At 61.6% G+C, this 56,665-nt stretch carries 51 protein-coding genes, 4 tRNA genes and 3 pseudogenes (2 of these 58 only partly in view); 20 read left to right on the top strand and 38 right to left on the bottom strand.

The annotated features are described in order from the left end of the window. The 4 genes from rlmD to HS968_RS10405 all read right to left on the bottom strand — a co-directional run. Nucleotides 1-371: the beginning of a 23S rRNA (uracil(1939)-C(5))-methyltransferase RlmD gene (gene rlmD / locus HS968_RS10420; protein WP_182371183.1), read on the bottom strand. The gene continues 988 nt to the left of window position 1, outside the view; the window shows 371 of its 1,359 coding nt (coding positions 1-371); it begins with the start codon at nt 369-371; the stop codon falls past the left edge of the window. Beyond that, nucleotides 371-1,276, bottom strand: a complete 906-nt coding sequence (gene cysM / locus HS968_RS10415; protein WP_182371182.1) for a cysteine synthase CysM — start codon at nt 1,274-1,276, stop codon at nt 371-373. The genes rlmD and cysM overlap by 1 nt, the downstream gene beginning before the upstream one ends. Before the next feature lie 98 nt (nt 1,277-1,374). Beyond that, nucleotides 1,375-2,712: a sensor histidine kinase gene (locus tag HS968_RS10410; RefSeq protein ID WP_182371181.1), complete on the bottom strand. Its 1,338-nt coding sequence runs from the start codon at nt 2,710-2,712 to the stop codon at nt 1,375-1,377. Continuing rightward, nucleotides 2,709-3,419 (bottom strand): response regulator transcription factor, encoded by a 711-nt coding sequence (locus HS968_RS10405; RefSeq protein ID WP_407681647.1) that lies wholly within the window; start codon nt 3,417-3,419, stop codon nt 2,709-2,711. The genes HS968_RS10410 and HS968_RS10405 overlap by 4 nt, the downstream gene beginning before the upstream one ends. A 119-nt stretch (nt 3,420-3,538) precedes the next feature. On the opposite strand from HS968_RS10405, the gene HS968_RS10400 reads away from it, so the two are divergent. Genes HS968_RS10400 through HS968_RS10385 form a run of 4 tightly spaced genes read left to right on the top strand, consistent with a single transcriptional unit; the run spans nt 3,539 to nt 8,156 of the window. Further along, nucleotides 3,539-6,289: a response regulator gene (locus HS968_RS10400; protein WP_182371180.1), complete on the top strand. Its 2,751-nt coding sequence runs from the start codon at nt 3,539-3,541 to the stop codon at nt 6,287-6,289. A gap of 9 nt (nt 6,290-6,298) precedes the next feature. Next, nucleotides 6,299-7,294, top strand: coding sequence for a 2-hydroxyacid dehydrogenase (locus tag HS968_RS10395; protein WP_182371179.1), 996 nt, complete (start codon nt 6,299-6,301; stop codon nt 7,292-7,294). Nucleotides 7,295-7,321: 27 nt separating this feature from the next. Next, nucleotides 7,322-7,753, top strand: coding sequence for a hypothetical protein (locus tag HS968_RS10390; protein WP_037004099.1), 432 nt, complete (start codon nt 7,322-7,324; stop codon nt 7,751-7,753). Between the two features lie 4 nt (nt 7,754-7,757). Continuing rightward, complete coding sequence (locus HS968_RS10385; RefSeq protein ID WP_182371178.1) at nt 7,758-8,156, top strand: META domain-containing protein; 399 nt, start codon at nt 7,758-7,760, stop codon at nt 8,154-8,156. An 81-nt stretch (nt 8,157-8,237) separates the two neighbouring features. Here HS968_RS10385 and dinB read toward each other — a convergent pair whose 3' ends face one another. Next, nucleotides 8,238-9,290 (bottom strand): DNA polymerase IV, encoded by a 1,053-nt coding sequence (gene dinB, locus HS968_RS10380; RefSeq protein WP_182371177.1) that lies wholly within the window; start codon nt 9,288-9,290, stop codon nt 8,238-8,240. A 136-nt stretch (nt 9,291-9,426) separates the two neighbouring features. Between dinB and HS968_RS10375 the strand changes: the two genes are divergently transcribed. From HS968_RS10375 to HS968_RS10335, 9 genes are all read left to right on the top strand, one after another. Next, a tRNA-Met gene (locus HS968_RS10375) sits at nt 9,427-9,503 on the top strand. 115 nt (nt 9,504-9,618) lie between these two features. After that, nucleotides 9,619-9,695 (top strand) — tRNA-Met (locus HS968_RS10370). 115 nt (nt 9,696-9,810) lie between these two features. Continuing rightward, nucleotides 9,811-9,887: transfer RNA gene (locus HS968_RS10365), tRNA-Met, on the top strand. A gap of 135 nt (nt 9,888-10,022) precedes the next feature. Continuing rightward, on the top strand, nt 10,023-10,571 hold the full coding sequence (locus HS968_RS10360) for a cytochrome b (RefSeq protein ID WP_182371176.1): 549 nt from the start codon (nt 10,023-10,025) through the stop codon (nt 10,569-10,571). 97 nt (nt 10,572-10,668) lie between these two features. Then, entirely contained in the window at nt 10,669-11,991 is a 1,323-nt protein-coding gene (gene rimO, locus HS968_RS10355) for a 30S ribosomal protein S12 methylthiotransferase RimO (RefSeq protein ID WP_182371175.1), read from the top strand. A gap of 129 nt (nt 11,992-12,120) precedes the next feature. Beyond that, on the top strand, nt 12,121-12,831 hold the full coding sequence (locus HS968_RS10350; RefSeq protein WP_182371174.1) for an rRNA pseudouridine synthase: 711 nt from the start codon (nt 12,121-12,123) through the stop codon (nt 12,829-12,831). Between the two features lie 113 nt (nt 12,832-12,944). Further along, nucleotides 12,945-13,151 carry a hypothetical protein gene (locus tag HS968_RS10345; protein ID WP_182371173.1) on the top strand — a complete coding sequence of 69 codons (207 nt, stop codon included), beginning with the start codon at nt 12,945-12,947 and terminating at the stop codon, nt 13,149-13,151. Nucleotides 13,152-13,161: 10 nt separating this feature from the next. Continuing rightward, nucleotides 13,162-13,866 (top strand): tRNA (N6-threonylcarbamoyladenosine(37)-N6)-methyltransferase TrmO, encoded by a 705-nt coding sequence (gene tsaA, locus HS968_RS10340; RefSeq protein ID WP_182371172.1) that lies wholly within the window; start codon nt 13,162-13,164, stop codon nt 13,864-13,866. Between the two features lie 139 nt (nt 13,867-14,005). Continuing rightward, nucleotides 14,006-14,779, top strand: coding sequence for an SDR family oxidoreductase (locus tag HS968_RS10335; RefSeq protein ID WP_182371171.1), 774 nt, complete (start codon nt 14,006-14,008; stop codon nt 14,777-14,779). 42 nt (nt 14,780-14,821) lie between these two features. Here the strand turns inward: HS968_RS10335 and HS968_RS26655 are convergent, their stop codons facing one another. The 8 genes and pseudogenes from HS968_RS26655 to HS968_RS10300 form a co-directional block, all read right to left on the bottom strand. Then, nucleotides 14,822-15,526 carry a methyl-accepting chemotaxis protein gene (locus HS968_RS26655; RefSeq protein ID WP_407681654.1) on the bottom strand — a complete coding sequence of 235 codons (705 nt, stop codon included), beginning with the start codon at nt 15,524-15,526 and terminating at the stop codon, nt 14,822-14,824. Between the two features lie 201 nt (nt 15,527-15,727). After that, a pseudogene (locus tag HS968_RS26650) lies at nt 15,728-16,684 on the bottom strand (methyl-accepting chemotaxis protein); the annotation flags it as partial. Between the two features lie 384 nt (nt 16,685-17,068). Then, the gene (gene maiA / locus HS968_RS10325) at nt 17,069-17,719 is read right to left on the bottom strand and encodes a maleylacetoacetate isomerase (RefSeq protein WP_182371169.1); all 651 of its coding nucleotides are present in this window, start codon (nt 17,717-17,719) and stop codon (nt 17,069-17,071) included. A gap of 97 nt (nt 17,720-17,816) precedes the next feature. Further along, entirely contained in the window at nt 17,817-18,803 is a 987-nt protein-coding gene (locus HS968_RS10320) for a fumarylacetoacetate hydrolase family protein (protein ID WP_182371168.1), read from the bottom strand. 144 nt (nt 18,804-18,947) lie between these two features. Further along, nucleotides 18,948-20,087 (bottom strand): homogentisate 1,2-dioxygenase, encoded by a 1,140-nt coding sequence (locus HS968_RS10315; RefSeq protein ID WP_182371167.1) that lies wholly within the window; start codon nt 20,085-20,087, stop codon nt 18,948-18,950. 4 nt (nt 20,088-20,091) lie between these two features. Then, on the bottom strand, nt 20,092-21,174 hold the full coding sequence (hppD, locus tag HS968_RS10310; RefSeq protein WP_182371166.1) for a 4-hydroxyphenylpyruvate dioxygenase: 1,083 nt from the start codon (nt 21,172-21,174) through the stop codon (nt 20,092-20,094). A 234-nt stretch (nt 21,175-21,408) separates the two neighbouring features. After that, nucleotides 21,409-21,735, bottom strand: coding sequence for an antibiotic biosynthesis monooxygenase family protein (locus HS968_RS10305; protein ID WP_182371165.1), 327 nt, complete (start codon nt 21,733-21,735; stop codon nt 21,409-21,411). Then, a complete protein-coding gene (locus HS968_RS10300) occupies nt 21,732-22,469 on the bottom strand; it encodes a CTP synthase C-terminal region-related (seleno)protein (protein WP_182371164.1) in 738 nt (245 codons plus the stop codon). Before HS968_RS10300 ends, HS968_RS10305 begins: the two co-directional genes overlap by 4 nt. Before the next feature lie 94 nt (nt 22,470-22,563). On the opposite strand from HS968_RS10300, the gene HS968_RS10295 reads away from it, so the two are divergent. Beyond that, nucleotides 22,564-23,451 carry a LysR family transcriptional regulator gene (locus HS968_RS10295; RefSeq protein WP_182371163.1) on the top strand — a complete coding sequence of 296 codons (888 nt, stop codon included), beginning with the start codon at nt 22,564-22,566 and terminating at the stop codon, nt 23,449-23,451. Nucleotides 23,452-23,583: 132 nt separating this feature from the next. Here HS968_RS10295 and HS968_RS10290 read toward each other — a convergent pair whose 3' ends face one another. The 5 genes from HS968_RS10290 to HS968_RS10270 all read right to left on the bottom strand — a co-directional run bounded on the left by HS968_RS10290 (nt 23,584) and on the right by HS968_RS10270 (nt 27,927). After that, complete coding sequence (locus tag HS968_RS10290) at nt 23,584-25,365, bottom strand: ABC transporter ATP-binding protein (RefSeq protein WP_182371162.1); 1,782 nt, start codon at nt 25,363-25,365, stop codon at nt 23,584-23,586. Continuing rightward, a complete protein-coding gene (locus HS968_RS10285) occupies nt 25,358-25,990 on the bottom strand; it encodes a DsbA family protein (RefSeq protein ID WP_182371161.1) in 633 nt (210 codons plus the stop codon). The genes HS968_RS10290 and HS968_RS10285 overlap by 8 nt, the downstream gene beginning before the upstream one ends. A 2-nt stretch (nt 25,991-25,992) precedes the next feature. Continuing rightward, a complete protein-coding gene (trhO, locus tag HS968_RS10280; RefSeq protein WP_119695022.1) occupies nt 25,993-26,931 on the bottom strand; it encodes an oxygen-dependent tRNA uridine(34) hydroxylase TrhO in 939 nt (312 codons plus the stop codon). A 184-nt stretch (nt 26,932-27,115) separates the two neighbouring features. Beyond that, nucleotides 27,116-27,421 (bottom strand): BolA family protein, encoded by a 306-nt coding sequence (locus HS968_RS10275; RefSeq protein WP_182371160.1) that lies wholly within the window; start codon nt 27,419-27,421, stop codon nt 27,116-27,118. 11 nt (nt 27,422-27,432) lie between these two features. Then, nucleotides 27,433-27,927: a DUF2059 domain-containing protein gene (locus HS968_RS10270; protein ID WP_106736193.1), complete on the bottom strand. Its 495-nt coding sequence runs from the start codon at nt 27,925-27,927 to the stop codon at nt 27,433-27,435. Nucleotides 27,928-28,206: 279 nt separating this feature from the next. Here HS968_RS10270 and HS968_RS10265 point away from each other — a divergent pair, with 279 nt between their 5' ends. The 3 genes from HS968_RS10265 (at nt 28,207) to HS968_RS10255 (ending at nt 31,312) form a co-directional block, all read left to right on the top strand. Further along, on the top strand, nt 28,207-29,220 hold the full coding sequence (locus HS968_RS10265) for a DUF2804 domain-containing protein (RefSeq protein WP_182371159.1): 1,014 nt from the start codon (nt 28,207-28,209) through the stop codon (nt 29,218-29,220). A gap of 87 nt (nt 29,221-29,307) precedes the next feature. Further along, on the top strand, nt 29,308-30,702 hold the full coding sequence (locus HS968_RS10260; protein ID WP_182371158.1) for a class II fumarate hydratase: 1,395 nt from the start codon (nt 29,308-29,310) through the stop codon (nt 30,700-30,702). Beyond that, the gene (locus tag HS968_RS10255; RefSeq protein ID WP_182371157.1) at nt 30,695-31,312 is read left to right on the top strand and encodes an NAD(P)H-dependent oxidoreductase; all 618 of its coding nucleotides are present in this window, start codon (nt 30,695-30,697) and stop codon (nt 31,310-31,312) included. Before HS968_RS10260 ends, HS968_RS10255 begins: the two co-directional genes overlap by 8 nt. Nucleotides 31,313-31,535: 223 nt before the next feature. Here HS968_RS10255 and HS968_RS10250 read toward each other — a convergent pair whose 3' ends face one another. Next, the gene (locus tag HS968_RS10250; protein WP_182371156.1) at nt 31,536-32,474 is read right to left on the bottom strand and encodes a DMT family transporter; all 939 of its coding nucleotides are present in this window, start codon (nt 32,472-32,474) and stop codon (nt 31,536-31,538) included. A 278-nt stretch (nt 32,475-32,752) separates the two neighbouring features. Between HS968_RS10250 and HS968_RS10245 the strand changes: the two genes are divergently transcribed. Then, nucleotides 32,753-33,013, top strand: a complete 261-nt coding sequence (locus HS968_RS10245; RefSeq protein ID WP_119695018.1) for a DUF6316 family protein — start codon at nt 32,753-32,755, stop codon at nt 33,011-33,013. Between the two features lie 12 nt (nt 33,014-33,025). Here HS968_RS10245 and HS968_RS10240 read toward each other — a convergent pair whose 3' ends face one another. Together HS968_RS10240 and metE are read right to left on the bottom strand one after the other, a co-directional pair. Then, on the bottom strand, nt 33,026-34,015 hold the full coding sequence (locus HS968_RS10240) for an alpha/beta fold hydrolase (protein WP_182371155.1): 990 nt from the start codon (nt 34,013-34,015) through the stop codon (nt 33,026-33,028). 175 nt (nt 34,016-34,190) lie between these two features. Continuing rightward, nucleotides 34,191-36,497 (bottom strand): 5-methyltetrahydropteroyltriglutamate--homocysteine S-methyltransferase, encoded by a 2,307-nt coding sequence (gene metE / locus HS968_RS10235; RefSeq protein WP_182371154.1) that lies wholly within the window; start codon nt 36,495-36,497, stop codon nt 34,191-34,193. A 167-nt stretch (nt 36,498-36,664) separates the two neighbouring features. Between metE and metR the strand changes: the two genes are divergently transcribed. Further along, a complete protein-coding gene (metR, locus tag HS968_RS10230) occupies nt 36,665-37,582 on the top strand; it encodes a transcriptional regulator MetR (RefSeq protein WP_182371153.1) in 918 nt (305 codons plus the stop codon). Between the two features lie 468 nt (nt 37,583-38,050). Here metR and HS968_RS10225 read toward each other — a convergent pair. Then, a tRNA-Ser gene (locus HS968_RS10225) sits at nt 38,051-38,140 on the bottom strand. A gap of 212 nt (nt 38,141-38,352) precedes the next feature. Between HS968_RS10225 and HS968_RS10220 the strand changes: the two are divergent. After that, nucleotides 38,353-39,436: pseudogene (locus HS968_RS10220) on the top strand (IS3 family transposase); the annotation flags it as partial. Between the two features lie 15 nt (nt 39,437-39,451). Here the strand turns inward: HS968_RS10220 and HS968_RS10215 are convergent. The 16 genes and pseudogenes from HS968_RS10215 to ccmE form a co-directional block, all read right to left on the bottom strand. After that, a complete protein-coding gene (locus tag HS968_RS10215; RefSeq protein ID WP_238338932.1) occupies nt 39,452-39,754 on the bottom strand; it encodes a transposase in 303 nt (100 codons plus the stop codon). 169 nt (nt 39,755-39,923) lie between these two features. Beyond that, nucleotides 39,924-40,205 carry a hypothetical protein gene (locus tag HS968_RS10210; RefSeq protein WP_182371152.1) on the bottom strand — a complete coding sequence of 94 codons (282 nt, stop codon included), beginning with the start codon at nt 40,203-40,205 and terminating at the stop codon, nt 39,924-39,926. Nucleotides 40,206-40,235: 30 nt separating this feature from the next. Beyond that, the gene (locus HS968_RS26645) at nt 40,236-40,523 is read right to left on the bottom strand and encodes a polymorphic toxin type 50 domain-containing protein (protein ID WP_182371151.1); all 288 of its coding nucleotides are present in this window, start codon (nt 40,521-40,523) and stop codon (nt 40,236-40,238) included. An 18-nt stretch (nt 40,524-40,541) separates the two neighbouring features. Beyond that, nucleotides 40,542-40,823 carry a YrhB domain-containing protein gene (locus tag HS968_RS10200; RefSeq protein ID WP_182371150.1) on the bottom strand — a complete coding sequence of 94 codons (282 nt, stop codon included), beginning with the start codon at nt 40,821-40,823 and terminating at the stop codon, nt 40,542-40,544. Between the two features lie 471 nt (nt 40,824-41,294). Continuing rightward, nucleotides 41,295-41,561 carry a transposase gene (locus tag HS968_RS26365; protein ID WP_238338931.1) on the bottom strand — a complete coding sequence of 89 codons (267 nt, stop codon included), beginning with the start codon at nt 41,559-41,561 and terminating at the stop codon, nt 41,295-41,297. A 418-nt stretch (nt 41,562-41,979) separates the two neighbouring features. Further along, nucleotides 41,980-42,234 (bottom strand): MafI family immunity protein, encoded by a 255-nt coding sequence (locus HS968_RS10190; RefSeq protein WP_182371149.1) that lies wholly within the window; start codon nt 42,232-42,234, stop codon nt 41,980-41,982. Nucleotides 42,235-42,240: 6 nt separating this feature from the next. After that, nucleotides 42,241-42,603, bottom strand: a pseudogene (locus HS968_RS10185) (EndoU domain-containing protein); the annotation flags it as partial. 641 nt (nt 42,604-43,244) lie between these two features. Next, nucleotides 43,245-43,493 carry a hypothetical protein gene (locus HS968_RS10180; protein ID WP_182371147.1) on the bottom strand — a complete coding sequence of 83 codons (249 nt, stop codon included), beginning with the start codon at nt 43,491-43,493 and terminating at the stop codon, nt 43,245-43,247. Nucleotides 43,494-43,502: 9 nt separating this feature from the next. Further along, on the bottom strand, nt 43,503-49,856 hold the full coding sequence (locus HS968_RS10175) for a two-partner secretion domain-containing protein (protein ID WP_182371146.1): 6,354 nt from the start codon (nt 49,854-49,856) through the stop codon (nt 43,503-43,505). A gap of 33 nt (nt 49,857-49,889) precedes the next feature. Next, on the bottom strand, nt 49,890-51,575 hold the full coding sequence (locus tag HS968_RS10170; protein ID WP_182371145.1) for a ShlB/FhaC/HecB family hemolysin secretion/activation protein: 1,686 nt from the start codon (nt 51,573-51,575) through the stop codon (nt 49,890-49,892). Nucleotides 51,576-51,870: 295 nt separating this feature from the next. After that, a complete protein-coding gene (locus tag HS968_RS10165) occupies nt 51,871-52,197 on the bottom strand; it encodes a glycoside hydrolase family protein (protein ID WP_182371144.1) in 327 nt (108 codons plus the stop codon). Next, a complete protein-coding gene (gene ccmI / locus HS968_RS10160) occupies nt 52,194-53,405 on the bottom strand; it encodes a c-type cytochrome biogenesis protein CcmI (RefSeq protein ID WP_182371143.1) in 1,212 nt (403 codons plus the stop codon). The genes HS968_RS10165 and ccmI overlap by 4 nt, the downstream gene beginning before the upstream one ends. After that, nucleotides 53,402-53,890 carry a cytochrome c-type biogenesis protein gene (locus HS968_RS10155; protein ID WP_119691759.1) on the bottom strand — a complete coding sequence of 163 codons (489 nt, stop codon included), beginning with the start codon at nt 53,888-53,890 and terminating at the stop codon, nt 53,402-53,404. The genes ccmI and HS968_RS10155 overlap by 4 nt, the downstream gene beginning before the upstream one ends. Then, nucleotides 53,887-54,426 carry a DsbE family thiol:disulfide interchange protein gene (locus HS968_RS10150; RefSeq protein WP_119691760.1) on the bottom strand — a complete coding sequence of 180 codons (540 nt, stop codon included), beginning with the start codon at nt 54,424-54,426 and terminating at the stop codon, nt 53,887-53,889. The genes HS968_RS10155 and HS968_RS10150 overlap by 4 nt, the downstream gene beginning before the upstream one ends. Next, entirely contained in the window at nt 54,423-56,396 is a 1,974-nt protein-coding gene (locus HS968_RS10145; protein ID WP_182371142.1) for a heme lyase CcmF/NrfE family subunit, read from the bottom strand. The genes HS968_RS10150 and HS968_RS10145 overlap by 4 nt, the downstream gene beginning before the upstream one ends. Then, a protein-coding gene (gene ccmE, locus HS968_RS10140) for a cytochrome c maturation protein CcmE (protein WP_106739942.1) crosses the window boundary here: on the bottom strand, nt 56,393-56,665 show its 3' portion. It continues 216 nt past the right edge of the window; the window shows 273 of its 489 coding nt (coding positions 217-489); its start codon lies off the right edge, out of view — the gene reads right to left on this strand; it ends in the stop codon at nt 56,393-56,395. Before ccmE ends, HS968_RS10145 begins: the two co-directional genes overlap by 4 nt.

The following is a 56,665-nucleotide window of genomic DNA, read 5'->3' as shown; positions in this document are numbered from 1 at the left end:
CGTAACAACTGTTCGGCCAGCGTGCGCTGTTTCAGGGCAAGCTGATCGGCATGAGGCATATGTTGCAGGTTGCAGCCACCACAGCGATCGGCATGCCGGCAAGGCGCCTCGCGGCGTTCGCTGCTGGCGGTGATGATGCGTTCGGCGCGCGCCTCGACGGTCTGGCTACGCGCACCAAGCACACGTGCCTCGACCTGCTCGCCGGCCAAAGCGCCGCTGACGAACCAGGTACGCCCGCCCTCGAAGGCAATACCACGACCGTCACCGGCCAGGCGCTCGATGGAGAGCTTCTGCTTCTTGCCAACCGGCACCTGCGGCGCGCGTGCGCCACCGCTGGGCTGAAAGCGCAGAGTGGAGCTGCGTCTGGCCATCAGTGCGCCGGGTCTTCGTAGACGCCGGTGGACAGGTAGCGATCGCCGCGGTCGCAGATGATCGCCACCATCACTGCGTTCTCCACTTGCTGCGACAGGCGCAGCATGCCCGCCACGGAACCACCGGACGAGACGCCGCAGAAGATGCCCTCTTCGCGCGCCAGGCGACGCATGACGTGTTCGGCCTCGGCCTGGCCCATGTCCATCACCTGGTCGACACGCTCGGCCTGATAGATCTTCGGCAGGTATTCCTCGGGCCAGCGACGGATACCGGGGATGGCCGAGCCTTCCTGCGGCTGCAGGCCGACGATCTGAATCGCCGGGTTCTGCTCCTTGAGGTAGCGCGAGGTACCCATGATGGTGCCGGTAGTGCCCATGGAACTGATGAAGTGGGTAATGGTACCGCCCGTCTGCCGCCAGATTTCCGGGCCGGTGCCGGTGTAGTGGGCTTGCGGATTGTCGCCGTTGGCGAACTGGTCGAGCACCTTGCCGCGACCTTCGGCCTGCAGCTTCTCGGCCAGATCCCGCGCGCCCTCCATGCCCTCTTCCTTGCTGACCAGGATCAGCTCGGCGCCATAGGCGGTCATCGCCCACTTGCGCTCGGCGGTGGAGTTGTCCGGCATGATCAGGATCATCTTGTACCCCTTGATCGCCGCCGCCATGGCCAGGGCGATACCGGTGTTGCCGCTGGTGGCCTCGATCAGGGTGTCGCCGGGCTGGATGTCCCCACGCAGCTCGGCGCGGGTGATCATCGACAGCGCCGGACGATCCTTGACCGAACCGGCCGGGTTGTTGCCTTCCAGCTTGACCAACAGGGTGTTGCTGGTTTCACCCGCCAGGCGTTGCAGGCGTACCAGGGGGGTATTGCCGACGCAGTCGGCAATGGTCGGGAATTGCAGGGTCATGGGTCGCTCGAATCCAGACTGACGCGAAGGGGCGTCATGATACGCCGAACCCGCGGCGGCATCACCCAGCGAACGTAACCAGAGACTGCTCGACGCGATCAGGCAGCCGGCAGGTACATATATACGCGCAAGCCATGACTGCCGTTCTCGGCCCAGACCCGCCCGCCCTGCGTCTCGATCATGCTGCGGGCAATGGCCAGGCCCAGTCCGAAGCCATCCCCCCCCGGGCGTGCAGCGCTGAGACGCGTGAAAGGCCTGAAGATGTTCTCCAGTTCCTCCTCGGCAACGCCGGGCCCCTGATCCTCGATCCACAACAGCCATTGCCCGTCATCAGGCTGACCGCCCAGGCGCACGACGCCACCGTCCGGGGAATGGCGAATGGCGTTACGCAAAATGTTCTCCAACGCCTGCGCCAGTCCATTGAGATTGCCCCGCACCAAACAGGCGGAAGGCAGATCGCAGGGCATGCGCTCGAGCGGCCAGCCGGTTTCGAAACCGGCATTTTCCCGCAGAACGTCCCAGAGCCTGACGACATCCACCTCCTCGCTGGGCAGGCTCGGGCGCTCCGTATCCAGCCAGACCAGCTCCAGCGCGTCGCCGACCAGCTTCTCCATTTCCTGCACCTCACGCGCCAGGCGCTGACGCAGCGCGTCGGCGTCCTGCTCACCCTCCCCGGCCACGCGCAAGCGGCTCAGCGGCGTGCGTAACTCATGGGACAGATCGCGCAGCAGTTGGCGCTGAAACGCCACAGTGCCTTCCAGGCGCTCAGCCATATGATCGAAGGTACGGGCCAGTTCACCCAGTTCGTCCTTACGCTGCGTCATCTGCATGCCCAGCCGGGCGGACAGGTCACCCGCACTCAAGGCTGCGGCCTGACGCCTGAGAATCGCCAGAGGGGAAATCAACAGGCGATACAACAGGATCGCCACGACAATGGCCAGCACGGCCGGCAGCACGCGCTGCAGCAGCAACTCCCAGAGCTCGTTGTACTTGCGCGGATTCAAGCGCTGCGGCAGTTCCATGACCAGGCGGGCCGAGCCGTCGCTGAAAGGCGCATAAAAGGTCGGCGTGCCCCCGGGCCGGCCTACGGGAAAGTCCAACTTGCGCACGAAATCCAGGCGTTGCGACTCCTCGGGCGTCAGCGGCTGCGAGGACAGCGAGTCCTTGTGCGAGTCGACCACCACCGCCCAGACCCGCTCACGCGCCTGCAGGCGTTGCAGAAAGGCATCGATACCTGCCGCGCCCTCCTCTCGCCATGCGGCCTCGGCATCCCGGGCATAGCCGCGGAGAACTTGCTTGGTCGAATTGGGCAAATAGGACGTGGCGTCGAGCAGCACACGACCAACGTCGACATGCAGACTGACCAGCAGCAGGCAGAACAGCGCCAGCGCGCCTGCCAAGCGCCACAGCAGCGAGTGCCGCCCCGGCAGGCTCACGTTCCTGCCTGGGCCAGGATATAGCCCTTGCCCCATACCGTATCGACACGCATCGCCTCGTACCCCACCGCCTGCAATTTGCGGCGAATGTGGCTGACGTGCATGTCCAGGCTGCGGTCATGCTGGGCATAGGCGCGACGCAGTGCCTGCTGATAAAGGAAGGGCTTGCTCAGCGCTTCGTCCTGATGCCGCCAGAGCAGCTCAAGCACCCGGTACTCGCTGGGTGTCAGGCCAACCCACTTGCCTGAAAAAGCGACATCGCTGCGCCCCTCGTCGAACTGCAGGGCATCGTCAGGAGCACTCGGCTGCTGCTCGCGACGCTCATAGGCTACCCGACGCAAAATGGCTTCCACCCGCACGCTCAACTCCCCCAGGCTGAAGGGCTTGGGCAGATAGTCGTCAGCACCGCGGCTGAAACCGGCGATTCGATTCTGTTCGTCACCCAGCGCCGACATCAGCAGCACCGGCACGCTACGGCGTTCGCGCAAACGTTGCAGCGCCTCCAGGCCATTGGTGCCAGGCAGCAGGATATCCATCAGGATCAGATCGAAATCCTCGCTTTCGGCCAGGTGCAAACCCTCACTGCCGTCATGGCTCAGGGTCACGTCGAAACCGCAGCCAATCAGATGCGATTGCAGATGACTGGCAAGCAGAGGGTCGTCCTCGACGGCAAGGATACGAGCCGAGGTGGGAGTGCGGATCATCATGGCGGAAAACCGAGCGAGCAGAATGAGAACAATTCTACCTATTAAACAGCAATCGCTCACCTACAGATTCCAGCACGCCGAATCGCTACACTGCCCAGATGTTCTGAAGGAGGAAGGTCGTGTTCAAGGATCTAAGCATCAAAGGCCGTGTGCTGTTGCTCACCCTGCTGCCCACCAGCCTGCTGGCGCTGGTACTGGGCGGCTATTTCACCTGGGTGCAACTCTCGGGGCTGCAGGCGCAACTGCTGCAACGCGGCGAGATGCTGGTCGAACACCTGGCACCACTGGCTGCACCAGCCCTGGAAAAGCAGGATCAGGATCTGCTCGAACGCATCGCTCAGCAGGCACTGGAGCACCCCGATGTCCGCGCGGTGACCTTCCTCGCCGCTGAACGCACGCAGCTGGCGCATGCTGGCCCGAGCATGCTCAACTCCGTGCCCGACAACCAGGCGGGCATCAGTCTGCTCAGTGGCCAGGACGCCACACGTTTTCTGCTACCGGTTTACGACCAGCACCTGGTGCTCAGCGGCGAAACGGAAAGTGAGCGCAGCACCGGCCTGCTTGGCTGGGTCGAACTGGAACTGTCGCACCAGGGCACCCTGTTGATCGGCTATCGCAGCCTTTTCACCAGCCTGCTGCTGATCGCCGGCGGCCTTGCCGTCACCGCCCTGCTCGCCCTGCGCATGAGCCGCAGCATCAACGGCCCGCTGCGGGAGATCAAGGCAGGCGTCGCCCAGCTCAAGGACGGCCACCTGGAAACCCGTCTGCCGCCATTGGGCAGCCATGAGATGGACGAGCTGGCCTCCGGCATCAACCGCATGGCCGAAGCCTTGCAGAATGCCCAGGAAGAGTTGCAGCACAGCATCGAACAAGCCACCGAGGACGTGCGCCAGAACCTGGAAACCATCGAGATCCAGAACATCGAGCTGGACTTCGCGCGCAAGGAGGCCCTGGAGGCCAGCCGCATCAAGTCCGAGTTCCTGGCCAACATGAGCCACGAGATCCGTACCCCACTCAACGGCATCCTCGGGTTCACCAATCTGTTGCAAAAGAGCGAGCTCAGCCCGCGCCAGCAGGATTACCTGTCGACCATCGAGAAATCCGCTGACAGCCTGCTCGGCATCATCAACGAGGTGCTCGATTTCTCCAAGATCGAGGCCGGCAAGCTGGTGCTCGAATCCATCCCCTTCAACCTGCGCGACCTGCTGCAGGACACCCTGACCATCCTTGCCCCTGCCGCCCATGAAAAGCAGCTGGAACTGGTCAGCCTGATCTATCGCGACACCCCGCTGGCCCTGCGCGGCGACCCGCAGCGCCTGAAGCAGGTACTGACCAACCTGGTGAGTAACGCGATCAAGTTCACCCGCGAGGGCACCATCGTCATGCGTGCGATGGTCGAGGACGAGAGTGCCGACAGCGCGCAACTGCGCATCAGCGTGATGGACACCGGCATCGGCCTGTCGGATGAAGACCTGCGCGCCCTGTTCCAGGCCTTCAGCCAGGCCGACAACTCGCTCAGCCGCCAGGCCGGTGGCACGGGCTTGGGCCTGGTGATTTCCAAGCGCCTGATCGAACAGATGGGCGGCGAAATCGGCGTCGACAGCACGCCCGGCGAAGGCTCGGAATTCTGGATCAGCCTGACCCTGCCCAAAGCCCGCGACGACGCCGAAGATCTGCCCCGCGCACCACTGCAGGGGCGCCGCGTGGCCGTACTGGAAAGCCACGAATTGGCGCGCCAGGCCTTGGCTCACCAGCTGGAGGACTGCGGCCTGGAGGTGGAAAGCTTCGCCGACCTGGGCCAACTGTTCGAGGCCGTGCTCAATCAACAGCAGGGTGAACATCCGCTGAGCCTCGCCGTGCTGGGGCTCACCGCCGGCCAGTTGCAACCCGACGCACTTGGCCAGCGCATCTGGGATCTCGACCGCCTCGGCTGCAAGGCGTTGGTACTCTGTCCGACCACCGAACTGGGGCTGTTCCACGAATCGCTGCCTGATGCCTACACCCAGTTGCAGGCCAAACCGCCTTGCACGCGCAAGCTGCACAAGGCGCTGGTCGAGATGGTCTGCCCACAGCGCCCGGTCAACGAACCGGTGGTAATGAACGAAACGCGTCGGCCGAAGATTCTCTGCGTCGACGACAACCCGGCCAACCTGCTGCTGGTGCAGACCCTGCTCGATGATCTGGGCGCCCAGGTCAAGGCCGTGGACAGCGGTTACTCCGCCATCGACGCGGTACGAGAGGACAATTTCGACCTGGTGTTCATGGACGTGCAGATGCCCGGCATGGACGGCCGCGAGGCCACCGAAGCGATCCGCCAGTGGGAAAGCGAACAGGGCCGTAGCGCCACGCCGATCATTGCCCTGACCGCCCATGCCCTGGCCAACGAGAAACGTGCCCTGCTGCAAAGCGGCCTGGATGACTACCTGACCAAACCGATCAACGAACGCCAACTGGCTCAGGTCGTACTCAAGTGGACGGGGCTGAACCTGCGCAACCAGCCCAGCAGCAAGATCGCGCCACCCGCACCGACGCCATCGCAACCCAAGATCCTCGATGCTGAGGAAGGCCTGCGCCTGGCGGCCGGCAAGGCCGACCTCGCAGCCGACATGCTGAGCATGCTGCTGGCCGGCCTGCCCGGCGATCGCCAAGCCATCCGCCAGGCTCGCGATGCCGGCGAACGCACCGCGCTGATCGAGCGGGTTCATCGCCTGCACGGCGCCACTCGCTACTGCGGCGTTCCGCAACTGCGCGCCGCCTGCCAACGCAGCGAGACACTGCTCAAGCAGGACGACCCTGAAGCCCAACGCGCACTGGACGATTTGGACGATGCCATCGCGCGCCTGACCGAAGCCGCAGCACAAAGTGCCTGAGGAGCCGAGATGCGTATCTGCCTGTTCAGCAGCAAGCCCTACGACCGCGACTCGTTCCTCGCAGCGAACTGCCCCCCTGACTGGCACCTGCAGTTTCACGACACGCGCCTGACGGTCGACAGCGTAGCGCTGGCCAGCGGCTGCGAAGTGGTCTGTGCCTTCATCAATGACGACCTGTCGGCCCCGGTGCTGGAGCAGTTGGCTGCCAGCGGCACGCGCCTGATCGCACTGCGCTCGGCCGGCTACAACCATGTCGACCTGGCAGCAGCGCAGCGCCTCGGCCTGCCAGTAGTACGCGTACCGGCCTATTCACCGCATGCCGTGGCCGAGCACGCCGTAGCCCTGATTCTGGCGCTGAACCGCCGCACTCACCGCGCCTTCAACCGCACCCGCGAGGGGGATTTTTCTCTGCACGGCCTGACCGGTTTCGACCTGCACGGCAAGACCGTCGGCGTGGTCGGTGGCGGCAAGATCGGCCAGGTATTCGCCGGCATCATGCATGGCTTCGGTTGCCAGGTGCTGATCTACGACCCGTTCCCGCTGAGCGGACTCGATGCCCTGGGCGCACGCCAGGCACCACTGGACGAAGTGATCGCCAACAGCGACATCCTCAGCCTGCACTGCCCGCTGACCGACGAGAGCTACCACCTGATAGACAGTGCACGCCTGACCCAGATGAAACGCGGCGCAATGTTGATCAATACCGGCCGCGGCGCGCTGGTCGATGCCCCGGCCCTGATCGAGGCACTGAAAAGCGGCCAGCTCGGCTACCTAGGCCTGGACGTCTACGAAGAGGAATCGGAGCTGTTCTTCGAGGATCACTCCGACCTGCCCCTACAGGACGACACCCTGGCCCGCCTGCTGAGTTTCCCCAACGTGATCATTACCGCGCACCAGGCCTTTCTCACTCGCGAAGCGCTTGGCGCCATCGCCCGCACCACGCTGGACAACATCGCCGCCTGGATCGCCGGCAGCCCGAGCAATGAGGTCAAGGCCGGCGCGTGATAGCATGCCGGCTGATCCGGAGGACCCATGGCCGAACACGATTTCCGTTATTCCCTGCTCAACCCGCAACACACCCTCACCGAATGCCGCGCCCTGGCGCCGGGCCGCTATCAGGTCACCGGCAACGGTGGCTCGATCCAGGCCAATGACACGCTGCTGGTCACCCTCAAAGGCAGTCGCGACCTGCACATGCGTCTGGACGTGGAGAAGGTTCGCCATCTGATCAACCCGCCCGGCCAGTGGCTGGCCGTGTGCAAAGGCCCGCAGTTCAAGGAGCTGGCCATCCATAACTGGCAAGTGAACTGCGACGGTTGCGGCAAACAATTGGATTTCGAGTTCGCCGTCGACGCGGCGCTTGGCAAGGCCGCACAAGCGCCAGCTGCCGAGGCCCGTATCGCCGAATTGGGCTGGCGCAACGACGCCGGCCGCCATCTGTGTCGAACCTGCCAGGAGGCCTGACACCATGTACCGCGCCCTGCCACTCGCCCTGCTCGCCGCCACGTTGGCCGGCTGCGCCAGCGACGCACCGCAGCTGGAAACCGAACGCAGCTACCGCGTGGAATGGATCGGCGAACGCCCGCTGATCGATCGCAGCCACCTGACCATCACCTTCGCCGCGGATGGTCGCGCCCATGGGCATGCCGGCTGCAACCACTGGTTCGCCGGTTATTCGCTCAAAGGTGACGCCATCCGCTTCGATGCCCCAGGCAGCACCCGCAAGATGTGCGCACCATCGCTGATGGAGCAGGAGCAACGCTTCCTGGCAGCCTTGGGCGAAGTGCAGCGCTGGGACTTCAATGGCATCGGTCAGTTGCAACTGTGGCCGGCCAGCGGCAAGCCAATTCGCCTCTGGGCTGAATAGAAACCGCGGCATGTTCGCAGGGTGGGGAACCCTACCGGATTGACGACGGATGGCGGGGTGCACCCGCCCTACACGCCTGGGCTACGTGAACAGATCCAGTTGCTCCTGACGCCCACGCAGGTCGTGCAGCCTGACACCAACCCCGAGCAGGCGCACCGGCTTGCCGCCACGCGCAAAGGCACTGCTCAGCAATTGCCGATAGCTCTCCAGATCCCGACTGGCACCAGCCTGCTCCAGGGTGGTCTGGGTAAAGTCATGGAACTTGACCTTGACGAAGGGTTTGTCCGGCCGATAGCTCGAATCCAGGCGCAGCAGACGGCCGTTCATCTCCTCGAGCAGCGCCGGCAACTTCTCCAGGCAGCTGTCCAGATCCGGCAGATCCTGATCGTAGGTATTCTCGACGCTCAACGACTGCCGACGGCTGTCCACCTGTACCGCACGCTCGTCGATACCATGCGCCAACCGCCATAGACGCTCGCCAAAGCTGCCGAATTCGCGCACCAGCGCCAGCTTGTTCCATTCGCGCAAATCCAGGCAAGTGCGAATGCCCAGACGCGTCAGCTTGTCTGCCGTGACCTTGCCAACGCCATGCAGCTTGCTCACCGGCAACGCCGCGACGAAATCGTCCACCTGATCCGGCGTGATGACGAACAGCCCATTGGGCTTGCGCCAGTCGCTGGCAATCTTGGCCAGGAACTTGTTCGGCGCCACGCCAGCCGACACGGTGATGTGCAACTCCTGCGCAACGCGGTGACGAATTTCCTGAGCGATGCGCGTGGCACTACCGGAAAAATGTGGCGAGTCGCTGACATCGAGATAGGCCTCGTCCAGCGATAGTGGTTCGATCAGATCGGTGAACTGGCGGAAGATGGCGTGAATTTCCCGCGAGACACTGCGGTACGCCTCGAAGCGCGGCTTGACGATCAACAGGTCCGGGCACAGTTTCAGCGCCTGCCGCGACGACATCGCCGAACGCACGCCATAGGCCCGCGCCTCGTAGTTGCAGGTGGCAATCACTCCGCGCCGATCGGCCGAACCACCAACCGCCAGCGGACGGCTGGCCAGGCTCGGGTCGTCACGCATCTCGATGGCGGCGTAAAAGCAGTCGCAGTCGACGTGAATTATCTTGCGCACAACACCCTCGAAAGCCTTACCAGGTCTGGTCGAACTCGCTGAAGTCTAACAGTTGTTTGAGGCTAACCATCTGAGTTGAAAACAGTTTTTTGAAGATAACAGTTGACGTAAGACTCTCTGCCGGTAGAATGGCGACCGCGGGATGGAGCAGTCTGGTAGCTCGTCGGGCTCATAACCCGAAGGTCGTAGGTTCAAATCCTGCTCCCGCAACCACCTTCCGAAAAGGCCACTCAAGCGAGTGGCCTTTTTGTTTGTCTGGTCGATTAATGATTTCGATCAAAATCAAAAAATCGATTGACAACACTCTCTCCCTGAATAGAATAGCCGCCGCGGGATGGAGCAGTCTGGTAGCTCGTCGGGCTCATAACCCGAAGGTCGTAGGTTCAAATCCTGCTCCCGCAACCACCTTCCGAAAAGGCCACTCAAGCGAGTGGCCTTTTTGTTTGTCTGGTCGATTAATGATTTCGATCAAAATCAAAAAATCGATTGACAACACTCTCTCCCTGAATAGAATAGCCGCCGCGGGATGGAGCAGTCTGGTAGCTCGTCGGGCTCATAACCCGAAGGTCGTAGGTTCAAATCCTGCTCCCGCAACCACCTTCAGAGAAAGGCCACTCGATCGAGTGGCCTTTTTCGTTTCCGGATATTGATCTTCCTCAGTTTCACATAAGCCAAGCGCGCCTATGCTGGAGATACCTGCCGCAGATGCAGGACATTACCGAGGAAGCCTGTATGAATTGGAAGAACACCCCACCACGCTATGGAAGCCTGTCCATCGGCCTGCACTGGTTGATGCTGATCCTGATCGCCGCCGTTTACACCTGCATCGAGCTCAAGGGCAATTTCCCCAAGGGCAGCGATACCCGCGAACTGCTCAAGCAGTGGCACTTCATGCTCGGCCTGAGCGTTTTCGCCCTGGTCTGGCTGCGCCTGCTCGCCCGTGCGCTGAGCCCTACTCCGGCCATCCAGCCCGCGCCACCGAGCTGGCAGAACCTGCTCGCCAAGCTCATGCACCTGGCACTGTACGCCCTGATGATCGGTGCGCCGCTGGCCGGCTGGCTGATTCTCAGTGCCGCCGGCAAGCCCATTCCCTTCTTCGGCCTGGAGCTGCCCGCATTGATCGGCCCGGACAAGGAGCTGGCCGGACAGATCAAGGAGCTGCACGAACTGGCCGGCACCGCCGGTTACTGGCTGATTGGCCTGCATGCACTCGCCGGCCTGTACCACCATTACGTAGTGCGCGATAACACCCTGACGCGCATGCTGCCGGGGCGCAATTGAGGTAACGGCGCCTCTGGTCAAGTGCCCGAACCGCCGCTAGAATTGCGCACTTTTTGATCAGAGGCGCCACCCAGGCGCCCGTTAGAGGTTAGCCCGCATGTCCAGCGCCACCCCGAAAGTCGGATTCGTCAGCCTCGGCTGCCCGAAAGCAACCGTCGACTCCGAACGCATCCTGACCCAACTGCGCATGGAAGGTTACGAGATCGTACCGACCTACCAGGATGCCGACGTGGTGGTGGTCAATACCTGCGGCTTCATCGATAGCGCCAAGGCCGAGTCGCTGGACGCCATCGGCGAGGCACTGGCCGAGAATGGCAAGGTGATCGTCACCGGCTGCATGGGCGTGGCCGAAGACAGCATCCGCGATGTGCACCCGAGCGTGCTGGCCGTCACTGGCCCGCAGCAGTACGAGCAGGTAGTCAACGCCGTACACGAAGTCATCCCGCCGAAGACCGAGCACAACCCGCTGATCGACCTGGTACCGCCGCAGGGCATCAAGCTCACCCCGCGCCATTACGCCTATCTGAAGATTTCCGAAGGCTGCAACCACACCTGCAGCTTCTGCATCATCCCGTCCATGCGCGGCAAGCTGGTCAGCCGTCCGGTGGGCGACGTGCTCAGCGAAGCCGAGCGCCTGGTCAAGGCCGGCGTCAAGGAGCTGCTGGTGATCAGCCAGGACACCAGCGCCTATGGCGTCGATCTCAAGTACAAGCTGGACTTCTGGAACGGCCAGCCGGTGAAGACGCGCATGCTCGAACTGTGCGAAGCGCTGTCCTCCATGGGCGTGTGGGTGCGCCTGCACTACGTCTATCCCTACCCCAACGTCGATGACGTGATCCCGCTGATGGCCGCCGGCAAGCTGCTGCCCTACCTGGACATTCCGTTCCAGCATGCCAGCCCGAAAGTGCTCAAATCGATGAAGCGTCCGGCCTTCGAAGACAAGACCCTGGCGCGCATCAAGAAATGGCGCGAGATCTGCCCCGAGCTGACCATCCGCTCCACCTTCATCGTCGGCTTCCCCGGCGAGACCGAAGAAGACTTCCAGTACCTGCTCGACTGGCTGACCGAGGCGCAGCTCGACCGCGTCGGCTGCTTCCAGTACTCGCCGGTAGAAGGCGCACCAGCCAACGAGCTGGGCCTGGAGCCGGTACCGGATGACGTCAAACAGGAGCGTTGGGAGCGTTTCATGGCGCATCAGCAGGCGATCAGCTCTGCGCGTCTGCAGGCCAAGATCGGTCTGGAGATGGACGTACTGGTCGACGAAGTGGACGGCGAAGGCGCCGTGGCTCGCTCCTGGGCCGACGCCCCGGAGATCGACGGCAGCGTGTTCATCGACTCCACCAACGTCAAACCGGGCGACAAGGTGCGTGTGCGCATCGTCGATGCCGACGAATACGACATGTGGGGCGAGCTGGTCTGATCAACCCGCCACACCCAAGAGCCCCGCACAATGCGGGGCTTTTTATTGCCACCCGCTTCAAGCCGCCTTTCTTTCCCGTCCCGGATGACGCTTGCCGGTACAATGTCATTTTTCCTGCCGAGCCAACCCATGAGCGAACCCACCCGCCTGTCCAAACGCGTCATCGAACTGTTCGGTTGCTCGCGCCGTGAGGCCGACCTGTACATCGCCGGCGGCTGGGTGACGGTGGATGGCAAGGTCATCGAAGCGCCGCAGTTCAAGGTCGAGGATCAGCGCGTCGAGCTGCACCCCGATGCCAGTCTTGATCCCGTCGCGGCCGTCACCCTGCTGGTGCATTGCCCGGCCAACACCAGCGCCGGAAAGTTGCAGCAGCTACTGACCGCCGCGCAGCACTGGGAAGAAGACCCGCACGCGCAGCGCATCCTGCATGGGCACTTTCTGCGTCAGGAACAGAGCCTGCCGCTGCAAAATGGCGCCAGCGGCCTGGTCATCCTCAGCCAGGACTGGCGCACCCAGCGCAAACTGCGCGAAGACGGCAACAAGCTGGAGCAGGAATACCTGGTCGATGTCAGCGGCGAATTGCCTGCCAGCGCCCTGGAGCGTCTGAAGAAAGGTCTGCTGCACAAAGGCGTGCAATTCCCACCATGCAAAGCCAGTTGGCAAAGCGAACAGCGCCTGCGCTTCGCTCTGAAGAATCCTGCGCCCGATACGCTGCGGCAGATCTGCACCGCCCTTGGCCTCAAGGTACTGGCCATGAAGCGTATCCGCGTTGGCGGCGTACCGATGGCCAAGCTGCCGGCCGGGCAATGGCGCTACCTCGGCGACAAGGAACGCTTCTGAAGCAGAGCTGTAGTAGGCTAAGCCTGCAAATGCCGTAGGGCGGGTGCAACCCGCCATAGACCATCCGGCGGGTCGCACCCGCCCTACGCGCTCACGCCCTGGAGATTGCCGCCATGCGCACCCTGCTTCTGACCACCCTGCTCGCCCTGAGCCTGTCCGCCTTCGCCGCGCCGGCGCCATTCTTCCTCTGGCAGAGCAAGGTCGACGGCCATCTGACCTGCGCCCAGGTCAGCCCTGGCGAAGGCTGGATTCGTTTCACCGGCCCGTTCCGCGATGCTGGCTGCCGGGTGGCGCATGACGCACCGGTCTCCAGGCGCTAAGCAGAACGCCATGCAGCATCTGGTTTCCCCGGTCGGTATCGTCCGCTCCTGCTTCAAGGAAAAATTCGCCATCCCCCGCCAGCCGCACCTGGCACCTGCCGCACGCGGCGTGCTGGAGTTGCTGCCGCCCTTCGATCAGGGCGAGGCTGTGCAGGGCCTGGAGCAGGTCAGCCATGTCTGGTTGCTGTTTCTGTTTCATCAGGCGCTGGAAGACAAGCCGCGCCTGAAGGTGCGTCCGCCACGCCTGGGCGGCAACCAGTCGGTCGGCGTGTTCAGCACCCGCGCCACCCATCGCCCCAACGGTATTGGTCAGTCGGTGGTGCGCCTGGAAAGGGTCGAGCCAGGTCGCCTGCACCTGTCGGGCATCGATCTGCTCGATGGCACGCCGGTGCTGGATATCAAACCCTACGTGCCCTACGCCGATTGCGTGAACGATGCGCACAACGCCATGGCCGATGCCGCGCCGCGACTGATCCCCGTGGAGTGGCAAGCCGATGCCTTGCCGTTGGCGCGCCAACACGCGCTGCGCCTGAACGAGCCACTGGTGGAACTGATCGAGCAATGCCTGGCGCAAGATCCGCGCCCGGCTTACCAGCAACCAGAGCCCGAACGACGCTATGGCGCGCGCTTCTGGGATCTGGACGTGCACTGGCATTATCCCGAGCCGGGGCGCATCCGGGTGCTGGATGTGCAGAAGGCAGCGAACATCGCATAGCGTCGACAGCGCCAGCGGTGCGCACGGCGCACCCTACGGAGGGTTTGGCGCATGAGCAGGCATTTCGGTGGGCAATGATGCCTGCTTTCCGCGTCGCCAGGCCCTAGGGTGAAGCTTCACCATCCTGCGAGGCCTGTTCATGCATCCGTACTTTTCCCTTGCCGGGCGCACCGCCCTGGTCACTGGCGGCACCCGCGGCATCGGTCTGATGATAGCCAAGGCCTTCGTCGAAGCCGGCGCCCACGTCTATGTCTGTGCCCGCGACGGCGAAGCCTGCGCACAGACCGCCGCCGAGCTTTCCGCCTTCGGCAAGTGCACCGGCATCACCGCCAACCTCTCCGATGAGGAAGGCGTACAGGCCCTGGCTGCCGAGCTGACCGGGCGCATCGACAAGCTCGACATCCTGGTCAACAACGCCGGCACCACCTGGGGCGCGCCGCTGGAAAGCTACCCGGCCAAGGGCTGGGAAAAAGTCATGCAGCTCAACGTCACCTCGGTATTCGGCTGCATCCAGCAATTGCTGCCGCTGCTGCGCAAGGCCGGTTCAGCGGATTGCCCGGCACGGGTGATCAATATCGGTTCGGTAGCCGGCATCAGCGCCATGGGGGAACAGGCTTATGCCTATGGCCCGAGCAAGGCCGCGCTGCACCAGCTGTCGCGCATGCTGGCCAAGGAGCTGGTGGGCGAGCACATCAACGTCAACGTGATCGCCCCGGGGCGCTTCCCGAGCAAGATGACCCGTTTCATCGCCGAGGACGAAGCGGCGCTGGCTGCCGACACCGCAGTGATTCCGATGAAACGCTGGGGCCGCGAGGAAGAGATGGCCGCCCTGGCGCTGAGCCTCGCGGGCAGCGCAGGCGCCTACATGACCGGCACCGTCATCCCCATCGACGGCGGTTTTCACCTGGGCTGAAGCACGTTAACGAGCAGGAGGCGGCACGCCGCCTCCTGCCTTTCAGGTACGGAACTGCCGCACAATTCCCTGAAGCTCGACACCGAGCCGCGCCAGCTCCGCACTGGAGGCAGCGGTCTGCTCGCTGGCGGTGGCACTCTGCTCACCGATATCACGCACGCGGGTGACGCTTTCGTTGATCGCCTCGGCTACCGCACTCTGCTCCTCGGCGGCTGCGGCGATCTGCTGATTCATCTGTTCGATGGTGCTGACCGCCTGGGTGATGCGCCCCAGGGCATCGCCCGCCTCGCCTGCCAGCTCGACGGTACGCCGCGTCAGGTCACGGCTGCTGTCCATCTGCTGCACCGCGCCCTTGGCCATGCTCTGCAGGCCGGCGATCAGGCCTTCGATTTCCTCGGTGCTGTCCTGCGCACGCTTGGCCAGCGCACGCACTTCGTCGGCGACCACGGCGAAACCACGGCCCTGCTCCCCCGCGCGCGCCGCCTCGATGGCAGCGTTGAGCGCCAGCAGATTGGTCTGCTCGGCAACATTGCGGATGACCTCCAGCACGCTGCCGATACGTGCACTTTCCTGATTCAGCGCGGCTATGGCCTCGGCGGATTGCTCCACTTCATTGGCCAGGTTGTCGATCTGATCCACCGCCTGTTGCACTACACGGTTGCCCTGCTGCGCCTCGAGGTCGGCATCACGCGCCGCCAGCGAGGCCTGCTCGGCGTTCTGCGCTACTTCCTGCACGGTGGCGGCCATCTGGTGCATGGCGGTGGCGGTCTGCTCGGTCTCGAGTTTTTGCGTCTGCACCCCAGCGCTGGTCTGCGCGGTGATTGCCGAGAGCTGCTCGGCAGCGGCGGCGATCTGCCCGACGCCGCCACCGATACGGCCGACCAGGCTGCGCAGGCTGACAGTCATGTCCTGCATGGCAGAGAGCAATTGGCCTACCTCGTCACGGCGATCCTGGGGAATGTCCTGACTGAGATCACCGGCGGCAATACGCTGGGCGAAACCTACGGTCTGGCGCAGCGGTACGACGATCAGACGGGTGATCAACAGCGCGGCGCACAGCCCGAAGATCACCGCCGCAGCGCCCATGACGCCGAGCATCGTCAGCGCTCGCCGACTGTCGTCGAGCATGCCCTGTTCGGCGTTGGCCTGCGCCGCCTCGGCGAGTCCGAGTACCGAGCGGGCGCGCTCGATCATCGCGTTCTCGGTGGCCTCGTTCTGGCTGCGAATCTGCTGGTAGTACTGGAACGAACGCTGGTACAGGGTCAGGGCTTGCAGGGCCGTCTCGATAGAGGCTTTCTGATCGTCATTGAGCCAGACCATCAGGCTGTTGGCGACGGTCTGCAGGTCGTCGCTGACGTACTCCCACTCCTCCAGCGCCTTGGCCGAGCCGTCGATGATGTAGAGGCTTTCATAGCTGCGCAGGTCGAGCATGCGCTTGCTCAGACCGGAAGCGGTTTCCGCCAGGGTCAACGGATCGCTGCCACGCAGGCGGTCGCCCTGCAGGCGTAGTTCACGCACGGCGTCGTACATGTCCAGTTCGATCATTTCGAAACGATCGCGCGCCTCGCCGGCAGCATCGCGCATGTCCTGACGCGCCTCGCGCGCCTTGCCCTGCTGGGCGACGTAGTTGTCGAACTGCTTCAGGTACTCATCAACGGCCTGCTGCATGGTCTGGATACGCGTGCCTTCGACCATGGCGGAATTCTTTGCGAAGTCGGCCAGCATGGCCTCGACCTTACGCAGGCTGGCATGAACGCGCTCGGCACTCTCAGGGGTTTGCTCGATGGCGAAGCTACGCTCCAGCCTGCGCGCCTGGAGGATCTCCTGATTCACCTGCCCCAGCTTGCCGACCTGTTCATGTCCGCCAAGCACAGCCTGCACGGCGAGAAAGCCACTACCGGTCATGGCGGCGGTCAGCAGCAGAACCAGACCGAAACCGATGAAGAGTTTCTTGCCGACGGCAAGGTTGGCGAATAGACGTGCGACAGGCTTGAACATAAACGGCAGCTCCAAGTTCTTCTTATAACGTCACACCTTCATAGGGCACGACTTGGTCGATAACCCACGCAACTGCTGTGCCAGGACTATGGCTGAGTATCGGCCAGAAGATGGCGCGGCTTGAGTGCTGGCAAAACGCCAAAATCATGCACGCACCATTGACGCTAAGAAGTGCGGTATTTGCCTGAGTCGGCAAATATCCGCTGGTTGATGCCGAGCATTCGGCGATTTTTCGCCACCCTCTCAGGACAGATTCAGGGGGTATTGAGGCGAGCACCGATAACTCAAATCCTATTGAGCATCGGGCTGCGCCTCGGGTGCGGCCAAGCTGAAAGCCTCCAGTGACTCACAGCGCGCCGCCAGGTCGAGAATGCGCGGGTAGGCAGCCAGATCACAGGCAAAACGCCGTGCGTTGTACAACTGCGGGATCAGGCAGGCCTCCAGATAGCCTGGCCGCGAGCCCAGCGACAGACGCCCGTCGAACGCCACCAACCCCTCTTCCACCGCAGCCAAGCCCAGCTCGACCCAGTGCCGATACCAGGCGTTCTTCGCCTTGTCATCGACACCCAGCTCGCTGGAGAGGTATTGCAGCACGCGCAGGTTATTCAGCGGGTGCACATCACAGGCGATGTGCAGCGCCAGCGCCCGCACCTGGGCACGCTCGGCCGGGTCGGCTGGCAGCAGCGCCGGCAGCGGGAAGATTTCTTCGAGGTACTCGATGATCGCCAGTGATTGGGCGATGCGTACACCGCCGCCTTCCTCGTCCACCAGCAGCGGCAACAGGCCCTGCGGGTTCAGCGCGCGATATTCGGCGGCGTGCTGCTGGCCGCCGTCCTTGACCAGATGCACCGGCACTTGCTCGTAGGCCAGGCCCTTGAGGTTCAGGGCGATACGCACACGGTAGGCGGCGCTGGAGCGCCAGTAGCCGTAGAGTTTCAACATTGCGGATTCCTTTCGAAACGCAAGTTGTAGGAGCAGCTTCAGCCGCGATCGATCTTGAAGACGCCAAGAACATCGCGGCTAAAGCCGCTCCTACGAATTAGCGGGCATCGTAGCGTTCCACCACCTGGTCGATGGCGCCGAAGAGGCTCTGGCCGGCGGCGTCGAACATCTCGATACGTACCCGGTCGCCGAACTTGAGGAATGGCGTCTTCGCCTCGCCCTGCTCGACGATCTCCAGCATGCGTTTCTCTGCCAGGCAACTGGAGCCTGCGCTGCGGTCGTAGTTGGATACCGTGCCCGAACCGATGATGGTGCCGGCGCCCAGTGGGCGGGTCTTGGCGGCATGCGCCACCAGAGTCGGGAAGTTGAAGGTCATGTCCACGCCGGCGTTCGGCTGGCCGAACAACGTGCCGTTGATGTGTGAAACCAGCGGCCGGTGCACCTTGCCGTCCCTCCAGCTTTCGCCCAGCTCGTCCGGGGTGATGGCCACCGGGGAGAAGCTCGACGACGGCTTGCTCTGGTAGAAACCAAAGCCCTTGGCCAGCTCGCCGGGGATCAGGTTGCGCAGCGACACGTCGTTGACCAGCATCAGCAGACGAATATGCCCAGCGCCTTCGGCCGGCGTGGGGCCCATCGGCACGTCATCGGTGATCACCGCCAGCTCGGCCTCCAAGTCGATGCCCCAGGCTTCGTCGGCCAGACGGATCGGGCTATGTGGCGGGATGAAGGCATCGGCACCGCCCTGGTACATCAGCGGGTCATGCCAGAAGCTTTCCGGCATCTCGGCCCCGCGCGCCTTGCGCACCAGCTCGACATGATTGACGTAGGCACTGCCATCGGCCCAATGGTAGGCGCGTGGCAACGGGCTGTGGCAGGCCGCCTGATCGAAGGCGAACGCGCCCTCTTCCAAACCATCGTTGAGGCGTTGGTAGACCGCCTCCAGTTTCGGCCGGGCCACGGCCCAGTCGTCCAGCGCGGCCTGCAAGGTGGCGGCGATCTGCGGTACGCGCACGGCGCGACTCAGGTCGCGGGACACGACGATCAGCACGCCATCGCGGCCTTGATTCAGTGATGCGAGTTTCATGGTTCCTACCTATTCGTCTGTTCGCGTGCGGGCTGTTCTCCCCTCTCCCACTTGTGGGAGAGGGGCCGGGGGAGAGGGCGTGGTTGCTAGCCCCCTCTCCCTAACCCTCTCCCCGAGGGGAGAGGGAACGATTGGTGACCGCCCTTAACCTTGTATACCCGGCGCACGCCAGGAATTGACGTACTCGGCCACGTCCACCGCAGCAGCGGCATCGCTCACCTCCAGGGCGCGGCGGGTGTCGATCATCACCGCCACCTCGTCGATGAAGGTGGCCGGATCGACCTGGCTCTTCTTCAGCGCCTTGGGGTGCGGTCCATGGGGGAAGCCGCACGGATGCAGGGTGACCATGCCCTGCTCGATGTTGTCGCGGCTGAAGAAGTTGCCACGGTGATAGAACAGCACCTCGTCGTAGTCGTCGTTGTTGTGGAAGAACGGCACCTTGAGCGCGCCGGGGTCGGACTCCACCGGGCGCGGGGTGAAGGTACAAATCACGAAGCCATTGGCGACGAAGGTGGTGTGTACCGACGGCGGCAGGTGGTAGCGGTGGCTGACCAGCGGACGAATGTCGCGCCAGTTCAGGCGCACCACGGTGTTGTCGCCATGCCAGCCGACCACGTCCAGCGGGTTGTACGGGTAGGTCACGGTGCTGATCTGGCCGCGCCGCTTGATGCGGATCTGCCAGGTGCTCTCGTCCTGCTGCACCTTGAAAGCCTCATCGATATGCGGGTGTTCGAGTACCGCCAGGTCGAAGATCGCCTGCGGGCCGAGCAGGCCCTTGTCCGGCAACTGGTAGGCGCCGTCGGTGTTCTCGATCAGCAGGAAGTAGCTCGGCGTGCTGGCCTCGATACGCCAGGCGGTGCCGCGTGGGATCAGCAGGTAGTCGCCGTCGCGGTATTCCAGGTGGCCGAAGTCGCAGTAGAAATGCCCGCTGCCTTCATGGACGAACAACAGCTCGTCGCCGTCGGCATTGCGCACCAGGTGACGCATGGCGCCATGGGTGCGCCAGACGCGCAGCTTGACGTCGGCGTTGTGCAACGTCAGCGGCGCCGCCAGCGGGCAATCGCGCTCACTGGGGATGTCGTTGAAGTTGAACGCGTGCGGGCGCAGCGGGCCTTCCCAATCGATCCAGCCAGTGGGTGGATGCTTGTGGTGCAGGTGCGCGGTGGGGCCGAAGAAACCCTCGCGGCCCATTTCGCGCTCGTAGGTGCCCTGCGGCAGGTCGCAATGCGCCTGACGCGAACACTCACCCTCACGCAGGGGAAAGCGAATCCATTGACGGCTCATGGCATCACTCCTCGGAGATCACACCGCGACGCAGCTGGTCTTCCTCGATGGATTCGAACAGGGCCTTGAAGTTGCCCTCGCCGAAGCCCTGATTGCCCTTGCGCTGAATGATCTCGAAGAAGATCGGGCCGATCACCGTGTTGGTGAATATCTGCAGCAGGATGCCGTCATCGCCGGGCGCTCCATCGATCAAGATGTTCAGTTCACGCAGCACATCGGTCGGCTCGCCATGACCGGCGACGCGGCTGTCGACCTTCTCGTAATAGGTGTCCGGGGTGGTCATGAAGTCCACGCCATTGGCGCGCAGTTGGCGCACGGTGGCATAGATGTCGTCGGTGGACAGCGCGATGTGCTGAATGCCCTCGCCGTGGTATTCGCGGATGAATTCCTCGATCTGCGACTTGTCGTCGGCCGACTCGTTGATCGGGATGCGGATCTTGCCGCACGGCGCGGTCATGGCACGGGAGAACAGGCCGGTGAGCTTGCCTTCGATATCGAAGTAGCGGATCTCGCGGAAATTGGCGATGCGCTCGTAGAAGCCAGACCAGACGTCCATCTGCCCACGCCGCACGTTATGGGTCAGGTGGTCGATGCATTGCAGCCCGACAGCGTTGTCGTTGGGACTGCGGCCTGCAACGTACTCGAAGTCGACGTCGTAGATGCTCTTGTCACCATAGCGGTCGACCAGATACAGCAGCGAACCGCCGATGCCCTCGACGCAGGGAATGTTCAGCTCGCCGAAGTTGGCATGACTGCCCACCAGCGTGGCGCCCTGCTGCTCGACATAAGCGGCGGCCTGGGCAGCGTTCTTCACCCGGAAGGCCATGGCGCAGGCGCTGGGGCCGTGTTTTTCACCGAATGCACGCACGTGGCCGGTAGGGCTGCCGTTGAGCACGATATTGATGTCGTTCTGCTGGAACAGCCACACCTCTTTCGAGCGGTGCTTGGCGGTTTCGGTGAAGCCCATGGCGGTGAACAACTGGCGCAGCTGGGCAATGCCTTCGTCACTGGGTGCAGTGAATTCGACGAATTCGAAACCGTCGGTTCCGATGGGGTTGTGCTGCTCGATCTTGGCCACGGCGGTCATCTCGCCTCCTGATTGTCATTGTTATGGCACACGCACGAATGCGTTGCGGACAACCTCATGACAACCGAGCGAAGAGCCCCGCTCAAGACGGCTTGTGACACCCCGCCACAGCTGTAGATCACAGCAATGGCAAATTTTCCTTACACCCTGCTCAGGATGATGGGGAAGCCAAGCAACCCCCTTACATCCGTAAATTTTTCCTTACAGCCTGGCCAGCAAACTTGCCGTCGGTAGTCACCGCGCACTCGTGAAACTGTAGGCGCGCTCCACTTTGGCCACCCGCGTGACGAAGGACTCGTACCAGGTACTGCGTCCCTGCTCGCGCACCAGGCGGTGTTCGGCATGCTCGCGCCAGGCACAAATGGCCTCCTCGCTCTGCCAATAGGACAGGGTGATGCCCAGGCCATCGCTGCGCGCCGACTCCACGCCGAGAAAGCCGGGCTGCTGGGCCGCCAGTTCGAGCATGCGCTGCGCCGCTTCCCCGTAGCCCTCCTCCACGTCGGTGCGAAGCGAGGTGAACATCACCACGTAGTAGGGTGGCTCCGGTGTGGCGGCGATCATACCGCCACCTCCAACTGCGCCTCGTGCACCGACTGCACCGCGCAGGCACCCACCAGGCCGGCCACCACCGGCGGCACCCGACCTTCCAGGGCCGCACGCTCGGGCTGGAACAGAGTGGCGATGAAGAACGGATGGTCTTCCAGTTCGATGGCGCGTACTGCACCGGCTGCATCATGCCCGGAGGCTTTCAGCGCCTGCGCCATCAGCGGCTCGACGAAGGCATCGACCAGACCATAGCGACACAGGTACTGCTCGCTGATCTCACGCACGCCATACAGCTCGGCGATGCGTGAACCTGACACCAGGTGCACGCGCTCGCTGATATCCAGCAACGAGCAGGCCAGCGGTGCGATCAGCCGCGTGTGGGCTTGCGGCGACAGTTCGGCATGCTCGGCATCCGTCCAGCCCAATTGGTTGCGCGCATATTCCAGCAGCGCATGCTGGAAGCCACCGCAGGTGCCGAGAAATGGCACGCCCTGCTCGCGGGCAAAACGAATCGCCCGCAATGCGCCGTCGGTAGCCGCGTAGGGGCTGCCCGGCACGCACCAGATGCCGTCGTAGTCCGCCAGGGCGGCGTCATCGACGATGCTGTCAGTCGCCAACCAGTGCGGCTCGACCGCCACACCCAGCGCCTCGCTGGCCAGGCGCAGCGCCTCGGGAATGGCCCGGTGGGCGGTAATCGCCGGGTTGTAATCCCCGACAAGGGCAATCTTGACTCGACACTTGCTGTACATGCGCGCTCCCCCTATTGCTTGGCGGTCTGTACAGCACTATAAGATGGCGCTCGCGCAATAATAATTGGCGAACAGACAAGCAGAGATTGCACGAATGCAATATCAGATCGATCACACCGACCTCACCCTGGTACTTGCACTGGTACGCGGGCGCTCCCTGGCCCGTGCGGCCGAGTTGCTGCAGGTCGACGTTTCCACGGTGTTCCGCTCCATCCGCCGACTGGAAGCCGCCCTGGGCGTGGCGCTGTTCGAAAAGAGCCGGCGCGGCTATGAGCCGACCGACACCGCCAAGGCTCTCGCCGAGCAGGCGGAACAGGCCGAGCAGGCGCTGGATGCTGCGCGTGTGGCATTGGAACAGGGCAAACAGGTGGTCAGCGGCACGGTGCGGCTGACCTGTACCGACGCCGTACTCAGCAGCCTGCTGCTACCGGCGCTGGCGCGCTTCATGCCGAACTACCCGGCACTGGCGCTGGAGCTGGTCACCTCCAATGACTTCGCCAACCTCAGCCGACGCGATGCCGACGTCGCCCTGCGCCTGACCAGACAGCCGCCAGAACACTTGGTCGGCCGGCGACTCGGCTCGGTGTCCTATGTCGTCTGTGCACGAAATGACGGACAGGATCGCAGCGACCTGAGCCGCCAACCATGGATCGCTCCGGATGAATCGATGCCCGACCACGCCACGGTGCTATGGCGCATGCATGAACTGCCCGGAGTGACGCCCGCCTATCGCTGCAGCAGCATGCATGCCGTGGCGCAGCTGGCCCGTACAGGGCTGGGTGTGGCGGCATTGCCGGATTTCGTCCTGCGCAGCCAGCCGGAATTGCAGGCGCTGACCTCGGCCCTGCCCGGTTGCGATACCGAGCTCTGGCTACTTACCCGCCCGGACTGCCGTGCCCTGCGCTCGGTACAGAGCCTGTTCGACGAATTGGGCGAAGCGTTGATGGCGAGCGTAGCCCGGATGCAATCCGGGGCCGGTTGACACGGGCTCCCCCGGATTTCTCCGGACTGCCGCGCTGCTCGACATGGCCTGACGCTTATCATCGCCGCGGTGCGCACGGCGCACTCTACAAACTCCCGCCCGTAGGGTGCGCCATGCGCACCAACAGAGGCATCAGCCCTGCTGCAAATGCCCGTACAGCTTGGCGTACAACCCGCCTTCGGCGATCAACTGCTGATGACCGCCATCCTCGGCGACGCTGCCGCCGTCGAACACCAGGACGCGATCAGCCTGTTTCACCGCAGACAGGCGGTGGGCGATGATCAGTGTGGTGCGGCCATTGAGGAACTGCGCCAGCGCTTCGTGCAGCGCGTACTCGGTGGCGGCGTCCAGCGCTGATGTGGCTTCGTCGAGGATCACCACCTTAGGCTCGGCCAGCACCATGCGGGCAATCGCCAGACGCTGACGTTGGCCACCGGACAGGCGCACACCGCTGCGGCCAACCACGCTATCGAGCCCCTGCGGCAGTTGCTCGATGGTATCGGCCAGTTGCGCAATACGCAGCGCCTGCCAACAGGCTTCATCGCTACGTTCACGGCCCATGGTCAGGTTGGCGCGCACCGTGTCGTTGAACAGCGCCGGATGCTGCAACACCACCGCCACGTTGTCGCGTACGCAGTCCAGGCCGATCTCCTCCTGGCTGCTACCGCCGAAGCGAATGCTGCCGGCCTGCGGTGTGTAGAGGCCGAGCAATAGCTGCACCAGCGTGCTCTTGCCGCCACCGGACGCACCGACGATAGCCACCTTCTCACCTGGTGCGATGGACAGGTTCAGGCCATTGAGCACCGGCTCCTCGCCGTAACCGAAGGTCAGCCCCTGCACTTCGATGCCGACGGTTTCACGCCCCTTGAACGGATTCACCTTGCCGGGATACTGCGGTTCGTCCTTGCGCGCCAGCAGCTCGTTGATTCGCGTCAGCGCACCGCCAGCGGCGTAGAAAGCGTATTGCAGGCTAAGCAGTTGCTCCACCGGCCCGATCATGAACCACAGGTAGCTGAATACCGCGAGCATCTGGCCGATGGACAGGTCGGAAAACAGCACGGTGAGCATCGCCGCAGCGCGAAACACGTCGATGCCAAACTGGAACAGCAGGCCGCTGGCGCGGTTGGAGGCATCGCTCTTCCACTGCGAGGCCACGGCGTAATCACGCACCTCACGAGCGCGCCCGCCAAGGCGACCGAGAAAGAAGCCCTGGCGATTGCCGGCGCGCACTTCCTGAATGGCCTCGAGGGTTTCGGTCAGCGCCTGGGTGAAACGTGCAGTGCTGTCGTTTTCCAGTTTCTTCAGGTGTTTGACGCGTTTGCCCAGCTGTACCGTGGCGTAGATCACCAGCGGATTGAACAGCAGGATCAACAGCGCCAGCTGCCAGTGCATCCAGATCAGAATCGCCGAGGTACCGACCAGAGTCAGCACCGCCACCAGAAAACGGCTCAGCGTCTCGCCAACGAATTTGTCCAGCGTATCCAGGTCGGTGACCAGGTGCGTGGTCACCGTGCCGCCACCGAGGCTCTCGTATTCACCGAGGGAGATACGCTTGAGGCGCTCGATCAGGCGCATGCGGATGCGGTAGACGATGTCCTTGGACAGCCTGGCGAACAGCCGCGCCTGCAACACGTTGAATATCAGCGCCGCCCCCCGCAATACCAGGGTCAGCACCAGCATCAAGCCGATATAGCCGGCGGCCGTTTCCCAATTGGCCGGCAGGAAGTTGTCCATCACCTTGAGCGCGGCATCGCCATCGCCCAACAGCACCTCGTCGACCAGCAACGGCAACAGCAAGGGGATCGGCACGCTGCACAGCGTTGCCAGCACGGCGACCAGATTGGCAAGGATCAGCGCTTTCCTGTGATGCAGGGCCAGACGACGGACTTCAGCCCAGCTCAACCGATCAGGCATGAGCCGCACGCTTCAGCCAACGACCCAGCAGCGGCGCCAGCGCTTCCAGCGGCTGATAGCCGTTGGTCAGCAGCGCCAGTTGGCCGTCGCGCTCGGCCAACAGCGTAGGGAAGCCGGCAATGCCCAGATCCTGCACCCAGCTGAAATCGGCGGCGGTGGCCTCATGCATGGCCTGACTGTCGAAGGCCTCGGCGAACTCGATGCGCGGGATGCCCGCCTGCTCGGCCAGTTGCACCAACGCACTGGCCTGGGTGACGTCGACGCCTTCGGTATAGAACGCCTGCTGGATGCCCTTGAGCAGTGCCCAGGTGCTGGCGACATCGAGATGACGTGCGGTGACCAGCGCGCGACAAGCCGGCTCGGTGTCGTATACCAAGCCCTCCGGCAGGCCACGCTGGAAATCGAACAATTGCCCGGTGCTGGCATTGACCGCCTGCCAGTAGCCCAGGTACTTCACCCGCGCCGCCGCATCGACGGCCACCTGGTCACGGCGCAAGCCACCGACCACGACCTGTAACGGCACGTCTGCCGCAGCAGCCTGCTCGGCGAGCGCCTCGACGACCGGGGCAAAACCCCAGCACCACGAGCACATCGGATCCATCACGTAGAGCAGGCGGCTTGCCATGATCAGGCCTCGTTCAGTTGGCGGGGGTCACGACCGATGGGATGCGGCTGGTTGCGCGCACGCGCCAGCTCGATCTGCTTCTGCCGCTCGCGAGCGCCTTCGCGGGTTTTCTCCGAGAGCGAATTCCAGCAGTGCGGGCAACTGACGCCGGGGCTGTAGAACTCGGACTGGCGATCCTCGACGGAAATCGGCGTGCGGCAGGCGTGGCACTGGTCGTACTCGCCCTCGGACAGATCATGACGCACGGTGACGCGGTTATCGAAGACGAAGCAGTCGCCCTGCCATTTGGTCTCTTCCTGCGGCACTTCCTCGAGGTATTTGAGAATGCCGCCCTTGAGGTGATAGACCTCTTCGAACCCCTCGCCGAGCATGTAGCTGGAGGCTTTCTCGCAGCGAATGCCACCGGTGCAGAACATCGCCACCTTCTTGTGCTTGCTCGGGTCGAAGTGCTGGCGAACGTACTCGGGAAATTCGCGGAACGACTTGGTCTTCGGGTCGATGGCGCCCTCGAAGGTGCCGATGGCCACTTCGTAGTCGTTGCGGGTGTCGATCAGCAGCACTTCCGGGTCGCTGATCAGGGCGTTCCAGTCCTGCGGCTCGACATAGGTGCCGACGCGCTGGTTAGGGTCTACGCCCGGCACACCGAGGGTGACGATTTCCTTCTTCAGCTTGACCTTGGTTCGATAGAACGGCTGTTCATCGCAATAGGATTCCTTGTGGTCGATATCGGCCAGGCGCGCGTCCAGACGGAACCAGGCGAGCAGCGCATCGATGCCGGCGCGGCTACCGGAAACGGTGCCGTTGATGCCTTCCTCGGCGAGCAGCAGGGTGCCTTTGATGTCGTTATCGATCAGGGTTTGCAGCAGGGGTTCGCGCAGCGCTTGGTAATCCGGCAGGGAGACGAATTTGTACAGCGCCGCGACGACGATCTTGTCGGTCATGAACAGTTCTCTCAGTAGTCACCCACGTAAAGGGCGGACTGCGGTGCGATCTCGTGCACCGCCCCGGCAAGGCGGCGAAGGCGCAGATCGCGATTCAAACGAAAACGCCGGCGTGGGCCGGCGCGGGGTGATTCTACAGCAGGGACGATGGCCTGGCACCCTTGCGGGCGCCCGGCAGACGAACTCAGTGGTCGTGCTTGCTGCCGCCATGGCAGGTCGGCGAATCCGGTGCCACGCCCTGCGCTGCCCATTCCTCCGGGGTGTAGGTATGCAGCGCCAGGGCATGGATCTGCCCCATCAGCTCGCCAACCGTGGCGTAGACCTTCTGGTGCCGCTTGACCGCATTCAGGCCCGAGAACGCCGGGCTGACGATCACCGCCTTGTAGTGCGTTTCCAGGCCGCGGCTGTGCATATGGCTCTCATCCAGCACGTCGAGGTGCTCGGGCTGCAGATCGGTCAGGGCCGCGGTGAGAAGGTCTTGCTTGGACATCATGGGCTCCATCAGGGTTGTTTAACGCCGATCTCGTTGCTCATATCGGCCAGCAGCTTATTCACTTCCGGCACCGCGGCTTCCAGCTTGCTCTGGGTGATCTGCGCCGACTGTGCGGTGAGGGTCGGCATCTTCTGCAGCACCTTCTGCCCCAGCGGCGACTCATAGAAGGCGATCAGATCCTTGAGTTCCTGCTCGTTGAAGTTGGTGGTGTAGAGCTTGACCATGTCCGGCTTGAGCTTGTCCCAGCCCACCGCCTTGTCCAATGCCGTATTGGCCTTGGCCTGGTAGCTCTCCAGCACAGCTTTCTTGCCCTCTGGCGCCTGGGCGAAACGCTGGGCGAACATCTGCTGTACCTGGGCATAGACCGGCACGGTCAGCTTGTCGGCATGGGCCAGCTTGAGGAAGCGCTCGGCATCGGCGGCGTGGCTGGCAGCATCGGCCATGGCCAGGGATGCCGAAGCGCTAAGCAGAACGGCGGTGCACAGTTGGGAGAAACGGAGCATGGAGAGGCTTCCACTGGTGATGAATGAGTCTGAGTAGACTGCGGTGGCCGCATTTTGTGCCCTGAGCCGAATTCCCTCAAGCGCTCCAGCGAGTTGTGCACTGGCTCACAACGCGCATGTCCACTGGCGCACCCGCTGGTCAGTTGCCAAATTGCCAGTACTTGCCCATGCTAGCGCGCGCTCGGCATGCTTTGCGACATCCACCAGTAGATAGATGGCGTGCGCACTCCCCGCCTCGGCAATTGATCGCCAGCCTGCGCACACACATGGACGTGCTCGATGACCAGTATCGCCACCGCCTATACCGCTCTCCCGCCACAGCCGCTTTGCGACAGCAAAGGCCGGTTGCTGGACGACGCTGTCGGCTGGTCGAGCCGCCCACAAGTGGACTGCACCCTGCACGGCCATGCGGGGCGCCGCAAGCGCTGGAACCACTGGTGCATCACCACGCCGCAATGGATGCTCTCCCTGACCCTCGCCGACCTCGATTACCTGGGCTACGGCGCTGCCTATTTCCTAGACCTGGAAAGCGGCCAGGCCGTGGCGCACACCCAGTTCCGCCCCTTCGCCCTGGGCTGCCAACTGCCGGATCTGCCGCTGGAGAGCCACGCCTTCAGCCATTCACGCCTGCAACTGCGCATCGACGAGCACCCAGGCCGACTGCGCCTGACCGCGACAGCACCGGATATCGGCGGCCAGCCACTGCAGGTGGCCCTGGACATCCAGCGCCCCGCTCACCTGCAATCGGTCAATCTGGTCGCACCGCTGCAGGGCGGCGGCTTCCACGCCACCAGCCGACAACTCGGCCTGCCGGCCGCCGGTAGCGTGCAACTGGGACGCAAGCAATACCGCTGCACACCCGGACAAAGCTTCGCTGCACTGGATTTCGGCCGTGGCGTCTGGCCACTGAACAGCTACTGGCAACGCGCGGCCTTTGCCGCAGCCGGCGGCATCGCCGGCAACTTCGGCTCGGGCTGGCTGGAACACAGCGGCCTGTCAGAAGACGCCTTGTGGTTCGGCGGTGAAGTGCAACTGCTGGACAGCCCCATGCAGATCGAACGCAGCTCGCAGGCGCCCCTGGCGCCGTGGCGCCTGGACAGCGCAGACGACAGCGCTTCACTGCTCTTCACCCCACGTCAGCTGCATCGCGCCTGCCCCAAGCTCGGCCCCTTCCATGCCAATACCGTGCAGTGGTTCGGCCACTACAGCGGCGTGCTGCGCGGCCCCAAGGGCGAACGCGTGCCGGTCGATGGGGCGCTGGGTTGGCTCGGCGAGACGCACGCACGCTGGTAATAGGGCCGATAGACAATCCGTGGAACCAGTCTCCAGCGAGGCAGCCTAAACTGCCAAGCACCCTCGCCCCATCTTCCGGAGAACCCCATGAGCCGTACCGAGACCGACAGCATCGGCCCCATCGAAGTCCCCAACGAAGCCTACTGGGGCGCGCAGACGCAGCGTTCTCTGATCAACTTCGCCATCGGCGTCGAACGCATGCCGCTGCCCGTGCTGCATGCCCTGGCCCTGATCAAGAAAGCCGCTGCGCGGGTCAACAGTCGCAGCGGCGAGTTGCCAGCCGATATTGCCCGACTGATCGAACAGGCCGCGGACGAAGTGCTCGACGGCCAGCACGACGCGCAATTCCCCCTGGTGGTCTGGCAGACTGGCAGCGGCACGCAGAGCAACATGAACGTCAACGAGGTCATCGCCGGTCGCGCCAATGAGCTGGCAGGTGGCAGCCGTGGCGGCAAGAGCCCGGTACACCCCAACGATCACGTCAATCGCGCGCAGAGTTCCAACGACTGCTTCCCCACCGCCATGCACATCGCGGCGGCACAGGCCGTGAAACACAGCCTGCTGCCAGCCATCGCCGAACTGCGTGACGGCCTGCAGGAACAGGCGCAGCGCCACGCCAACCTGGTCAAGACCGGGCGCACCCACATGATGGATGCCACGCCGATCACCTTTGGCCAGGAGCTTTCCGCCTTCGTCGCCCAGCTTGGCCATGCCGAAGCCGCCATTCGCGCCGCCCTGCCCGCGGTCTGCGAACTGGCTCAGGGCGGCACCGCCGTCGGCACCGGCCTCAACGCGCCTCCCGGCTTCGCCGAAGCCATCGCCGGGGAACTGGCAGCGCTGTCCGGCCTGCCGCTGACCAGTGCGCCGAACAAGTTCGCCGCCCTCTCCGGCCATGAGCCACTGGTACAGCTCTCCGGCGCCCTCAAGACCCTGGCCGTGGCGCTGATGAAACTGGCCAACGATCTGCGCCTGCTTGGTTCCGGCCCGCGCGCCGGCTTCGCCGAGGTGCGCCTGCCGGCCAACGAGCCAGGCAGCTCGATCATGCCTGGCAAGGTCAACCCGACCCAGTGCGAGGCGCTGTCGATGCTGGCCTGCCAGGTGCTGGGCAACGACGCCACCATCAGCTTCGCTGCCAGCCAGGGCCACCTGCAGCTCAACGTGTTCAAGCCGGTGATCATCCATAACCTGCTGCAATCGATCCGCCTGCTCGCCGACGGCAGCCGTAACTTCCAGCAGCACTGCATCGCCGACCTGCAACCGGACTCCGCGCAAATGGCCGCCCACCTAGAACGCGGACTGATGCTGGTCACCGCGCTCAACCCGCATATCGGCTATGACAAGGCCGCTGAAATCGCCAAGAAGGCTTACGCCGAAGGCAGCACACTGCGCCAGGCTGCCTTGCAGCTTGGTTACTTGAACGAAGAGGAGTTCGATCAATGGGTTCGACCACAGGACATGCTTGGAGCCAGTCGGCATGACTGAAGGCAAGAGCGGTGCGACCCCGCTGGAAGGCGATGGCAAACGGATTCTGCTGGTTCTCGGCACGCCGAAGAAGGACAGTCTTTGCCACGCTCTGGCCGAGGCATACAGCCATGGCGCGCGCGGCAAAGGCCACGTGGTACGCCAGATCAAGCTGGGCGAAATGCAGTTCGACCCGGTATTGCGCGACGGTTACGAGCAGAGTCAGAACCTGGAACCGGATCTGCTCGAAGCCCAGCGTCTGATCCACTGGGCCGAGCACCTAGTGTTCGTCTACCCGGTCTGGTGGGGCGGCGTGCCGGCGCTGCTCAAGGGTTTCTTCGATCGGGTATTCCTGCCGGGTTTCGCCTTCAAATACCGCAACCGTTCGCAGTTGTGGGACAAGCTACTCAAAGGTCGCAGCGCCGATCTGCTGGTGACCATGGACACCCCACCCTGGTATTTCCGCTGGATCTACGGCGCCCCAGCGCACCGGCAGATGGTGCGAACCATCCTCGGCTTCTGCGGCATCAAGACCCGCCGCCTGAGCGAATTCGCCCCGGTACGCCCATCCAGCGAACAGCAACGCCAGAACTGGCTGCGCAAGGCCGAAGCCCTGGGGGCCAAGGCCTAGTTTGTAGCAGCCACGGGAGGGGCTTCGGTTGCGACAAAGACTCGTCGCTGGAGCGCCTCGCCACGATTCACCGTAAGGTGCGCCGCGCGCACCGACAGCTCATCGATGCGCCCCTCCTCTCCGGAAGATGCTCTAGCCGAGACAAAGCTGCATACCAGAGCACGCATGGCGCATCAGGTAAGCAACTCATACCTTCGAGCAAAATCGGTACGCACGGCGCACCCTACCGTTTACGTAGGCTCGCCATGATCGACGGGCCCAGAGCCGTCAGTGCCGAGCCGAGCACGACGACCACCGCTCCCGCATAGGCAATCCAGTTGACCTGTTCGGGCACCACGTGATCAGGCCACCAGCTCGCCGCCAGCGCCACCGAGGCGAAGGTCACCAGCGGCGTCAACGCCAGGGTCGCGCTCACCCGTGAAGCCTCCCAGTGCGCCAGTGCCTCGGCGAAGGCACCGTAAGCCACCAGAGTATTCAGGCAGCAGGCCAGCAACAGCCAGCCTTGCAGCGGGTTCAGCTCCAGCACCTGCAACGGCTGCGCCCAGGGCACCAGCAGCAGCGCGCAGGCCAGGTAGATCACCATCATGATCTGCACCGAACTCCACGATGTCAGCAACTGCTTCTGCGCCAATCCATAGAAAGTCCAGACGAAGGCCGCGGCCAGCACGGTCAGTACGCCGGTGGTATAGGTCGTCAGCGAGGTCAGCAGCTCATCCAGACGCTGATTGAAGAACAGCGCGAAACCCAACAGCATCACCCCCAGGCCAATTGCCTGGCCGAGGCTGAAACGCTCGCGGAAGATGAACACACTGCTGATCAGCAGCAGGATCGGCGCCACCTGAATCACCAGTTGCGTGGTGCCTGGGCTGAGCAGGTTGAGCCCCATCAGGTACAGCACGTAATTGGCCGTCAGCCCGCCAATGGCGAGCGCCAGCAAGCCGCCGCCCTTGCGCCCCAGCGGGCGGAAACTCGGCAGGCGCCGCGATACGGCCAGATAGGCAAACAACAGAGACCCCGCCACCATCAGGCGGTACCAGGTGACCGTGACCGGATCCATCACCTGCAGAACTTCTTTCAGCTTGATTGGCAAAACGCCCCACAACACCGAGGTGGTCAGGGCAAGGAACAGGCCGTACATCCAACGGCCAGAGGAGATATGCATGGCGACCTCGTGCTTGCGATAGGCAGGCTCGCCAACCGCAGCCGATCATTCTAGGAGAGCTCAGACGGGCGACACAGTAACAGTTCCCCCTCGTTGCCAGCGGCAACTGTACCGCTCGCCGCAACGGAAACGTCAGCGCGATGACGTCAAAATCACAGAAATATCGCTAAAAAACCGCGATCAGGCTGCCTAAATCGACCACTGATCGCTTTGCCCAACGCGCCACATGGCGCGCAGTAGACTCAACTCATCCAGCCTCTGCAGATGGAGTTCTTGTCATGTTCGGCCAACGCAACGTCGACCCTCATCCGGGGACGCACTACCGCAGTTCACGCGTGAGCGCCGTCAATGGGCAGTATTTCTTCGCCACCCGCGAAGGCACGCTGGAAGGGCCGTATCTGTCCCGCCATGACGCCGAGCAGAACATTGCGCGCTATATCGAACGAATGCTCATGGCCGACAAATTGCTGCGCCACAGCAGCGAGCATATCGACCAACTGCAACGTCGTGAGGCGATCAAGCACAATCAGGAGCAGTGACTGCCCCTCCCCTCAAAGATGCGCCAGGCCCAGATCCTGCCGGTGCGCTGCCAGATGCGGCAGCACGGCAGCCAGCAATGGCTCCTTGAACGCCTCCTGAAAACGATGAGCCAGCCCCGGAATCAACTTGAGCTCAGCGCCCTTGATATGCGCAGCAACATGCACGCCATGCATCACCGGCAACAACGGATCGGCAGTGCCATGAACCACCAGCGTCGGTACCTGCAGACGATTGAGCAGCTCGACCCGGCTCGACTCGGCGAGAATCGCCAATAGCTGGCGCTGTACACCTTCGGGATTGAAGGCACGGTCGTAAGCCACCTCGGCCTGATGCAGCAGCAACGCACGATCATCGTGTACCGACGGACTCCCCAACGCCGCGAGCAGATCAGCCTGCTGCTGCAGAGCCGCCTCACGACTGCCCGCCTCTCGCCGCGCCAACAGGGCTACCAGCGCATCGCTGGGCGCCGGCAGGCCCTGCGCGCCGGAACTGGTCATCACCAGTGTCAGGCTGCGCACGCGCTGCGGTGCCAGGTCAGCCAGGTGCTGGGCGATCATGCCGCCCATGCTCGCCCCCAACACATGAAAATCATCCACGCCCAGGCTGTCCATCAGCCCCAGCGCATCAGCGGCCATGTCGCGCAAGTGATAAGGCGCCCCCAGTGACAACCCCAGCCGATAGCGCACCACCTCGTAGGCCAGGTTGATGCTTGGCGCAGGCGTTCTCCAACTGCTCAGGCCAACGTCACGGTTATCGAAGCGCACGACGCGAAAGCCCTGCTGACACAGGCGCTCGACCACTTCGTCAGGCCAGTGAATCAATTGCCCGCCCAGCCCCATGATCAGCAGCAAGGCAGGATCGCGCTCACTGCCAACGCTCTGATAGGCCAGCCGCACGTCGCCGACATCCGCATAGCGGGTCGGCTCGGACAGGTCACAACGATTGGCCGCAAAGGACGGCAAGCCGCACAGCAATGCAGCGAAGAAAATGAATGCACGCATGGAAAACACCAGAAACGCAGAACCCCATTGAAGCGCGAGTCTGATGAAAGTTGCTCAATGGCGCTGCCACACGGGCGTGACAGTTTGATGAAGGGGGACGAGCGGTATCCCAGGATCGACGCAAGCCCCTCGCACAGCGAACCGTGGGAGGGGCTTTCCTCGCAACAGTGGATAATCAGGCCAGCTCGACGCGCAACTGTCTGGCCGCTGCGACCATGTTCACCAACGCCGCTTCGGTCTCCGGCCAGGCGCGGGTCTTCAGCCCACAGTCCGGATTGACCCACAGGCGCTCGAGCGGGATTCGCCGCGCGGCCTTGCGCAGCAGCCCCGCCATCTCGGCGCTGTCCGGCACGCGCGGCGAGTGAATGTCATACACGCCAGGGCCGATCTCGTTGGGATAGGCGAAGCGCTCGAAGGCCTCCAGCAACTCCATGTCCGAACGCGAGGTTTCGATGGTGATGACGTCGGCATCCATTGCCGCGATGGACTCGATCACGTCATTGAACTCGCTGTAGCACATATGGGTATGGATCTGCGTCTCGTCACGCACACCCGACGCGCACAGGCGAAATGCCTCGGTCGCCCAATCCAGATAGTCTTGCCAGGCCGCCTGACGCAGCGGCAAGCCCTCACGGAACGCCGCTTCGTCGATCTGAATAATCTTGATGCCGGCGGCCTCCAGATCCACCACCTCATCGCGGATGGCCAGGGCCAACTGGCGCGCCTGCACCTCACGCGAGACGTCCTCGCGCGGGAACGACCACATCAGCATGGTCACCGGGCCGGTCAGCATGCCCTTCATCACCTTGTCGGTCAGGCCCTGGGCGTATTTGATCCACTCCACCGTCATCGCCTGCGGGCGGCTCAGGTCACCGACGATCACCGCCGGTTTGACGCAGCGCGAACCATAACTCTGCACCCAGCCGAAACGGGTGAAGGCATAGCCGTCGAGCTGCTCGGCGAAATACTCGACCATGTCGTTACGCTCGGCCTCGCCGTGTACCAGCACGTCCAGCCCCAGGCGCTCCTGTACCTGAACCGCGTGGCGAATCTCGCTGTACATGGCCTCGGTGTACTCGGCCGCACTCAGCTTGCCCTGCTTGAACGACTGCCGCGCCAGACGGATGGCCGAAGTCTGCGGGAACGAACCGATGGTAGTGGTCGGCAGCAGTGGCAATTGCAGGCACTCACGTTGCTGCTCGATGCGCTCGGCGAACGGCGACTGACGCTGGGCATGACGCGGACGAATCGCTGCCAGGCGGGCCTGCACCTCGGGCTTATGGATACGCGCAGAAGCCGCACGCTCCGCCTGCACGGCACGGCTCTGCGCCAACCCGGCCTGCACCTCGGCATCTTCCGGTGCTTCCAGCGCTCGGCCCAGCAAGGCGACTTCTTCGCACTTCTGCACGGCGAAGGCCAGCCAGCCCTTCAGCTCGGCATCGAGCTTGTCTTCGCGGGCCAGATCCACCGGGCTGTGCAGCAGCGAACAGGACGGCGCGACCCACAGCCTCTCACCGAGACGCTCGTGGGCGTGGCGCAACACGTCGAGTGCCTTGTCCAGATCACAGCGCCAGACATTGCGGCCATTGACCACACCCAGCGACAGCACCTTGTAAGCAGGCAAACGGTCGAGAATGGTCGGGTACTGCTCCGGCGCGCGCACCAGATCGATATGCAGCCCGTCGACTGGCAGATTGGCAGCCAGGCCCAGGTTGTCTTCCAGTCCGCCGAAATAGGTGGCGATCAACTTCTTGCACGGTTCGCGCTGAATCAGGTTGTAGGCACGCTCGAAGGCGTTCTTCCAATCCTGCGGCAAATCCAGCACCAGGATTGGCTCATCGATCTGTACCCACTCCACACCTTGGGCCGCCAGGCGCTGGAGGATCTCGCCATACACCGGCAACAGGCGCTCGAGCAGCTCCAGCTTGTCGAAACCCTCCGTTTCAGCCGCAGCGCCCTTGACCTTGCCCAGCCACAGGTAGCTCAGCGGGCCGATCAGCACCGGCTTTACCTTGTGGCCCAGCGCATGGGCCTCGTCGACCTCCTCGAACAACTGCCCCCAGCTCAGAGCGAACTGCTGATCGATGGAAAACTCCGGCACCAGGTAGTGGTAGTTGGTATCGAACCACTTGGTCATCTCTTGCGCATGAGCGCCACCGCAACAGCTGTGGCTGCTGGTGCCACGCGCCATGGCGAACAGCGTGTCCAGCGTCGGCTTGCCGGACGCCGGACGGAAGCGCTCGGGAATGACACCAAAAGCCATGGAATGCCCCAGAACCTGGTCGTACCAGGCGAAGTCGCCCGCAGGCAGCAGATCGATACCGGCATCTTTCTGCAGCTGCCAGTGCTCGGCACGCAGACGCTTGCCGACCGCACGCAGCCCGGCCTCGTCCAGCTCACCTTTCCAGTGGGCTTCGAGGGCTTTTTTCAGTTCGCGATCGCGACCGATACGGGGGAAACCGAGGGAATGGGACAAGGCCATGACGTAACGCTCCAGAATGAATCGAGATGGCGCCATTCTCCGCAGGGCCAGAGAGTGAGACAAACTCAAGATTTTCGTCTTGATCTATAGATTTACTCATGTAATCTGCATGAACCATTTTCATCCAACCTATTGAACTGGATGAATGAACCTCGCCGAGAGCCGCCATGCTTGAGCTACGCCACCTGAAAACCCTGCACGCCCTGCGCGAAACCGACAGCCTGGTCGAGGCCGCCGAGCGCCTGCACCTGACCCAATCGGCGCTGTCGCACCAGTTCAAGGAATTGGAAGAACGCCTGGGCCTGCAGCTGTTCGTACGCAAGACCAAGCCGGTGCGCTTCACCAGCGCCGGCCTGCGCCTGTTGCAGCTGGCCGACGCTGCCCTGCCCCTGCTGCGTGGCGCCGAGCGCGACCTGGCACGCCTGGCCGGCGGCACTGCCGGCCGCCTGCACATGGCCATCGAATGCCACAGCTGCTTCCAGTGGCTGATGCCGACCATCGACCAGTTCCGCGATGCCTGGCCGGAAGTCGAGCTGGATCTAGCCTCGGGTTTCTCCTTCGCCCCCCTGCCGGCACTCGCTCGCGGTGACCTCGACCTGGTGGTGACCTCTGATCCGGTGGAACTGAGCGGCATCACCTATGTACCGCTGTTCACCTACGAAGCCATTCTCGCCGTGGCCAACCAACACCGCCTGGCGACCAAGGCGCATATCCAGCCACAGGATCTGGCAAGCGAAACCCTGATCACCTACCCGGTGGAACGTGACCGCCTGGATATCTTCACCCGCTTCCTCGAACCGGCCGACATCGAACCCGCTCAGGTGCGCACCTCGGAACTGACCGTGATGATGATGCAACTGGTGGCAAGCGGCCGCGGCGTCTGCGGCCTGCCCAACTGGGCGCTGCATGAATACAGCTCGCGCGGCTACGTGCGCGCCAAGCGCCTGGGCGAGAAAGGTCTGTTCGCCACGCTTTATGCAGCGATCCGCACCGACATGCTCGATGCGCCCTTCATGCGCGACTTCCTCCTCACCGCCAAGGACACCTCCTTCGCCAGCCTCGAAGGCGTCAGCGTGGCGCGCTGAACCACGAGCAATGGCAAAAAGCCAGATATCGCCTAGGCTTAACGAAAGCTGAGATCAAGGGCGGGGAAGGAAGCACGGCAGGGACGCTTCTTAATACGAGCGAACAGCGGCGATCATGCCGCACAGAAACGACAAAGCCCTCTGATCGAGGGCTTTGTCGTTTCCGCTCACCTGAAGGCAAACGGAGCTGAAACTAATAACCGAGCTAACGAAGTGCATGGGGTCGGCATCCTGCCTGTTGGGACACTTCGTTAGCCCGGTGACCGGAGAGTAGTCCAGCCAGTGGCACTGTGCCAAGCCTCAATTACACACATTCACTCACAAAATCAGGCAAGCCCCGTAAGACGCCACCTGTGGGCGAATCGAGGGTTGCTTGTGCGCAGATAAGGTCACGAACGGCCATACAAAAGTCATCAGCCAGAAACGAAAAAGCCCGAATCGCGATGCGATTCGGGCTTTGCTTGCATATGGCGGGAAGATAGGGATTTGAACCCTAGGTGCCATTGCTGACACAACGGATTTCGAATCCGTCCCGTTCGACCACTCCGGCATCTTCCCAAGCGGCGCGAATCATAACAGCTCAATCCGTTTTGGCGAAGCTTATTTTAAAAATTTTCTTGTGCTATCAGGTGGTTGTGTAAGTTCGCCCTAGGGTAGGCAGGCTTCCGGCCTCGCTAGCATGGCTAGCCCAGCCTGAACCTGACGTGTAGTGGTCTACTGATCCAGGACATCCATTTAGGGCGAGAATGCTCGCCATAGAGAGGTGTCTGATGACCAAGCAACGTCGTTCCTTTACGCCCGAGTTCAAACGAGAGGCCGCTGGTCTGGTGCTCGATCAGGGCTACAGCCATATCGAAGCAGCTCGCTCGCTGGGGCTGGTTGAATCGACGCTTCGTCGCTGGGTGAAACAGCTCCAAGAGGAGCGCCAGGGCGTTACCCCGGAGAGTAAGGCATTGACTCCCGCACAGCAGAAAATCCAGGAGCTGGAAACCATGATCGACCGACTGGAACGGGAGAAAGCGATCCTAAAAAAGGCTACCGCTCTCTTGATGTCGGACGAGTTCAATCGTACGCGCTGATAGGCCAGTTGAGTGAGTGGGAGTCGGTGGAAGTGGTCTGTTCAGCCTTCGACGTGGTGCGCTCTTGCTACTACGCCCATCGTCTACGGCGCTGCCGTGTTGATGCACGCTGGGTTGCCCTGCGCAGTCAGGTCAATCAGCTGTTCAACCAAGGTCGAGGCTCGGCTGGCAGCCGCAGCATTCTGGGTATGTTGCGTGAGGATGGCGTAAGCATTGGCCGCTTTCGGGTGCGCCGGTTGATGCGTGAGATAGGTCTGGTCAGCAAGCAACCAGGCTCGCACGCTTACAAGCAGGCTACAGTTGAGCGGCCAGATATCCCGAACCGGCTCACCACCGAACGACCTAACCAGGTCTGGTGCGGCGACATCACCTACATCTGGGCGCAAGGTCGCTGGCATTACCTGGCGGCGGTGCAGGATCTGCATACAAGGTGAGTGATCGGCTGGGCACTTTCCGTCAAGCCGGATGCTGAGCTGGTCATCAAGACGCTGGACATGGCCTACGAGCAACGAGGCAAACCGCAGCAGGTGCTGTTTTTCACTCCGATCAGGGTAGTCAGTACGCCAGCCGCCTGTTTCGGCAGCGGCTGTGGCGATATCGGATGGAGCAGAGTATGAGCCGTCGAGGTAACTGCTGGGACAACTCACCGATGGAGCGGTTGTTCCGCAGTTTGAAGTCGAAGTGGATTCCACCGACCGGTTACCTGGCAGCTCAGGAGGCTCAGCGGGACATCAGTCATTACCTGATGCACCGCTACAACTGGATCAGGCCACATTAGTTCAACGATGGGCTACCGCCTTCGGTGGCCGAAGAAAAACTTCGGCTCACTGTCCGGGATGGGTTGACCACTACATGGCCCCTTCATCATGAGCCCTGCACTAGCAGGACTTTCGGGCGTGACCAACAAATGAACATGATTGGTAATCAGACACCAGGCATGGATCGCGCATCCATGTTTCTTTGCTTGCTCCACCAATACATCCAGATAAAAAAGATAATCCTCGTCAGCGTAAAAACAGGCTGAGCGATTGTTACCTCTCTGAATCAGATGAAGTGAAATACCTGGCAATAAAACACGTGTTCGACGTGGCATACAGATCTCCTTCCATGGATTTCCATAAATCTAGACCAATAAACGTGGTCTGTCCCCTATTGTCTCATGAACCGTTTCATTAATTTTCTTGAAACCTAAGCCCTCAGCAGCAGCCCCGGACTATTTAGTGGTTTTAAATATAGGTTCTGTTGCACCAACCTAATTACTCTTAAATTTCACGCTGCTTAAACACCCAAACTCCCTGATCAAGTATCGGCTCCGAGGCATCTAGCCGCAAGCACTTCACTGTAACCGCCCAGTCACCCTCGCAATCAGCAATCACCTCAGTTTCAACACAGGAGGCAGACTCAAAATCATCATCATCATCATCGATTTCTCCGTCAAAATAGAATCTAATATCCAGAATCAGTCCCGATACTGAAAATATAACAGCACGAAGCTTCCCTGAAACCTCACCTAACAATGCCCTTTGAATATTCAGACGGGCCATCACGATCAAATCATCAAGAGAACACATTATTTACGGCCTCACTGGCACAATATGGATACCATCCTTAGAGTAGTGAATTATTTCATTCGCTGTAGGTGTTGCCACCCCTGCTCCATCTATATATGTCCCTATAGGCCCACCAAAATTCACCCTTTCTTTCGAGCCTGGCATGCCAAGTGGAATATTACCGACCTGCTGTCCAGTTCCAGCACTTTCGGCAAGCTTGCGGGGGTCACTGCTCAAAACACTACGGCCTGGCGTGTACGAATTATGACCTGGAAAGTGCTTCTCTTGAGCACTCCATTTAACAGCGGGCACCTCTTTTGCCCCATTAAATCACCTTAATTTCAGGGACTTCTCTCTCATGTAGTCCTCTAAATAACTCTCTAAGGGCTTTGCTGTTCCAAGAACATGAATCTCACCGGACTGCTTATCAATTAAAAATGGGGCATTCCCTGCGAGCTGAGCTGACAGTTCACCAGTCTCCAAAAAATCCTTTGATTGATAGCAAAAGTACCACCCCTCGGAAAACTCACCCTCAAATGTAATTTGCAAAGGAATTTCAGAATCCGTCAAATACTCCTTTGCCCGCTCCAAGGCACACGCATAAGTGATCATTAATTGGTTCTCAAAACACTAGGGGACAGACCACGTTTTTACTAAAGGTCAGGCGCAATCTTGGGACGCCCAGGCTTACCTCTTGTAACTCTTCGCCCCAGTGCAGCCTCAACTTCAGCAGAAAATTTCGGGCTTCCCAGTGCGTAATTTCCATTTGTAGCAGCACGTATTTGATCAACCAACCCTGGGTCTAGCTGATAGCGGAACAACTCTCTGTATGCCTCAGCCCTAAGCCTTTCATCTCGACCCAATGCTTGGTAGAGAGGATGCGGACAGCGCAGCATTGAGGGCTCACCCTGCGCGTTGGCCCGATGGCTCGACCAGCGATATTCAGCTGGGTGCTCAACCATACCGGCACGTACAGGATTCATCTCAATGTATCGGTAACAAGCCAACACATATGCCTCTCCCTGCATGAGGCACGAGCGGAAACGACCCTCCCACAGCGTCCCGCTACGGCGGTATGTGCGATTAACATACTGCACGTAACGCTGCCCTAGCCCCCTTCATCATTAACCCTGCACTATCAGGACTTTCGGGCGTGGCCAACAAATGAACATGGTTGGTCATCAGACACCAGGCATGGATCGCACATCCATGCTTCTTTGCTTGCTCCACCAATACATCCAGATAAAAAAGATAGTCCCCGTCAGCGTAAAAACAGGCTGAGCGATTATTCCCTCTCTGAATCAGATGAGCTGAAACGCTTGGCAGTGATATTCGTGCTCGACGTGGCATACAGACCTCCTTCCATGGAATTCCATAACCCTAGACCAATAAACGTGGTCTGTCCCCTATTGTTATTCCCCCACCATTGGGAGTGGTCATTTTCCAGGCTTCCTTCGCCACCTCCGCCGGAGTAGCAGGAACGATTTTTATTGGGACACCAGCCTGAGAAGCAGCTAATAAACGACGATTGTCCAAACTGTAAATTACGCCATCTTTCTCAAAGACACGTATCGGCGGAAAATCATCAGGCGATATCTTTCCAGACTTTAGTCCATCAATCGTCGACTGAAGGGACTGCCCATCCTTGAAGGTGTTCGAAACACTATTCTGAGTGAACTTAATGTCTGCTGGATTGGCGTAACCAGTGAGGTTCTCCGGCAACTTAGATGGCAGCGCGCTAGCAGTTGCTTTTGCACCAACTGTAAATCTATGACTTCAAGCCCTTCAGATGCCTGAATGGCCCCTCTTCCAAAGAGAACCCCATATCCAAGGCTAATTGAATAGCCTCGGCATATTCCTCATCACTTATAGATACATCATATTCGCAAATATGGTCACACAAAATCTCGAAAGCCAGGCTCTCTTCACTATATCCGACATAATCTAATGCTCCCTGAAGCAGCGTAGAATCTAGCCGCCCCTGGAATCGCTCTCCAAATTTTACAATACGATCAGCGTACATAGAGACCTACTTTATGGGCTTATAGGGTGGAATTGGTGCATTGTCGGGAAAGGCCGTGACCACCTTGCCTGTAGCTGGCTGGTAAACAACACGCATACGAACTCCGTCACGCACTTCATAAGCAACCCATTTGGCAGGATCGCCTTTGCTTGTATAAATCCCGCCAGTTCCTGTTTGGGCGTACCACTTGGTATTAGGAGACGTCGCAATGTCGCCAACCTCGTGAACTATTTTATCTGCCGACCAACTCTGAGGGAAAACTGTCTTCCCTGGTTGACCTGGCCACATATGGCCACCACTTCCAGGCTTGTCGCCATACAAAATATGTTTTTTAGCTTCAGGGGAAAGAATATCGACATAATCCTTTCCAGTCGCTTTTGCCCCACCCGACAAATCCTCCAACACTTTTGCAGATTCTGCAACCTTACCCTCCTTGAACAGGTCTTTGGCTTTTTTGATACCCAGTACAGCGGCATCCCCCACGCCCGGCACCACCCCGACTGAAGCCATCAGGTAATCAAAAGGTGTTTCAGCCTCAATAAGCGCCTTTACATCGCCGACTGGTGTGAAGTCAGCTCCAAATCCAACAATAGCCTCAACCAGCCGCTTCAGTTCCGGCGTAGTCTGCGGCGTCTGCGCAAGCGCGTTGGTGATGCTCTGAACCTCACGCTCAAAGCTATACTGCTGCAGCGCCGGATCATCGTTTATCTGCGCATTCCATTCCGGCGTCCCTCTATAAGGTGCAAAGCTTTCCCGGGCTAAAAGTGCATCGGCAAGTAGTTTTCCACAACTGGCACTCGCTGCATCCGCTCGAGAAAAGGGGACAGATTTATTTATTGCCCCGCATCACCGGCAGCCGAAAATAAATCTGTCCCCTTCTCCGCTTTGTCCCCTTCTCCGCTTAAGATGGAGTTATTGCTACGTGATGAGGTACACCGGCAAGCTCAGGCGCTGGAGTAAATTTGTGGGGATTATTCAGAATCTCCCCCTTTTTTTCGCTAGTCTAAAAATCAACTTAAATCGAGTGACCTTAATTGCCCTTCTTCATCACACAAAATAGTGACTATGCCGTATGGGCAATCAAGCGTTATTACCTTGTTTTTGTACTCTTCATCAATAACGCCAGACGACTTTCGATCAGCGTTATCGAATCTAATTTCCAGAAAATATCCCTCCCCATTGTCTTGATGTGGCAGGGCATCACAGCCTCCTTGCGCAGATAAGATTTTCTGAATTTCCTCAATATGAATCGAAGCCATACCTACACCTCAAGGCAGCGGGACAAATTCGCCCTTACCTAACAAATTCTTGACTTGATTAGGCCGAATTGGACCGACAGAAATAATCTTCATTTCATTTCTCGGCACAGTAATTCGAATTAATTTCCCTTCAACCTCTTGAATAACATTTATATGCCCCGTCCTTGTGTCTAACACACGGGTAGCGCTTGGGCTATTGGCAAGCTTCTGCAGAGCATTAGCATCGAGCTTACCCGCAAGCTGTCCCATCCTGGGATCATTAAGCTGACCAAATACTCGATCAGCAATTGAGAAATCTTTTACCGATCCAGAAACTTCACTAGTTGCTTTTTCCCCACCTCCAAACAACCCCTTCAAGCGATCCAGCAGCCCGCCACCACTTTTCAGAGCAGTCTTCGCCGCTGTAGCAAGCGAGATGCCCGCCCCAATAAGCTCGGCAGTGTCAATAACATCTATCCTAGCCTGTTCTGAGTCGGTCGGGCTAAACAGCGTATCCGAGGTTCCCGAGAACATGACCAAGAACTGGTTAACCAGCCTCAATGCCTCTGGATTAACGTTCTCGATCCCAACCCCATGCTCTGCCGTCACCCGCAGGGCATGAACCAGCTCTTGCTGGCTCACATCCTGATAACCCGAACCGCAAAGATCTGGCCGCTGGGCACAGGCATCCTGTATACCTTGCGCGAAGCTCTCGGCATTCTTCTCATGCAGGATATGGTTGTAGATAGCCGCCTGCTGCGCCACCCATCCGGCCTTTTCCTGTGCCTTGTCATCACCACCTGCCGCCGCCGCAACCGTCATTCCCACCAACTGCGAGGTCATGGCGATCACTTGCTCATGAGCAGCTCCGGGGAATAGCTTGTCGCCTATAAGCTCCAGGAGCGCTTCGTTGGCTCCTGCAGCAAGAGCGCCCGTCTTGAAGTCACCACCTGCCGCTTCCGCAATCAAGCCACCCACGATGGCATGTACGGCCACTTTGGTGGACAAACCGCTGCCCACCAGGCTGTCGCCCACCTGCTCGTAGATGGCTCCAGTCAATGCATTGGCCGCCAGGTTTATTCCGGCCTGCACCAGGTTGTCCTTGAAGCTGTCACCATTCACCAGGGTATCGAGCGCACTGTTCACCGCCAGTCGAAGCCCTACATTGCCCGCCGTCAGGCCGCCATCCAGACCGCCTGTCATTCCTCCACTGATGGCCGACACGGCGTAGCCCTTCAACGCATCGCTGGAAGTCACATCCTTCAGAACCGCGCCCAGGTCTCCCTGGTTGTTCACCGTACTAATCGCCGCGCTGTTAACGGCAGCATGGAAAACCGCCTGGGCTGCGGATCCAGCAAAGGCCGCCGTACTGGCTCCCGCACCCGCCCCCGCAGCAGCTGAGCTGGCAGAGCCGGCAATGGCTGAACCAGCCCCCCATGTTAGGTACGTAACGATAATTGCAATGACAAGCGCTGCAGCCCCCCCCAACCCCGAGTGGCTGTACTTGAAGGAGTCATGTATCTCCTTCACCTGACGCCAATCGACATCCCCGCGCAGCTCCATCTCCTTGATCCACGCCAGGCTCGGATCGGCCTGCACCATGGCATCGATGGTCTGGCTGACGGATTGTTGGTTGACCTCCTTGACGTCGATCTTCAAACCGTCCACGGCGTGAATCACCAGCTCGCCCTTGGCGATCAGTTGGCTCTGGTAGAGGGTCTCATCCGTGGTGCCCTTCCCCTTGGCCGACGTCCACGCCCAACTGCTCTTGCTCTTCTCGTGACTTTCCTGATCGAGATCCTTGACCGCTTCGAAGGTGATGCTGCCACCACTGTCGAGGATCAAATCATTGCCGCTTTCCAGACGCGCCTTCTGATAGAGCTGGTCGCCCTCGCTGACCAGTGTCAGATCACCACCCGTGGTGATGCTGCTGCCGACATTGCGTACCGTGGTAACTTCGTCTCGCTGGGTTTTCTTACTGCCCCAGGAGCCCTTCTTCTTCATGTCGTAGAGGTAGTAATCGCTGTTCTGAGCCACCAGCAACGCGAGTTGCTCACCGGCATACAGGTAAGCTTCACCCTCGGCCTTGAGCTGGCTGGCGCTGAGGATCAGGTTGCCTTCGGCCCACACATCCAGATCCCCACCCGCCTCGATCACCGCCGCCTGCTGGCGTACGCTGCTGTTTTCCTGGTTGATCTTCTTGCCACTGCGCTTGTAGCGGTACTCGCTGCTGCTCTCGTTGGCCGCTGCAGCGATGGTCACGTCGCGGCCAGCATCCAGCAGCACGTCGCCGCCCGTCTTCACCGTGCTGGCCACGACGGCAATGTCCTGCTCGGCAGTCACGGCCAGGTCGCCACCCACCTGCACATCGCTGCCATGCTGGGTGGTGCTGGTGGTGCTCCAGAAGTGGCGCTTGTCCTGACGCATGCTGCCGTGTTCTTCGGCGGCAGAGGCGATGATCACGTCGCCACCGGCATCAAGCTTGGCGTCGCCGCCTGCCTTGAGGCTACCGCCGATATTCTTGATATCGCCCCCGGCGAGCAGTTGCAGGTCGTTGCCGGCTTCGATGCCGGCGGCGTTGTCCACCACGCTGGTCAACTGGCTGAAGCCCTTGCCGCTCAGGCTCTGCTTGCTGATGGTGCGTTCGTTGCTGATGTCGCCTGTCAGGGCAATGAGGGAAACGTCCTGACCATTGATGATGCCGCCCTGAGCGTTGCGGATGCTGTTGGTCGCCAGCAGTTGCAGGCGGTCGCTCGCCTGCATCAAACCGCTGTTGCCAATGCCGGCAGCGGTGACGCTGAGGTTTTCACTGGCGCGCAAGGTGCCGCTGTTGTTCAGGTTGCCGCCGCTGATCAGGGCGACATCCTGGCCCTGAATCAAGGCGCCGCTCGGTGCCAGACGATCACCGACCTGGGCCAGATAAAGCACCGGCACCAGTACTTTCTCGCCGTTCACCTCACGCTCTTCGAGCCAGACGATGTCGTGGGTCAGGGCAGCCACCTGGGACGCGGAAAGCCCCACGCCAACCGACAGGCTCAGCGCATACTTGCTGGCGATGGCGTTGTCCATCAGGTAGCGGAACTGCGCGTCGTTGTTGGTGAAACCATCGAGGTAGCGTTTACCGGTACGTGCAGCAACGGCCTGTTCAAGCAGGCGCTGCTCATATAGGCCATCGCCCAGGCGCTTCTGCGCTGCGTCGGTGTCGAAACCGAGCAGGCCGAGCATGTAGTCGGAGCTAACGAATTGCTTGAGGTCGGCGAAGGCCGGATTGGTTTCAATCAGGTAGCGATGGCCGGGATCGTTATTGGTCTGGAACAGGCCATTCTGCCCTTGCGGCAGGCTGAAGCCAGGAAGGCTGATGGGATCGACCGCCTGCTGCGCCGTGTCGGCAGGCAGTTGCGGATTGAGCTGGACGACCAGGGGGGCAGACGCACCGCCGACCGTGGTTTCCAGCGTTTGCTGCGTTCCCCCCTGAGGAGCGTTGTGGGCCAGGACGGACTCATTGCTAATCGGCTGGCTGGCCTGGATACGTATATCGCCACCAGCCTGGATGATGCCGGGAGCAGCGACGCCGATGGGCGTTTCGGTCTGGATGTCGCTGACCAATCTAAAGTTGTACAGCGCCCCTGGAACTGTCTTGGGCAAGCCACTCGAGTTGTACGGATTGATATGAGCGGCACGATAGCGCTCATCTGTGCCATCGGTAACCCGACCGGTGTTGAACGTCCGCACGCGCTGCACCGAAGCCAGCGTGGCACCTGTGTTTTCCAGGCTGTCGGCATTGATGTCGATATCGCCGACCGCACTCATAATGCTGTAACGGTTAGCGATCTCGTCGCCTTTTAGGGTCAGATTCGCGCCGCTATGAATACGTGAAGAAGCGGAATCCGCCTCGACGGTCGCAGTGAAACGCTCAGTAGCAATGTAATCGACGTTGTGGTGATCTCCACTGCAGTCGTAGCAGCGCACACTGATCCAACCGTAGGTCTGAGCAAGCTGCCAGTCGAATATGTCCTTACGGCTATACAGCACCGCTGCACGCAAGGTCATATCACCTGTGGATTCGATGCTAGCCGAGCGGTTTTCCAACAGATCGAGAGTGCCGCCCTCTTCATCACGGGCAACGTCCAGTTCACCCAGGCTGTAGATATCGCCCAGCAGATTGACCAGGCTGGCGGTGCGCAGGGTCATGTCTGCGCCGCTGAATATGAGGCCCTGCTCGTTATGCAGCGAGTCGCCCTCAATGCGCAGCAGGCCACTGCCTCCCAAGGTGCCACGGTTATCGAGGCTGCCCAGGCTGAGGGACATGTCCTGCGCCGCCGTCAGGCGACCTTGGTTGAGCAATTGGCCGCTCAGTTCGAAGCGCCCAATACCTCCGCTCTTGGCCTGGGCGCCGTTGCCGAACTCGGCGCCCGCAGCCTTGAAGGTGAGGTCGCCCTGGCTACGTAGTGCACCATTGCCCTCATAACGGCCACTGAGCGTCAGGTCGAGCGAGCCGTCGGTGGCGATGACCCCATCGTTGACCCAGGTGTCACCGGTCGCGACGATACTCTGTCGCGAGATCAGTTGGCCCTCGGCCGTCTGGGTGAACTGACCGATATTCAGGGTCAGGCGCTCGGCCTGCAGTTCACTGGTGTTCATCCAGTCAACGGCACTGAGACTCAACTCACCATTGGTGGTGAAACGCCCACCGGCCCCGCCCAGATCAGCAAGCGCCAGCTCGAATCCTTGAGTACCGAGATGGCGAACCGTACCGCCCAGATTATTCAGTGAACCGCTAGTGAGTGCGAAGGCAGCGTTGCCGATTTCTACCAGGCCCTGAGCATTGTCGAATGAGCCGCCAATCTGGAAGTCGCTCTTGCCGCTACTGGCCAGCGCACGCAAACGACCATCACTGTTCTGGGCGCTGCCAATAGCAAGCGTCAGTGTTTTACTGGATTCGATCAGCCCCTGTGCGTTCTCCAGCGCCCCTACCAGTTTCACATGGATGGAGTCAGCGGCGAGGGTGCCGCCTCGGTTGTCCAGCGACTCGGCATCGACTCGCAACTCGCCGGCTGCCAGTACGTCACCATCCTGGTTGCTCAGGGCGCTACCACCGAGCTCCAGGTCCTTTTGCGCGATGATTTGCCCCTGGCTGTTGCTGAGTTGCACCGCCTGGATATTGGCCTCACCAGCACTGAGCAGCTTGCCACTGCTGTTATCCAGCACGTCGACATCCGCCTCTAGGCTGCCACGGGCGATCAGCTCGCCGCGGTTGGTGACACGTTGGCTGTTCAATACCAGCTTGCTGTCAGTCACAAGCGTGCCATCGGCCTTGACTCCTGCCTCGACGATGCCCTGATTGTCCAGCTCACCGCCCCCGACCTCGAGGCGACTACCTGCCGCCAGGCTTTCCTTCACCAGGGTCTTGTCCGAGGCTGTGACTGTCGCGTTACGACCGGCATAAGTATCGGCGTTCAGCTCAATCTCGTTGGCGGCCAGTTTCAGGTCATTGCTGGCCGCGACCCGCGCCAGGCTCAATTGGCCATTGACATCGATCTGGATATCCCCGGCACTGGCGGCCATGTCGCCGGCCAGCTTCACGCCTACGCCCTGCTCGGTGCCGACCAGACGAATGGCGCCGGCGTACATGCCGCCCAGCGCCGAACTGTCGATGGCCAGCATGGGTTTGTTCGAACCGTCGTCGACCTTGGCGGTTGCGGCCAGGGTGGTGGCATCCACCTCGTTGCGGCCGGTAACGATGTTGAGCTTCTTCGCGTGCAGTTCAGCGTTGAGCTGCGCGCTGCGGGTGATCAGGTCGAACTGGTCGACGTTGCCAGCATTGAGGCCTTGCCCTTCGATGGCGATCTGCCCGCCGTCGACGTCGAAACGCTGCAAGCGGCCATTCTCGATCACCGGCGTACCGGTGCTGAGGGTAACGCGCGGGGTGTTGATGAAGCCGCAGCCATCGCAGGTGATGCCGTGCGGGTTGGCGACGATGACGGCAGCCGAACGCCCGGCCACTTCCGTGTAGCCCTTGAGCTGGCTGGTATTGCCACCGGTGACCTCATTGAGGATCAGGCCGGCAGCGCCGTTCTTGAGGTTGGGGTTGCCGACCACATAGCCGCCCAGCTGGGTCTGCACCACGTTCTGCGCGCTGTTGTTGAGGATCAGCCCCTGCTGGCCGACGTTGTAGTCGGTGAACTTGTTGTGCGACAGGCCGCTGCCGTTGGGCGTGGCGATGTTGACCATCGGCACACCGTTCTGCGCCTGGGTCACGGCCGTGTTGCCACCTGCGGCCTGATCAACCGTCAGTTGCGCCGCGGTGGCGACGATGGGGTTGAGAAACAGCACGCCGGCAACGATGAGGGCGATGTTCTGAAACAGGGGACTGCGTACGTCCATGTCGATACTCCAACCAGCCATCCGGCCGGAAAATCAGAAAAACAGGTCGAAACGGAAATAAACCGGGCGCTCGTCACGCTCGATGGCGTCCGGGCGTTCCAGGGAATGGGCAAAGCTCACCGAGGCCGCCAGGTGCTGGCCACGCAAAGCGAATTCGAGGGCATTGCCCGTCATGCGCCCGCGCTGTTCCGGGTTGTGCCGGCCGCCATGAATCACGCCAACGTCGTAGGCGAAGGCCAGGCTGTATTCATGAACGAAGGGGCGAAGAGCGTCCCAGGTGACCGGGCGGCGCCAGCGCAGCTGGTTACGCCAGTAACCGCCGGTGTCGCCGGACAGCGACTCATCCTTGAAACCGCGCACCGAGCTGAGGCCGCCGATGCTGATGCGTTGCGGGCTGAACAGCACGTCCTCGCTCTTCTGGCCATAGGCCAGGCTGTCGAAGCTGAAGGATTCGCCCCACAGCGCGAATGGCTGCAGGTAGCTCAGGGTCAGGCTGTACTTGTTGTAACGCGCCACCGGTTGGCTGCCCTGTGGATGGCCATTGCTCTGAGCATCGAAGGCACCGATGCCGCGTTGCCAGCCGATATCGGCATTGACGAAGGCGCTGCCAATACGGCGACCATGGTTGAAGCCCAACTGCGCTTCAGACAGGCGGGTGCTGGAGGTGTCGAGACGGTTACCAAGGAGGAAGTTGTTGGTGCGAAGGTGGCTGACGCCCAGGTTGAATCCAGTCTTGCTGACACTATCGCGATGCAGTACGCGCTCACCACGCAGAGCATGAGTCTTGCTGTCACCGTCCTGATTGAATAGAAAACCGTTACCGTCGCTTTGCGTACGGTAGTAGCTCTGGTTGTAGCTGTAACTGAAGTTCCACCAACCGTAAGGCACCTGATAGACCAGGCTCTGGCTGTGTGAATGGCGATAGCTATCGCTCACCGCATCGCGGCTGGCGCGCAGACTGAGCTGGTCGGCCAGGCCGAGCGGGCTGTCCCAGTCGAAACTCAGGCCCCACTGCTGCTCCCCCGTACTCTTCTGCCCGTCGTTATGTCGACTCAGCCCTGCACGCCAGGGCTTGTCGCGCTGGCCTTGCAGCCTGACACGGCTACCACCAACCTCTTCCCCAGGCACCAACTCAAGCTGAGCTTGGCGCGATGGTAAGCGATTGAGCTGGTCGACCAGTTGCTCCAGTTCACGCAGATACAGAACTTCGCCGGTGCGACCGGGAAAGCCCATAGCCAGCTCGCGATCAGTGGCCAGCTCGGAACTGTCCAGCCCCTCAAGGCGCCCTTCAACCACAATGACGCGAAGCTCGCCCGAGGACAGATCCTGCTGCGGCAGATAAGCACGAGAGGTCACATAGCCATGATCGATATAGAACTGGGTGATGGCCTTGAGCAGTTCATTGAGCTGCCCAACGCCCAGGCACTGTCCAGCAAAAGCCTGAAGAATGCCCTGCTGGTCGGACTCACCGAGCAGAGTGGCGCCTTCGAGGCGAATCTGCTGGATCTCGAAACAGCGCTCATCTTCAACTGGGATAGTTTGCAGCCGAGGGGCCTCACCAGGCAGTTGCTGCAGTTCATCGAGACGCCGCTGCTGCTCCTGCAGCAGGCGCTCCTGGCGCTCACGGATCAGCTCACGGTCACCCGGCGTCTGCGCCAGGGCAATGGTGGGAAGGGACAAAAATAGCCATACGGCCAAAGGGCTAATACGGAAAGACATGCCTTCAGTCCTTTGAATAGCAGAAAAACGGCGTTGGAAAATCGGCGGGAATTAGAGCATGTGGCACTAAGCCATCAACATGTCTATTTGCTGAACGCCGTCACATTTTGGACAGCGCCAACGAACCTAACCGACGAATGGCACCTAGCCACCAAGCCTCATCCTAAGAACGCATCAGGCAATGCGAGCACTCAACCGACAGTGGGATTCGTGAGCGAAGAATGGGAGGAAAAATGACAGGGCAAGCGAACGCTTGCTGGGAATAAATGGGGCAAGCCAATGCCCCTATGAACATTCAGCGGTTCTGATACTGACGAAACAACCCAGGTGGAATCCCCGAGCTGTCCGTCTCCTGCCAAGGCCCAGCCGGCCGTAGCGACCAGCTCCAGCCGCCATCGAAGCGATAAAAGATGCGCTCGCGGTAGTACAGATCACGCGCACCTTCGACCACGTAGACGCCCAACGCCGGGTTCCAGTGGCTCTTCACCCCAGGCGGCGGCGCGTAGCGCGGGTGCGAGGGTTGCTGCACAGGTGGCAGCTCACCGACTGGCGTGCTCGGCTGTTGCAGGACGCAGCCGCTGAGGCCGAACCCAAGCACGCAGAGCAGCGCCAGGCGCTTCATTGGGCTTGCCCGTCGCGGCTGTCGATCAGCAGCGCCTGGGTGTCACGGGCAATGTTGGAGACCGGGCCGCTCTGGCCGATCCATTCGCCCTTGGTAGCGTTGCCCTCGCGAGAAACGCGGGCCACCAGTTGTACCTGGTCGAAACGGGACAGCTTGAGCTCGGGCATCATCGCATCCACATCGGAAAGGCTGATCTGGGTCGGCAGGTCAGAGACCTTCAGACGTTTGACCGCCAACGGCATCGGCGGGCCACTGAGGGCGCGAGCGAAGACGAAGACGGCATCGTCAGGCTGCACCTGGGCCTGTATTTCATGCGTCAGCGACACACTCACCTCCAGCGCATGTACCTTGGCAGTCGGCTCGGCTGCAGCACTCGGGCTCTCGCCTTCGCCAATCTGCTGACGGGCACGCTCGATACCACTGGCAATCGCCATGCGCGACGGATCCTGCTCCGGCAGCACGGCAACCAGGCGCTCCCAGTAGCGTACTGCATCGGCATAGCGCTGGCTTTCATAGGCCGCGATACCGAGCAGGCCGAGGCTGGTGACCTCTTCAGGATCTGCCTTGAGCGCCTCGTCGGTCAACGCCTGCTGCTCGTCGCTCCATTGTTTGTCGCGGGCGAAATACAGGGCCTGAGCCCACTGGCCGAGCAACTCCGGCGCACGGCCGGCCAGGTTCACCGCCTGCTCGAAGGCCTTGGCCGCGTCGTTCGCACGCTCCTGAGCCATGTAGGTACGGCCGAGGAAATACCAGGCTTCGGCCGAGTCGGGCTGATCCTTGACGGTCTGTTCCAGGCGCGCGGTCATCTCTTCGATGCTCTGCGGTTGCTGAGCAGCCATTTGACGCGTCATTTCGACTTGATCGATGGCGCCCCAGTGCAGGTACAGCGCAACGCCCAGCACCGGCACCAGCAATGCCGAAACCAATGGAATCTTGCCACCAAGCACGCTGCTGCGGCGCTGTACGCCCTCGGTGTCATCCAGCAGCTCGCGAGCTGCCTCAGCGCGGCCGGCTTCGAGCTGGGCGTCATCGAGCACGCCAGCCTGGCGCTGGGCTTCCAGCTCCTGCAGGCGTTCCTGATAGAGCGTGACGTTGAGTGCGGTGCGGTCTTCTTCAGCCTGCATCTTGCGAATACGCAACACCGGAATCAGCAGAAATGCCAGGGCGGTCAGCAACAGCAGCCCGGCGGGCAACCAGAAATCGATCATCGGTCTTTCTTGTCCTGAGAGGCTTGGTCGAGCAATGCGGCGAGGCGCTGTTGCTCATCAGCGGAGAGGCCTGCGGCCGAACGGCTTTTCTGCTGCCCGCGGCGGCGCAGCAGGATCACGCCAAGCACGCCGAAGCCGATCACCAGCAGGCCGGCCGGGCCATACCAGAGCAGCAGCGTACGACTGGTCAGCGGTGGCTTGTAGAGCACGAAGTCGCCATAACGCGAGACCAGGAAATCGATGATTTCCTCGTTGCTCTTGCCCTCCTCCAGCATGCGATAGATTTCGCCGCGCAGATCCATGGCGATCGGCGCATCGGAGTCGGCGATGTTCTGGTTCTGGCATTTCGGGCAACGCAGCTCTTCGACCAGGTTGCGATAACGCTGGCGCTCAGCCTCATTGGCGAACTCGAAGGTATCGATGGCGGCATGAGCGCTGGCCAGCAGACCGAGCGCCAGGCCGGCGGAAATCAGCAGGCGCTTCATGGCTGAGCCTCGTCGACCAGTTGCTGATAGACCGGCGCCAGTTTTTCACGCCAGATGCGCTCGTCGATGGCTCCGACGTACTTGTGGCGGATGATGCCTTTGGCATCGATGAAGAAGGTTTCCGGTGCACCGTATACCCCCAGATCGAGACCGAGGCTGCCCTTGGCATCCTCGATATTGAGCTGGTAGGGATTGTGCAGATCACGCAGCCACTTCTGCGCTGGCTCACGTTGATCCTTGTAGTTGATACCGTGGATCACCACACCGGCTTCGGCCAGCTTGTTCAACACCGGGTGTTCGTGACGGCAGGCCGGGCACCAGGTGGCCCAGACGTTGACCAGGGCCGGTTTGCCCTTGAGGTCATCCTGGGTCAGGGTGCGCTCGGGGTTGTCCAGCGCTGGCAGGCTGAAGGCCGGGAACGGCTTGCCGATCAACGCCGAGGGCAGCTCGGACGGATCGAGGAACAAGCCGCGGTAGAGAAATACCGCGATGCTGAGAAAGGCCAGCAGCGGCAACAACAGCAGCAAACGTCTCATGCGTTGGCCTCCTGCAAGCCCAGGGCATCACGCACGCGGGTTCTGACCTTGATCCGGTAGCGCTTGTCGGCTGCAGCGAGGAAGCCGCCGAACGCCATCAGCAAGCCGCCGAGCCAGATCCAGCGGACGAAGGGCTTGATGTGAATGCGCACGGCCCAGGCCCCCTGCTCCAGCGGCTCGCCTAGGGCGACGAAGAGGTCACGGGTGAAGCCGGCATCGATGCCTGCTTCGGTCATGGTCGACTGCTGCACTGTGTACAGGCGCTTCTCCGGATGCAGCACCTTGATCTGGCGCTCACCGTCGAAGATCCGCACCGTGCCCTTGTCGGAAATGAAGTTGGGGCCTTCATGGTGCACCGCGCCCTCGAACTGGAAGCGGTAACCCGCCAACTCCACCGAGTCACCCGGTGCCATGCGCAGGTCGCGCTCGTAGCTGCCCAGGCTGGTCAGCACCACGCCCAGGGCGCACACGGCAAAGCCCAGGTGCGCCATCTGCATGCCCCAGTAACTGCGAGTCAGACTCGGCAGGCCCTTGATCAAGCCCTTGTGGCGGGTCTTGTCGAGGATGTCGCGCACACCAGCCAGCACCACCCAGAAGGCCAGCAGACAGACCGCCAGCACCGCCCAATGGAAGTCGCCGTGAACGAAGGTGGCGATCAACGCCAGTACCACGCTGGCCACCAGCACCGGGGCCAGCATGCGGCCCAGCCAGTTCAGCGGAGTGTCCTTCCAGCGCACGATGACGCCAACCGCGATCACCGCCATCAGCAGCGCCATCAGCGGCAGGAACAGCGCGTTGAAGTAAGGCGGGCCGACCGACAGCTTGGCGCCGGTCAGGGCATCGAGCACCAGCGGGTAGAGGGTGCCGAGCAGGATCATCGCAGCTGCCACGATGAGTACGATGTTGTTGACCAGCAGCAGGGTTTCACGCGACCACAGACCGAAGCCGACCTGGCTTTTGACCACTGGAGCACGCACGGCGAACAGCGCCAGCGAACCACCCACCACCACCAGCAGGAAGGCGAGGATGAATACGCCGCGCTCCGGATCGGTGGCGAAGGCGTGTACCGAGGTCAGGACGCCGGAACGAACCAGGAAGGTGCCCAGCAGGCTGAGGGAGAACGCGGCGATGGCCAGCAGCACCGTCCAACTCTTGAACACGCCACGCTTCTCGGTCACCGCCAGCGAGTGAATCAACGCGGTACCCACCAGCCAGGGCATGAAGGACGCGTTTTCCACAGGGTCCCAGAACCACCAGCCGCCCCAGCCCAATTCGTAGTAGGCCCACCAGGAGCCCAGCGCGATGCCAATGCCGAGGAAGGCCCAGGCGACGATGGTCCATGGACGCGACCAACGCGCCCAGGCCGCATCGAGCTTGCCGCCCAGCAGTGCGGCGATGGCGAAAGAGAAAGCCACCGAGAATCCGACGTACCCCATGTACAGCATCGGCGGATGCACGATCAGGCCGAAGTCCTGCAGCAGCGGGTTGAGATCGCGACCATCGGCCGGTGTGTTTGGCAGCAGGCGCTCGAAGGGGTTGGAGGTGACGATCAGGAACAGCAGGAAGCCGACGCTGATCATACCCATCACCGCCAGCACGCGGGCGAGCATCTCTTCCGGCAAGTGACGCGAGAAAATCGCCACGGCAAAGGTCCAGCCCCCCAGGATCAGCGCCCACAACAACAGGGAGCCTTCGTGCGCGCCCCATACGGCGCTGAACTTGTAATACCAGGGCAGCGCCGTGTTGGAGTTGTTGGCCACGTAGGCGACGGAAAAATCGTCGACCATGAAGGCATAGGTCAGGCACAGGAAGGAGAACAACAGGAAAGCGAACTGCCCCCAGGTCGCCGGCTGCGCCAGGCTCATCCACTGGTGGTCACCACGCCAGGCGCCGATCAGCGGCAGGGTCGCCTGCACCAGGCACAGGCACAGCGCCAGGATCATCGCCAGATGGCCGAGCTCGGGAATCATTGCGCGCTCTCCTGCTGATAACCCTGCTTGGCGGCCTTGGCCTCATCGTGCTTCTGCATCATTCCGCTCTTTTCCAGCGCCTGCATGACTTCAGGCGGCATGTAGTTCTCGTCGTGCTTGGCCAGTACCTCGTCGGCCACCAGCACGCCCTCTTCGTTGACCCGGCCCAGGGCGACGATGCCCTGCCCTTCACGGAACAGATCCGGCAGGATGCCCTGGTAGCGAATGGTCACGCCGTGCGCGCCATCGGTGACGATGAAGTCCACTTC

Origin of the sequence: Pseudomonas berkeleyensis, assembly GCF_014109765.1 — a bacterium.
Classification (GTDB): Bacteria; Pseudomonadota; Gammaproteobacteria; order Pseudomonadales; family Pseudomonadaceae; genus Aquipseudomonas; species Aquipseudomonas berkeleyensis.
This window is presented reverse-complemented; position numbering and strand designations above follow the sequence as displayed.

What these genes read in the sequence shown, in the direction of transcription:
- cysM (WP_182371182.1), bottom strand. Translation starts at nt 1,276, where the DNA reads ATGACCCTGCAATTCCCGACCATTGCCGACTGCGTCGGCAATACCCCC.
- HS968_RS10405 (WP_407681647.1), bottom strand. Translation starts at nt 3,419, where the DNA reads ATGATGATCCGCACTCCCACCTCGGCTCGTATCCTTGCCGTCGAGGAC.
- HS968_RS10395 (WP_182371179.1), top strand. Translation starts at nt 6,299, where the DNA reads ATGCGTATCTGCCTGTTCAGCAGCAAGCCCTACGACCGCGACTCGTTC.
- HS968_RS10390 (WP_037004099.1), top strand. Translation starts at nt 7,322, where the DNA reads ATGGCCGAACACGATTTCCGTTATTCCCTGCTCAACCCGCAACACACC.
- HS968_RS10385 (WP_182371178.1), top strand. Translation starts at nt 7,758, where the DNA reads ATGTACCGCGCCCTGCCACTCGCCCTGCTCGCCGCCACGTTGGCCGGC.
- HS968_RS10360 (WP_182371176.1), top strand. Translation starts at nt 10,023, where the DNA reads ATGAATTGGAAGAACACCCCACCACGCTATGGAAGCCTGTCCATCGGC.
- rimO (WP_182371175.1), top strand. Translation starts at nt 10,669, where the DNA reads ATGTCCAGCGCCACCCCGAAAGTCGGATTCGTCAGCCTCGGCTGCCCG.
- HS968_RS10350 (WP_182371174.1), top strand. Translation starts at nt 12,121, where the DNA reads ATGAGCGAACCCACCCGCCTGTCCAAACGCGTCATCGAACTGTTCGGT.
- HS968_RS10345 (WP_182371173.1), top strand. Translation starts at nt 12,945, where the DNA reads ATGCGCACCCTGCTTCTGACCACCCTGCTCGCCCTGAGCCTGTCCGCC.
- tsaA (WP_182371172.1), top strand. Translation starts at nt 13,162, where the DNA reads ATGCAGCATCTGGTTTCCCCGGTCGGTATCGTCCGCTCCTGCTTCAAG.
- HS968_RS10335 (WP_182371171.1), top strand. Translation starts at nt 14,006, where the DNA reads ATGCATCCGTACTTTTCCCTTGCCGGGCGCACCGCCCTGGTCACTGGC.
- HS968_RS26655 (WP_407681654.1), bottom strand. Translation starts at nt 15,526, where the DNA reads ATGGCCGCCACCGTGCAGGAAGTAGCGCAGAACGCCGAGCAGGCCTCG.
- maiA (WP_182371169.1), bottom strand. Translation starts at nt 17,719, where the DNA reads ATGTTGAAACTCTACGGCTACTGGCGCTCCAGCGCCGCCTACCGTGTG.
- HS968_RS10320 (WP_182371168.1), bottom strand. Translation starts at nt 18,803, where the DNA reads ATGAAACTCGCATCACTGAATCAAGGCCGCGATGGCGTGCTGATCGTC.
- HS968_RS10315 (WP_182371167.1), bottom strand. Translation starts at nt 20,087, where the DNA reads ATGAGCCGTCAATGGATTCGCTTTCCCCTGCGTGAGGGTGAGTGTTCG.
- hppD (WP_182371166.1), bottom strand. Translation starts at nt 21,174, where the DNA reads ATGACCGCCGTGGCCAAGATCGAGCAGCACAACCCCATCGGAACCGAC.
- HS968_RS10305 (WP_182371165.1), bottom strand. Translation starts at nt 21,735, where the DNA reads ATGATCGCCGCCACACCGGAGCCACCCTACTACGTGGTGATGTTCACC.
- HS968_RS10300 (WP_182371164.1), bottom strand. Translation starts at nt 22,469, where the DNA reads ATGTACAGCAAGTGTCGAGTCAAGATTGCCCTTGTCGGGGATTACAAC.
- HS968_RS10295 (WP_182371163.1), top strand. Translation starts at nt 22,564, where the DNA reads ATGCAATATCAGATCGATCACACCGACCTCACCCTGGTACTTGCACTG.
- HS968_RS10290 (WP_182371162.1), bottom strand. Translation starts at nt 25,365, where the DNA reads ATGCCTGATCGGTTGAGCTGGGCTGAAGTCCGTCGTCTGGCCCTGCAT.
- HS968_RS10285 (WP_182371161.1), bottom strand. Translation starts at nt 25,990, where the DNA reads ATGGCAAGCCGCCTGCTCTACGTGATGGATCCGATGTGCTCGTGGTGC.
- trhO (WP_119695022.1), bottom strand. Translation starts at nt 26,931, where the DNA reads ATGACCGACAAGATCGTCGTCGCGGCGCTGTACAAATTCGTCTCCCTG.
- HS968_RS10275 (WP_182371160.1), bottom strand. Translation starts at nt 27,421, where the DNA reads ATGTCCAAGCAAGACCTTCTCACCGCGGCCCTGACCGATCTGCAGCCC.
- HS968_RS10270 (WP_106736193.1), bottom strand. Translation starts at nt 27,927, where the DNA reads ATGCTCCGTTTCTCCCAACTGTGCACCGCCGTTCTGCTTAGCGCTTCG.
- HS968_RS10265 (WP_182371159.1), top strand. Translation starts at nt 28,207, where the DNA reads ATGACCAGTATCGCCACCGCCTATACCGCTCTCCCGCCACAGCCGCTT.
- HS968_RS10260 (WP_182371158.1), top strand. Translation starts at nt 29,308, where the DNA reads ATGAGCCGTACCGAGACCGACAGCATCGGCCCCATCGAAGTCCCCAAC.
- HS968_RS10255 (WP_182371157.1), top strand. Translation starts at nt 30,695, where the DNA reads ATGACTGAAGGCAAGAGCGGTGCGACCCCGCTGGAAGGCGATGGCAAA.
- HS968_RS10250 (WP_182371156.1), bottom strand. Translation starts at nt 32,474, where the DNA reads ATGCATATCTCCTCTGGCCGTTGGATGTACGGCCTGTTCCTTGCCCTG.
- HS968_RS10245 (WP_119695018.1), top strand. Translation starts at nt 32,753, where the DNA reads ATGTTCGGCCAACGCAACGTCGACCCTCATCCGGGGACGCACTACCGC.
- HS968_RS10240 (WP_182371155.1), bottom strand. Translation starts at nt 34,015, where the DNA reads ATGCGTGCATTCATTTTCTTCGCTGCATTGCTGTGCGGCTTGCCGTCC.
- metE (WP_182371154.1), bottom strand. Translation starts at nt 36,497, where the DNA reads ATGGCCTTGTCCCATTCCCTCGGTTTCCCCCGTATCGGTCGCGATCGC.
- metR (WP_182371153.1), top strand. Translation starts at nt 36,665, where the DNA reads ATGCTTGAGCTACGCCACCTGAAAACCCTGCACGCCCTGCGCGAAACC.
- HS968_RS10215 (WP_238338932.1), bottom strand. Translation starts at nt 39,754, where the DNA reads ATGCCACGTCGAACACGTGTTTTATTGCCAGGTATTTCACTTCATCTG.
- HS968_RS10210 (WP_182371152.1), bottom strand. Translation starts at nt 40,205, where the DNA reads ATGGCCCGTCTGAATATTCAAAGGGCATTGTTAGGTGAGGTTTCAGGG.
- HS968_RS10200 (WP_182371150.1), bottom strand. Translation starts at nt 40,823, where the DNA reads ATGATCACTTATGCGTGTGCCTTGGAGCGGGCAAAGGAGTATTTGACG.
- HS968_RS26365 (WP_238338931.1), bottom strand. Translation starts at nt 41,561, where the DNA reads ATGCCACGTCGAGCACGAATATCACTGCCAAGCGTTTCAGCTCATCTG.
- HS968_RS10190 (WP_182371149.1), bottom strand. Translation starts at nt 42,234, where the DNA reads ATGTACGCTGATCGTATTGTAAAATTTGGAGAGCGATTCCAGGGGCGG.
- HS968_RS10180 (WP_182371147.1), bottom strand. Translation starts at nt 43,493, where the DNA reads ATGGCTTCGATTCATATTGAGGAAATTCAGAAAATCTTATCTGCGCAA.
- HS968_RS10175 (WP_182371146.1), bottom strand. Translation starts at nt 49,856, where the DNA reads ATGGACGTACGCAGTCCCCTGTTTCAGAACATCGCCCTCATCGTTGCC.
- HS968_RS10170 (WP_182371145.1), bottom strand. Translation starts at nt 51,575, where the DNA reads ATGTCTTTCCGTATTAGCCCTTTGGCCGTATGGCTATTTTTGTCCCTT.
- HS968_RS10165 (WP_182371144.1), bottom strand. Translation starts at nt 52,197, where the DNA reads ATGAAGCGCCTGGCGCTGCTCTGCGTGCTTGGGTTCGGCCTCAGCGGC.
- ccmI (WP_182371143.1), bottom strand. Translation starts at nt 53,405, where the DNA reads ATGATCGATTTCTGGTTGCCCGCCGGGCTGCTGTTGCTGACCGCCCTG.
- HS968_RS10155 (WP_119691759.1), bottom strand. Translation starts at nt 53,890, where the DNA reads ATGAAGCGCCTGCTGATTTCCGCCGGCCTGGCGCTCGGTCTGCTGGCC.
- HS968_RS10150 (WP_119691760.1), bottom strand. Translation starts at nt 54,426, where the DNA reads ATGAGACGTTTGCTGCTGTTGTTGCCGCTGCTGGCCTTTCTCAGCATC.
- HS968_RS10145 (WP_182371142.1), bottom strand. Translation starts at nt 56,396, where the DNA reads ATGATTCCCGAGCTCGGCCATCTGGCGATGATCCTGGCGCTGTGCCTG.